The sequence below is a fragment of the Enterobacter sp. 04-C-12-SI-ECC genome (assembly GCF_047530715.1).
In the GTDB taxonomy this organism is placed as follows: domain Bacteria; phylum Pseudomonadota; class Gammaproteobacteria; order Enterobacterales; family Enterobacteriaceae; genus Enterobacter; species Enterobacter bugandensis.
Genome location: NZ_JBLKDI010000005.1, coordinates 57,672 through 115,342, shown reverse-complemented (window position 1 = coordinate 115,342; position 57,671 = coordinate 57,672). Strand labels below are relative to the sequence as shown.

Here is a 57,671-nt window from a genome sequence, read left to right as displayed (position 1 = left end):
ATCCGAGGTGGTTTCCAATGAGCTGACCAAAGCAGGCATCAAGCACAACGTTCTGAACGCCAAGTTCCACGCTAAAGAAGCGGACATTGTTGCTCAGGCGGGCTATCCGGCAGCCGTGACCATCGCCACCAACATGGCGGGTCGTGGTACCGATATTATGCTCGGCGGTAGCTGGCAGGCTGAAGTCGCTGAGCTGGAAAACCCAACGCCAGAGCAGATCGAGCAGATCAAAGCCGACTGGCAGGTGCGTCACGACGCGGTGCTGGCATCTGGTGGTCTGCACATCATCGGTACCGAGCGTCACGAATCTCGTCGTATCGACAACCAGCTGCGCGGCCGTGCGGGCCGTCAGGGTGATGCCGGTTCTTCCCGCTTCTACCTGTCTATGGAAGATGCGCTGATGCGTATTTTCGCCTCCGACCGCGTGTCCGGCATGATGCGTAAGCTGGGCATGAAGCCTGGTGAAGCCATTGAGCACCCATGGGTGACTAAAGCGATCGCTAACGCCCAGCGTAAAGTGGAAAGCCGCAACTTCGATATTCGTAAGCAGCTGCTGGAATATGATGACGTGGCCAACGATCAGCGTCGCGCGATCTACACCCAGCGTAACGAACTGCTGGACGTGTCCGACGTGAGCGAAACCATCAACAGCATCCGCGAAGATGTGTTCAAAGCCACCATCGACGCGCATATTCCGCCGCAGTCTCTGGAAGAGATGTGGGACGTTGAAGGCCTGCAGGAACGTCTGAAAAACGACTTCGATCTCGATCTGCCAATCAAAGAGTGGCTGGACAAAGAGCCTGAGCTGCATGAAGAGACCCTGCGCGAACGTATCTTTGAAACCGCGCTGGAGGTTTATAAGCGTAAGGAAGAAGTGGTTGGCGCTGAGATGATGCGTCACTTCGAAAAAGGGGTGATGCTGCAGACGCTGGACTCCCTGTGGAAAGAGCACCTGGCGGCGATGGACTACCTGCGTCAGGGTATCCACCTGCGCGGCTATGCGCAGAAAGATCCGAAGCAGGAGTACAAGCGTGAATCCTTCTCCATGTTTGCCTCTATGCTGGAGTCACTGAAGTACGAAGTGATCAGCACCCTGAGCAAGGTTCAGGTGCGCATGCCGGAAGAAGTGGAAGCGATGGAGCAGCAGCGTCGTGAAGAAGCTGAGCGTCTGGCGCAGATGCAACAGCTGAGCCACCAGACTGACGAAAGCGAAGCCGCAGCAGCGATCGCCGCGCAGACCGGCGATCGTAAAGTCGGTCGTAACGATCCGTGTCCGTGTGGTTCCGGTAAAAAATACAAGGCGTGCCACGGCCGCCTGAGCTAAGAACATAACTAACTGAAAAGGCGCAGATATCTGCGCCTTTTTTATGGAAGTGACGCTATGAAAATACTGCAAATTGCCGTCGGGATTATTCGCAACCCGCAAAACCAAATCTTCATCACCCAGCGCGCTGCTGACGCCCATATGGCGAACAAGTGGGAGTTTCCTGGCGGGAAAATCGAATCAGGAGAAACCCCGGAAGAGGCGCTGGTGCGTGAGCTGCAGGAAGAGGTGGGGATTACCCCGCTTGGCGCCACGCTGTTCGATAAGCTGGAGTATCAGTTTCCCGACAGGCACATCACGCTGTGGTTCTGGCTGGTGGAAAGCTGGGAAGGTGAACCCTGGGGAAAAGAGGGACAGCCGGGTAACTGGGTGGAACTTCAGGTCAGTGATGCCGACAAATTCCCGCCAGCCAATGAGCCTGTGATCCGCCGCTTAGCGACAAACATGTAGGCCTGCCGAACGAATCGCCAGCAGGCTTTGAACGTTACTGCTGGCTTTCGCTCCAGTCATCGCTATCCGAGAGGTCGCCTTCGCTCGGAATTCGTTTCTCTTCCGCCGCCCATTCGCCCAGATCAATGAGCTGACAGCGCTTGCAGCAGAACGGGCGAAACGGACTCTCTTCTCCCCAGACGACAGTTTTCCCACAGGTTGGGCAGTTTACGGTGGTGACGTCAGACATTGGCACTCCTTAACAACAGGCCAGTTCAAAATCGAGGCGTTCCGGCACGGTGCCATTTTCACTGTCCAGCGGCATAAAGCGGATCGCGAAACGGCTTTTATGCCCGGAAATTTGTGGATAAAGCTGCTCGCCAAGAGACAAATTTAGACGCAGAAGATCGGCGTCGTCGCCGTTGTCCTGATAAAAACCGTTGAGACTGGTTTGCTTGCGGAACGGGGCAGAGTTACGCACAAGATCGAGGATCAGCGATAGCGTCTGATTCATCGGCTCCAGGCTACCCAGCCAGCTGTTTACCTGGCGATCGCGCTGTTCCTGCGGCATATGCAGCCACATATGCAGCGTTGGCAGATCAAAGCTACAGCAACCGCCCGGTATGCTCAGGCGCTGGCGCACCAGCGCTATCAAACGGTCTTCTCGTAAATATTGCCCAACGCGCGGCGCGGCCATCAGCGTCGTGCTGCTGTTTTTCAACTGCTGGCGTAAGGCGTCAATTCGACTTTGATCCACGCCCGGTACTTCGGCCCAGGCCTGTAATTTACGCTGCTGGCGCTCCAGCTCTTTCAACAGCTCCGTGCGGACATCGCCACGTTCAATCACATCCAGCAGATCGCCTACGTTGCGAAAGAAGTGCAACGCCGTGGCATGATCGTTAACAGGCAGATGTTGTGAAAGCTGTTGGATGAGAAATTCAATGCGCAGCCAGGTACGCATTTTTTCATTAAGCGGGTGCTCAAAAAGGATGTGAGTCGACATTATGGTTTTTCCTGTGCAACGGCCTGCGCGGCGAAGGTTAGATACTGCTCGTGCAGGCGGGCAACATCCGATGCAATGGCATCTGGTGCGCCGTTATTATCAATAACATCATCCGCAACGGCAAGGCGCTGAGCGCGAGTGGCCTGAGCGGCAAGAATTTGTTCAGCATGTTCACGCGAGATGTGGTCGCGCGTCATGGTTCGCTGGATTTGCGTCTCGGGTGTGACATCAATCACCAATACCCGATTGGCTTTTTTATACAGCTGATTTTCTACCAGGAGCGGAACCACCCACAGGACATAGGGCGAGCGGGCTGCGGCTATCTGACGCTGAGTTTCCTGGTGGATAATGGGGTGGAGCAGGGCATTAAGCCAGGCTTTTTCCGCAGAATCGGAAAAAATATATTCGCGAAGCTGACGGCGGTTCAGTGTGCCATCGGCATTGATGATTGCCTGACCGAAATGGTCGGCGATGGCCTTTAGCGCGGGTGTATTGGGCTCTACCACCTGACGGGCAATAATATCAGCATCAATAATCGCGATGCCGAGACGAGAAAACGCGTCCGCAACGGTACTTTTGCCACTACCGATGCCGCCGGTTACTGCGACGATATACCCCATTAAATCAAATCCTGGGAATTATTCATTATGGAAATCAGTTGCTTAAAAAACAAACGTGCGACAGTAATTGTTTGATTCTCTTTACCGGCTTTTTACCAGGTAAATTTATAGGATTGTAGCGTAAAAAAAGAGAATTTCGCAGTCTTGCGGAGCAGGTATTAGTGCGTATGATAGCGTCACTGGAGTTGTGCTTTTAACATATTTGCCTCTAACCCCAGGAATCCGCACATGCGTATCGAAGAAGATCTGAAGTTAGGTTTCAAAGACGTTCTTATCCGCCCTAAACGCTCTACACTGAAAAGTCGCTCAGACGTTGAACTCGAACGTCAATTCACCTTTAAGCATTCCGGTCAGACGTGGTCTGGCGTGCCAATCATTGCTGCCAACATGGATACAGTCGGTACCTTTGAGATGGCAACGGCGCTGGCTCAGTTCGATATTCTTACTGCAGTCCACAAGCACTACACTCCTGAAGAGTGGAATGCGTTTGTTGCGTCCGCCTCTGCTGACGTGGTGAAGCACGTGATGGTTTCCACCGGTACTTCCGACGCCGATTTCGAGAAAACCAAACAGATCCTGAATGCCAACCCGGCGCTTAGCTTCGTTTGTATTGATGTGGCGAACGGTTACTCCGAGCACTTCGTGCAGTTCGTCAGCAAGGCGCGCGAAGCCTGGCCGACCAAAACTATCATTGCGGGCAACGTGGTGACCGGTGAAATGTGTGAAGAGCTGATCCTTTCCGGTGCCGACATTGTGAAAGTGGCCATTGGCCCGGGGTCCGTATGCACCACGCGCGTGAAAACCGGTGTGGGTTATCCGCAGCTTTCCGCGGTCATTGAATGTGCCGACGCGGCGCACGGCCTGGGCGGCCAGATCATCAGCGACGGCGGTTGCACCATGCCGGGCGATGTCGCAAAGGCCTTTGGCGGCGGCGCGGACTTCGTGATGCTCGGCGGTATGCTGGCAGGCCACGAAGAGAGCGGCGGCACCGTGGTGGAAGAGAACGGCGAGAAATTCATGCTGTTTTACGGTATGAGCTCTGAATCCGCGATGACCCGCCACGTCGGTGGCGTGGCTAAATACCGTGCGGCAGAAGGCAAAACCGTGAAGCTGCCTCTGCGCGGCCCGGTTGAAAACACCGCGCGCGACATCCTGGGCGGCCTGCGCTCAGCCTGTACCTACGTGGGTGCATCCCGCCTGAAAGAGCTGACGAAACGCACAACGTTTATTCGCGTTCAGGAGCAGGAAAACCGCGTTTTCAATAGCCTGTAATGGCTTTCGCTGGCGCATGCTTGTGCGCCAGCGCTACTGCACTACCCCGCGCTCATCGCATCTCCCAGATGGAAAATCGGCAGATACATTGCCACCACCAGCGTGCCGATGATAACCCCCGTAACAACCAGGAGCAGTGGCTCCAGAAGCGCCGCCAGGTTGTCTGCACGTTGAAAGGTCTGTTCCGTGTGATGGCGAGCAAGGTTTGCCAGCATGACGTCCAGCGAACCTGATATCTCGCCGGTTCGTAAAAGCTGAATACAGAGCGGGGTAAACATTGCCGCCTTCTGAAAGGACGACCAGACGGGGAGACCTTTTTCAATGTTCTCGCGTATGCTGCGGAGTATTCCCTGCCAGTACCGGCTTTCAACAGTCTCTTCTGCACTTTCAAGCCCCTGTAAGAATGCAATGCCCGCCTGCTGCGTGAGCGACAGCACGGTGAAGATCTGCCCCAGTTTTTGCCCTTTCGCCAGCGCGCCCATTACGGGAAAACTCAGCAGAATACGCTGCCAGCGAGGATGGTGTCGCAGAGGCCAGGCTGCAGTTACGGGAACAAGCAGCATCGCGAACAGCGCAAGGGCATATGACTGCATAAACGCGGCTATCCCCATAACAATTCGCGTCAGCGCCGGAAGCGGGGTATTAAAGGTTTTGTAGATCGCGGCAAATTCGGGCAAAACCAGGGTGACCATTGCCAGCACGACGAGCACGGCCAGCGTCAGGACGATCGCCGGGTAGCGCAGCGCTTTTTTCACCTTCGCGCTGAGCTGCTGCTGCGCTTTTTGCTGCTCTGCAAGCTCTCGGCAGCACGCTTCAAGCTTCCCCGTTAGCTCTCCGGTTTTCACCATTGAGATATGCAGTGGGCTAAAGACCGCTGGCCACCGTTTGAGCGCCTCAGAAAAAGGACAGCCTTCACTGAGTTCATCGGCAACATTTTGCAGTAGCCCCCGCCACGGTTCTACTGGATGTTGGTCTGCCAGCATTTGCAGACTATGCGCGAGCGTCAGCCCGGCCTGCAGGAGCGTTGCGAGCTGACGAAACATCTCGTAGCAGTGATGTGGACGCCAGCGGTGCCTTTGAGCGCATCGGGTCAGGGCCAGAGGATGGAGGTCGTTACGCATCAGCCTGGTGAAGGCTGCGTTGCGGTCGGTGGCCCAGAGTACCCCGTGTCGGGGGGCTCCTTCAGCGGAGATTGCTCGCCAGCGCCAGAGTTGATTAGCAGCCATCGGGCATACCCAGAACACGCACTAACTCTTCAAGCGTGGTCATCCCTTGTTCAACGGTCATGCAGCCGTGTTCAAACAGCGAGATGAGTCCAGCCTGTCGGGCGCTGGCTTCAATCACCTCGGTGCCTGCCCCGCTGGCAATAGCCTGGCGCAGGGGGTTATCGATCTCAAGTACTTCAAAAATGGCCACGCGCCCGTAAAAACCGTGATAACAACGATCGCAGCCTGCAGGCTGCCAGCGAGGAAGTTGCCGCGGCCAAACCGAGCGCGGCAGGTCCGTATGCTCCCCTGTTTTCTGTCGGCAGTACGGGCAAAGGCGCCGAACCAGCCGCTGGGCAATTACCATCGAGAGCGCGGAAGAGATCATCCAGCGCGCCACGCCCATCTGCTCCAGACGAATGAGGGTTTCCGTCGTCGAGTTGGTGTGCAGCGTCGACAATACCAGATGCCCGGTCTGCGCGGCTTTAATGGCAATTTCTGCCGTTTCACCATCGCGAATTTCCCCTACCATAATGATGTCCGGATCCTGACGGAGCAGCGCTCTCAGTACGCTCTGGAATGTTAAGCCCGCGCGGGGGTTAACCTGCGTCTGATTTAACCCCGCAAGCGGGATCTCGATGGGATCCTCCACGCTGCAGATGTTGACGTCAGGGGTGTTACGCGCCTGCAGCGCGCTATAGAGCGTTACGGTTTTGCCGCTGCCCGTCGGGCCGGTGACCAGAATTAGCCCCTGAGGCTGGTGGAGTACCTCATTAAAACAGGCCAGCTGTTTAGCGCTCATGCCAAGCGCGTTCGGCTCCAGCGCCTGCTGAACCTGATGTAGCAAACGCAGCACAATTTTCTCACCGCCGTTGCAGGGAAGCGTGGCGATACGAAACGAGACCGGCTCGTTTGTCAGCTCAATCGTAAACTGACCGTCCTGAGGTAAGCGCCGTTCCGCAATATCCAGATTACCCAGCACTTTTAACCGGGCGCTGAGCATCGTCGCCAGCGCGGCGGAAAGGGGAGGCTGCGGATAAAGTACCCCGTCGATACGTAAGCGGATCTGGCACGCGTGCTCCATTGGTTCGATATGGATGTCAGACGCGCGCTGGTTTACTGCCTGCTGCAGCGTCTGGTTGAGGATATCCACCGCAGAGTGGGGTTGCGAAACGACGGGCAGATGCGATTGCGCGGTTAACTGCCGGTGCTTTTCCATGCGTTCAGCGCTCCAGCATTCGATATCAATCCGCTTCTGGGTCGCGAAGCGCAGGGCCTCCATCAGTTCAGGCGCGGGGGTTCCCACGACGGCGATGCTAATCATGTCGCTGTCACTGGTGAGCAGCAGGGCATGGTGGCGAAGACAAAGCGCCACGAGTTGATCGGTGTTCATTATCCGCTCCTTAGTTAGTGTCGAAGCGGAAGACGTCTTCGCAGGCCTGCTTAAGCGCGCTGTCAGCACTGATATTGCAGTCACGCGTCCAGCCCGTCATACCGTTGCCGTTGCTCCACTGCGGCGTCATGGTTACCGTCAGCCCGTTCAGGCTCTCCTGGCCTGTTAAGGTCACGATCCCTTTTGCCACGCTCATTCCTGAAACGTAACGCGTCGTTGCAGGAGAGGGAATACCGTTACTGCCGGCATCGCAGCTCTCCACGCCGCCGCGATCGAGCGCGCAAAGCTCAATGGCAGTGCGATAGGGAACGAAAGTTTGCAGCATATCGGTGAGGGCTGCTTTACGCAGGTAGTTCTGATAGGCGGGAACGCCGATGGCGCTCAGAATCGCAATAATGCCAATGACCACCATCAGCTCAATGAGTGTGAATCCTTGTTGTCTGTCCATATCTGCTCCTTATGCAAAGTGGCGCTACTTTGTCAGCGGGACAGGGCAGAAACGAGGGGCAAAAAAGATAACGAGAAAGGAGCTTCAGAGAATTCATTCCGTGTTGCAGAGAAGGACAATGGATTTGCGAGCGAGGCTGAAATTCCCCTCTCCGGGCAGAGAGGGGAGCGTGCGTTATTTGAAGCGCATTGAGAGATCGAGGGCGCGAACGTGCTTGGTCAGCGCGCCAACGGAGATGTAATCCACGCCGGTTTCGGCGAACTCACGGATCGTCTCGAAAGTGACGTTTCCGGACACTTCAAGCTGGGCCCGGCCGTTGGTCAGTTTCACCGCCTCGCGCATCTGCTCCGTCTCGAAGTTATCGAGCATGATGATATCGGCCCCGGCCTTAATCGCCTGCTCCAGCTCTTCCAGGCTTTCAACTTCCACCTCAACCGGCACATCCGGATGCAGCCAGAAGGCCTTTTCCACCGCCTGACGCACGGAGCCAGAAGCAATAATGTGGTTCTCTTTAATCAGGAAAGCATCGGATAAGCCCAGACGATGGTTTGCGCCGCCGCCGCAGAGCACCGCGTACTCCAGCGCAGTGCGCAGGCCCGGCAGCGTTTTGCGGGTATCAAGCAGCTGGGTACGGGTGCCGGCCAGCAGGTCAACGTAGCGGCGCACTTCACTGGCGACGCCAGAGAGCGTTTGGACAAAATTGAGCGCGGTACGCTCGCCGGTCAGTAATACGCGGGAAGGACCGTCCAGCTCGAACAGCGGCTGATTGGCGGTCACTGCATCACCATCATCAACGTGCCATGTCACCTGTACATCGTCACCCGCCAGCTGAGTAAAGACCTCTTCAACCCAACGCTTGCCGCAGAAAACGCCCTCCTCACGGGTGATAATGACCGCGTGCGAGCGTGTCTCTTTTGGCAACAATTGTGCGGTAATATCTTTATCGGCGTTAACGTCACCCCCCAGGTCTTCTTTCAACGCATGGGCGACGCTTGCCGGAATATCCATATTAATACGTTCCAGAAGCGCTTCACGTCGGTGGTCGGGGTTGTAGCGGCGAGGCGGCATGATAAAACTCCAAATTGGTAACGAATCATAATATTGAAACATGCTACTCTGAACCGAGTCATTGCACCATACAGAAGGAGTTCCAGCATGTTGTTAGAAAACGGATGGCTGGTGGATGCGCGGCATGTGCCCTCGCCGCACCACGACTGCCGCCCGGAGGATGAAAAGCCCACACTGCTGGTGGTTCATAATATTAGCCTCCCGCCGGGTGAGTTTGGCGGCCCGTGGATCGATGCGTTATTTACGGGAACGATAGATCCCAATGCTCATCCCTTCTTCGCTGAGATTGCGCATCTGCGCGTGTCGGCTCACTGCCTGATTCGCCGTGATGGTGAGGTGGTTCAGTATGTTCCTTTTGATAAGCGCGCCTGGCATGCCGGGGTATCGATGTATCACGGGCGCGAACGGTGCAACGATTTCTCGATTGGGATCGAGCTGGAAGGTACGGACATTACCCCCTATACCGATGCCCAGTATCAGCAGCTGGTTGCTATTACCCGCACGCTTATCGCACTCTACCCGGCAATCGCCGACAATATAACCGGGCACAGCGATATCGCTCCGGCGAGAAAAACCGATCCCGGCCCGGCATTTGACTGGCCGCGGTTTCGCGCCATGCTTGCCGCGTCGTCAGAATAAGGAGATACCATGACGTTGTTTACCATGCTGCTGGTTATCATCGCTGAACGCCTGTTCAAGCTCGGCGAGCACTGGCAACTGGATCACCGGCTGGAGGTGTTATTCCGCCGCATCAAGCACTTTTCCATGCTGCGCACGCTGCTGATGATGGCGGGCGTCATGCTTATTACCTTCCTGCTGCTGCGCTCGCTGTACGGACTCTTTTTCAACGTGCCGCTGCTGGTGGTGTGGATCCTGCTCGGCGTGCTGTGCATTGGTGCGGGCAAGGTGCGTTTGCACTATCACGCCTACCTGAAAGCCGCCTCCCGTGACGATGCCCACGCGCGCGGCGCGATGGCGAGCGAGCTGACGATGATCCACGGCGTGCCGCCGGACTGCGACGAGCGCGAGTTCCTGCGCGAGCTGCAAAACGCGCTGCTGTGGATTAACTTCCGCTACTACCTGGCTCCGCTGTTCTGGTTTGTGGTGGGCGGCCCGTGGGGGCCGGTACTGCTGATGGGCTATGCGTTTCTGCGGGCCTGGCAGACCTGGCTTGCCCGTTATCTGACGCTGCATGAGCGTTTGCTGTCCGGCATTGATGCCATCCTGCACGTGCTCGACTGGCTACCGGTGCGTCTGGTGGGCGTGGTGTACGCCTTAATTGGGCACGGTGAAAAAGCGCTGCCCGCATGGTTCGCTTCTCTTGGGGACCGCCATACGTCCCAGTACCAGGTGTTGACGCGCCTGGCGCAGTTCTCGCTGGCGCGCGAACCGCATACCGACAAGATCGAAACGCCAAAGGCCGCCGTCTCCATGGCGAAGAAAACCTCGTTTGTGGTGGTGGTGATTGTGGCGCTGCTGACGATTTATGGCACGCTGGTGTAACCCAGCGCGCCGCAGAGGCTATAACGTATCCGCAGGCGGGATGCCGAAATCAGGCATCCCGTTTTCGTCCCAGCGGACAAGCTTCAGGCGGGTATGACGGTTCGGATCGTAAAGCGGATCGCCTTCAATTTCGGTGTAATTTCTTGCGTGATACACCAATACATCTTCCCCTTCCGGCGTTTGCGTAAAGCTGTTGTGGCCTGGCCCGTACTGGCGGTTCTCATAGCTGGTGACGAAAACCGGGCGAGGGGATTTGTGCCAGTTTGCCGGGTTTTGCGGATCGGCGTTCAGGTCTATCCACAGTAACCCCATGCAGTAGTTCTCATCGGTGGCGCTGGCGGAGTAGCTGATAAACAGCTTATCGCCGTGAACCAGCACCGCCGGACCTTCGTTGACCCAGAAACCACGGCATTCCCAGTCGTATTCTGGCTTGCTGAGCATCACCGGCTCACCTTTCAGCGTCCACGGGTTCTCCATTTCACACAGATAGAGGTTAGAGTTGCCGGAAATATCCGGGGCTTTTTGCGCCCACAGGTACCAGCGTTTGCCCTGATGAACAAAGGTGGTGGCGTCCAGGGCGAAGGTGTCGAACGGGGTGTTGATTTGCCCTTTCTCGATCCAGGTACCGCTGAGCGGATCGCGGTCCGCACACTCAATCGCAAACATGCGGTGCTGGAACATCCCGAGAGCGTCGAGCGCCTGGGTGTGCGTCGCGGCAAAATAGATGTACCACTTTCCGTCAATGTGGTGCAGTTCCGGTGCCCAAATCAGCTGGCTCATCGGGCCGGTCTCGGGTTTGCGCCAGACCACTACCTCTTCAGCACCGCGTAGTCCTTCCAGCGAGTCTGCGCGGCGGATCGCCAGCCTGTCGTACTGCGGCACGGAGGCAATAAAATAGTACTGTCCCTCATGGCGTAAAATGTACGGGTCGGCGCGTTGTTCGATAAACGGGTTTGGCCAGTTATGCATGCGGCTTTCCTTATTTAGTCTCAGCGGCTTTGAGTTCCTGATAGTCATTCAGCTCGCGGTAGTTGGTACGGCGCTTTTCCAGATCGGCCTGGATCTGCTTCATGGTTTCGCGGTCCACTTTCAGCAGACGTACCACCCCAGCGGTAATTAAGTATCCAATGCCCGGAATGACGGTAAAGAGCAGCACGATCCCGTTAATAGCGTCCGCGCTTTGCGCTTTTGCGCCCGCGTCATAACCGTACCAGGAGAGCAGGAAGCCGACCATCGCCCCGGCAATCGCCAGGCCCAGTTTCAGGAAGAAGATGTTACCCGAGAAGCTGATCCCGGTGATGCGCTTCCCGGTTTTCCATTCGCCGTAGTCGTCCACGTCAGCCATCAGCGACCAGTGCAGCGGAGACGGGATCTGGTGCAGGATGTTCAGCAGGAAGTAGAGCACCACGATGGTAACAGTGGCTTTCGGGTCGAAGAAATAGAAGGCGCAGGAGAATGCCGCCAGCACGATGTTGGTCCAGAAGAAGACCTTCAGCTTACACCAGCGGTCGGTCAGCACTTTTGCCAGCACGCTGCCAAGCATCATGCCGACAACGCCCAGGCTGATAAACAGCGTGGCGAAGTGGGTGCTCTGGCCCATCACCCAGGTGACGTAATACATGGTCGCCGCCATGCGGATAAAGCCCGGGCAGACGTTGCACAGCGTGAGCAGCAAAATGCGCACCCACTGGTCGTTTTTCCACACGTCTTTCAGGTCGTTTTTCAGCTCGTCGTTGGTTTGCACTGCTGGACGCACGCGCTCGCGCACGGTGGCGAAGCAGAACAGGAACATACAGGTACCAATCAGCGCCAGGACGGTCATCGCCATCTGGTAGCCTTTGGCTTTGTTATCCCCGCCAAACCAGTCGGCCATCGGCAGCAGCGTTAAGGAGAGCAGCAGCGTGGCGATGCCGACCAGCACGAAGCGATACGACTGGCAGGCCACGCGCTCTTTTGGATCGTTGGTGATCACCCCACCTAACGAGCAGTAAGGGATGTTGATGGCCGTATAGGTTAACGAGAGCAGGAAGTAGGTGACAAACGCATAGATAACTTTGCTGTTATAGCTCCACTCCGGGGTGGTGAACATCAGAATGCTGAACAGCGCGTAGGGGAACGCAATCCACAGCAGCCATGGACGAAACCGGCCATATTTACTGCGGGTACGGTCGGCAATCGCCCCCATAATCGGGTCCGTTACGGCGTCAATCACGCGGACGGACAGCAGCAGCACGCCGACCAGCGCAGGCGCCAGGCCAAAAATATCCGTATAGAAATAGTTAACAAACAGCATGATGGCGCCGAAGATGATGTTGCATCCCGCGTCGCCCATCCCATAGCCGATCTTTTCTTTTACTGACAGTTTGTTGTTATCCATCGACAGCTCTCCGGTTTACGGTATGGGGAGAATTATTCGCTGGCAAAGGAATATATGCGTTGCAGTATCAGGGCGGTGATATGGATAAATGTGCTGTTGGCGTGAAAATGTGAAGGAGGTAACAACGCGCGGCACCCGCAAAATCAGGTGCCGCGGCGAGAGGTTTAGTGCGCCTTCATGGCATTACGGCTTTTCTGGCTGAAGAGATAGCCAACGCCAAGGATCGCAATCCAGACCGGGATCAGGTAGACGGAAATCGCCATGCCCGGCGTGATCAGCATGATCACCAGCACGGCCGCCATAAACAGCAGGCAAATCCAGTTACCCAGCGGATAGAGCAGGGCAGGGAAGCGCGTGGTGACGCCCTGCTGATGTTTTGCGCGGCGGAACTTCATGTGCGCCAGGCTGATCATCGCCCAGTTGATAACCAGAGCAGAGACTACCAGCGCCATCAGCAGGCCAAACGCCGATTCCGGTGCCATGTAGTTAATCAGCACGCACAGCGCGGTCACGATGGCTGAAACAATGATGGTATTCACCGGCACGCCGCGTTTATCCACGTTGAGCAGCATCTTCGGCGCGTTGCCCTGCTGGGCCAGTCCGAACAGCATACGGCTGTTGCAGTATACGCAGCTGTTGTAAACGGAGAGCGCTGCGGTCAGCACCACGATGTTCAGGGCGTTGGCGACAAAGGTATCGCCCAGCTCGTGGAAGATGAGAACAAACGGGCTGGTGTCAGCGGTCACGCGCGTCCACGGCAGCAGGGAGAGCAGCACGGCTAGTGAGCCCACATAGAAGATCAGAATACGGTAGATAACCTGATTTGTGGCTTTCGGGATGCTCTGCTCCGGGTTGTCGGCTTCAGCGGCAGTGATCCCTACCAGCTCCAGACCGCCGAAGGAGAACATAATGATGGCCATCATCATCACCAGACCGGTCATGCCGTGAGGCAGGAAGCCGCCCTGTTCCCAGAGGTTACGCACGGTAGCCTGCGGGCCGCCGTTGCCGCTGAACAGCAGCCAGCCACCGAAAATGATCATCGCCACAACGGCAATGACTTTGATAATGGCAAACCAGAACTCCATCTCGCCGAACACTTTTACGTTGGTCAGGTTAATGGCGTTGATAATCACGAAGAAGGCTGCAGCAGACGCCCATGTGGGGATCTCCGGATACCAGAACTGAATGTACTTCCCGACGGCGGTCAGCTCGGCCATAGCAACCAGAACGTACAGCACCCAGTAGTTCCAGCCGGAGGCGAAGCCCGCAAAGCTGCCCCAGTATTTATAGGCAAAGTGGCTGAACGAGCCTGCGACCGGCTCTTCAACGACCATTTCGCCAAGCTGGCGCATGATCAGAAAAGCGATGAAACCCGCAATCGCGTAACCCAAAATAATACCCGGACCGGCTGACTGGATAACGGATGCGCTGCCCAGAAACAGGCCGGTACCAATCGCACCGCCCAGTGCGATGAGCTGTATATGGCGGTTTTTAAGTCCGCGCTTTAGCTGATCGCCGTGCTGTTGAGCTTCCATTTGAAACCTCGTGTGTGGTTGTTATGTTCACGCTGTGCGTGTGTAATTATGAAAGTCCATATTCTGTATTTATTTCTTTACGGTTAAACAAACCGAAAAAAGCGGAGATGACTTCCGTACGCGCCAGAATAGTGGTAAGCGCCTGCGAATGCACCTGCTTTATGAAGGGATGCTGACGACTTGAATAAAAAGAAAGCATTTGTAAATCGGCCCGCTTATTCTTCCTAACCCAACCTATAGAATAGAAATGCTTCTTAAGTGGGCGAATTTTCATTATTTGCCATGTTGAATCGCTTCAGATTGCAAAATCCCTCGTTTCATTATGGTTAAAACTCCCTCTTTGGGAGTAATCAACTCATTTGTGCAAAGTTACATTTCTGAAACGTTATTTCTGTAAGGTTGTTAAAATGTGCAGGGTTTACTGATTTCAATCAAAACCAATATGGACAGAAGGTGAATACTTTGTTACTTTAGCGATACGAACTAGAAATTGGTAAGACCAATTGACTCCGGGCAAAAAGGCGTAAGACAGGGAATATGGCCTACAGCAAAATTCGCCAACCAAAACTATCTGATGTGATTGAGCAGCAGCTGGAGTTTTTAATCCTCGAAGGGACTCTGCGCCCGGGTGAGAAACTTCCGCCAGAACGCGAGCTGGCAAAACAGTTCGACGTTTCACGTCCCTCTCTGCGTGAGGCGATTCAACGCCTCGAAGCAAAGGGCTTGCTGCTTCGTCGCCAGGGCGGCGGAACCTTTGTGCAAAACAGCCTGTGGCAGAGCTTCAGCGATCCGCTGGTAGAACTTCTCTCTGACCACCCAGAATCCCAGTTTGACCTGCTTGAGACCCGTCACGCGCTTGAAGGTATTGCGGCCTATTACGCCGCCCTTCGCAGCACTGATGAAGATCGCGTGCGTATCCGCGAACTGCATCAGGCCATTGAACGGGCACAGCAGTCCGGCGATTTAGACGCCGAGTCCAGCGCCGTTGTCCAGTATCAAATCGCCGTCACCGAAGCGGCACACAACGTGGTGCTCCTCCATCTGCTACGCTGCATGGAGCCGATGCTGGCCCAGAACGTTCGTCAGAATTTTGAATTGTTGTATGCCCGTCGGGAGATGCTCCCGCTGGTAAGCAACCATCGCACCCGAGTATTCGAGGCGATAATGGCCGGGGAGCCGGAGCAGGCGCGCGAAGCGTCGCACCGTCACCTGGCTTTCATTGAGGAAATCTTGCTGGACCGCAGCCGTGAACAATCGCGTCGCGAACGTTCATTACGCCGCATACAGCAACGAAAGGATTAAGCGCCAGGTACTTTTAGAGCGCGGCAACTAAACGCAGAACCTGTCTTATTGTGTTCTTGCCCAAGAGCACAATGGGACAGGTTCCAGACAAATCAACGTATTAGATAGATAAGGAATACCCCCATGTCAGAACGTCTCCAAAATGACGTGGATCCGATCGAAACTCGCGACTGGCTACAGGCGATCGAATCGGTCATCCGTGAAGAAGGTGTTGAGCGCGCTCAGTATCTGATTGATCAGCTGCTTTCTGAAGCCCGCAAAGGCGGCGTGAAGGTTGCTTCAGGTGCAGGGGCTAGCAACTACGTAAACACGATTGCCGTTGAAGACGAACCGGAATACCCGGGCAATCTGGATCTGGAACGTCGTATCCGTTCTGCAATCCGCTGGAACGCCATCATGACCGTTCTGCGCGCGTCCAAGAAAGACCTGGAGCTGGGTGGCCACATGGCGTCCTTCCAGTCTTCTGCGACCGTTTACGAAGTGTGCTTCAACCACTTCTTCCGTGCAGCGAACGAGAAAGACGGCGGCGATCTGGTGTACTTCCAGGGCCACATCTCTCCGGGCATCTATGCACGTGCATTCCTGGAAGGTCGTCTGACTGAAGAGCAGATGAACAACTTCCGTCAGGAAGTTCACGGTAAAGGTCTGTCTTCTTATCCGCACCCTAAACTGATGCCTGAATTCTGGCAGTTCCCGACCGTATCTATGGGTCTGGGCCCAATCGGTGCGATCTACCAGGCTAAATTCCTGAAGTATCTGGAACACCGTGGTCTGAAAGACACCTCTGAGCAGACCGTTTACGCCTTCCTGGGCGACGGTGAGATGGATGAGCCAGAATCTAAAGGTGCGATCACCATCGCAACCCGTGAGAAGCTGGACAACCTGTGCTTCATCATCAACTGTAACCTGCAGCGTCTGGATGGTCCGGTAACCGGTAACGGCAAGATCATCAACGAACTGGAAGGCATCTTCGCGGGTGCTGGCTGGAACGTGATCAAAGTCATGTGGGGTTCCCGTTGGGACGAACTGCTGCGTAAAGACACCAGCGGTAAACTGATCCAGCTGATGAACGAAACCGTTGACGGCGACTACCAGACCTTCAAATCCAAAGACGGTGCCTACGTGCGTGAGCACTTCTTCGGCAAATACCCAGAAACCGCAGCTCTGGTTGCAGACTGGACTGACGAGCAGATCTGGGCCCTGAACCGCGGTGGTCACGATCCGAAGAAAATTTACGCGGCACTGAAAAAAGCGCGTGAAACCAAAGGTAAAGCGACTGTAATCCTGGCCCACACCATCAAAGGTTACGGCATGGGTGATACCGCAGAAGGTAAAAACATCGCTCACCAGGTTAAGAAAATGAACATGGACGGCGTGCGCTATATCCGCGACCGTTTCAACGTTCCAGTGACCGATGAGCAGGTAGAAAACCTGTCTTACATCACCTTCCCGGAAGGCTCTGAAGAGCACAAGTACCTGCACGAACGTCGTCAGGCGCTGAAAGGCTACCTGCCAGCTCGTCAGCCTAACTTCACCGAGAAGCTGGAACTGCCGGCGCTGGAAGACTTCTCTCAGCTGCTGGAAGAGCAGAACAAAGAGATCTCTACCACTATCGCTTTCGTTCGTGCCCTGAACGTGATGCTGAAGAACAAGTCGATCAAAGATCGCCTGGTGCCAATCATCGCCGACGAAGCGCGTACTTTCGGTATGGAAGGTCTGTTCCGTCAGATCGGTATCTACAGCCCGAACGGCCAGCAGTACACCCCGCAGGACCGTGAGCAGGTTGCATACTACAAAGAAGACGAGAAAGGTCAGATTCTGCAGGAAGGTATCAACGAGCTGGGCGCAGGCGCATCCTGGCTGGCTGCTGCGACTTCATACAGCACCAACAACCTGCCGATGATCCCGTTCTACATCTACTACTCCATGTTCGGGTTCCAGCGTATCGGTGACCTGTGCTGGCAGGCAGGCGACCAGCAGGCTCGCGGCTTCCTGATCGGTGGTACTTCTGGTCGTACGACTCTGAACGGTGAAGGTCTGCAGCACGAAGATGGCCACAGCCACATTCAGTCTCTGACTATTCCTAACTGTATCTCTTACGATCCGTCCTACGCGTACGAAGTTGCTGTCATTATGCATGACGGTCTGCAGCGCATGTACGGTGAAGCGCAGGAGAACATTTACTACTACATCACCACCCTGAACGAAAACTACCACATGCCGGCAATGCCAGCAGGTGCCGAGGAAGGTATCCGTAAAGGTATCTACAAACTCGAAACCATTGAAGGTAGCAAAGGTAAAGTTCAGCTGCTGGGCTCCGGTTCTATCCTGCGTCACGTTCGTGAAGCAGCGCAGATCCTGGCGAAAGACTACGGCGTGGGTTCCGACGTGTACTCTGTGACTTCCTTCACCGAACTGGCGCGTGATGGCCAGGATTGTGAGCGCTGGAACATGCTGCACCCAATGGAAACCCCACGCGTTCCGTACATCGCTCAGGTGATGAACGACGCGCCAGCGGTGGCGTCCACTGACTATATGAAACTGTTCGCTGAGCAGGTTCGTACATACGTTCCAGCTGATGATTATCGCGTACTGGGTACTGACGGCTTCGGTCGTTCTGACAGCCGCGAAAACCTGCGTCACCACTTCGAAGTTGATGCTTCTTACGTGGTTGTAGCAGCACTGGGCGAACTGGCTAAACGTGGCGAAATCGATAAGAAAGTGGTTGCGGACGCAATTACCAAATTCAACATCGATGCAGAAAAAGTTAACCCGCGTCTGGCGTAAGAGGTAAAAGAATAATGGCTATCGAAATCAATGTACCGGACATCGGGGCTGATGAAGTTGAAATCACCGAGATCCTGGTCAAAGTGGGCGACAAAGTTGAAGCTGAACAGTCGCTGATCACCGTAGAAGGCGACAAAGCCTCTATGGAAGTCCCGTCTCCTCAGGCTGGCATCGTTAAGGAGATCAAAGTCTCCGTTGGCGATAAAACCGAGACTGGCAAACTGATCATGATTTTCGATTCCGCCGACGGTGCAGCAGCAGCTGCACCTGCGCAGGAAGAGAAGAAAGAAGCCGCTCCGGCCGCCGCTGCTCCAGCAGCTGCCGCAGCAGCGAAAGAAGTGAACGTGCCTGACATCGGCGGTGACGAAGTTGAAGTCACTGAAATCCTGGTGAAAGTGGGCGATACCGTTGCGGCCGAGCAGTCACTGATCACCGTAGAAGGTGACAAAGCCTCTATGGAAGTACCAGCGCCATTCGCCGGTACCGTAAAAGAGATCAAGATCAACACCGGCGATAAAGTGTCTACCGGGTCGCTTATCATGATCTTCGAAGTGGCGGGTGCTGCACCTGCTGCCGCGCCTGCACAGGCCGCTGCTCCGGCTCCGGCCGCTGCACCAGCTGCTGCTGGCGGTGCGAAAGACGTTAACGTACCGGACATCGGCGGTGACGAAGTTGAAGTCACCGAAGTGATGGTAAAAGTGGGCGACAAAGTTGCCGCTGAACAGTCACTGATCACCGTTGAAGGCGACAAGGCTTCCATGGAAGTGCCTGCGCCGTTCGCCGGTACCGTTAAAGAGATCAAAATCAGCACCGGCGACAAAGTGTCTACCGGCTCCCTGATCATGGTCTTCGAAGTGGAAGGCGCTGCGCCTGCCGCAGCTCCGGCTGCCGCGGCTGCTCCAGCACCGGCTGCTGCACCGGCTCAGGCTGCTAAACCAGCCGCTGCCCCTGCTGCAAAAGCAGAAAAATCAGAGTTCGCTGAAAACGACGCTTACGTCCACGCGACTCCGCTGATTCGTCGCCTGGCGCGCGAATTCGGTGTGAACCTGGCGAAAGTGAAAGGGACCGGCCGTAAGGGTCGTATCCTGCGCGAAGACGTTCAGGCCTACGTGAAAGACGCGGTGAAACGCGCCGAAGCTGCACCAGCTGCAGCCGCTGGCGGCGGTATCCCGGGCATGCTGCCATGGCCGAAAGTGGACTTCAGCAAGTTCGGCGAAATCGAAGAAGTGGAACTGGGCCGTATCCAGAAAATCTCTGGTGCGAACCTGAGCCGTAACTGGGTGATGATCCCGCACGTTACCCACTTCGATAAGACCGATATCACCGATCTGGAAGCGTTCCGTAAGCAGCAGAACGCCGAAGCCGAGAAGCGTAAGCTGGACGTGAAATTCACCCCTGTGGTCTTCATCATGAAGGCGGTTGCTGCGGCTCTGGAACAGATGCCACGCTTCAACAGCTCCCTGTCCGAAGACGGCCAGAAGCTGACGCTGAAGAAATACATCAACATCGGTGTTGCGGTTGATACGCCAAATGGTCTGGTTGTTCCGGTATTCAAAGACGTGAACAAGAAGAGCATTACCGAGCTGTCCCGTGAACTGACCACCATCTCCAAGAAAGCGCGTGATGGTAAGCTGACTGCCGGCGAAATGCAGGGCGGCTGCTTCACTATCTCCAGCATCGGCGGCCTGGGTACCACCCACTTCGCGCCGATTGTGAACGCGCCGGAAGTGGCTATCCTCGGTGTGTCCAAGTCCGCGATGGAGCCGGTGTGGAATGGCAAAGAGTTTGTGCCGCGTCTGATGATGCCAATCTCTCTGTCCTTCGACCACCGCGTGATCGACGGTGCTGATGGTGCGCGTTTCATCACCATCATCAACAACATGCTGAGCGACATTCGCCGCCTGGTGATGTAATCGAAAAGCCGGCCAGTCGGCCGGCTTTTTTCTGATAATCTCATGGTGTTTATGAGGTTATTGGTGAAAGCGACAATTCGTGAGCCGTTTGTTGTTTCAAAATTGTTAACAATTTTGTAAACTGCGGGCGGATAGAACGACCCGGTGGACGACGGGTATAAACTAAGAGGTCATGATGAGCACAGAAATCAAAACTCAGGTCGTAGTACTTGGGGCAGGCCCGGCAGGTTACTCCGCAGCATTTCGTGCAGCGGATTTAGGTCTGGAAACCGTCATCGTAGAACGTTACAGCACCCTCGGCGGTGTTTGTCTGAACGTCGGCTGTATCCCTTCTAAAGCGCTGCTGCACGTAGCGAAAGTTATCGAAGAAGCCAAAGCGCTGGCTGAACACGGTATCGTCTTCGGCGAGCCGAAAACCGATATCGACAAAATTCGTACCTGGAAAGAGAAAGTTATCACTCAGCTGACCGGCGGTCTGGCGGGTATGGCGAAAGGCCGTAAGGTCAAAGTGGTAAACGGTCTGGGTAAATTCACCGGTGCGAACACCCTGGAAGTGGAAGGCGAAAACGGCAAAACCGTTATCAACTTCGACAACGCGATCATCGCGGCAGGCTCTCGCCCAATCGAACTGCCATTCATTCCACATGAAGATCCACGCGTGTGGGATTCCACTGATGCCCTGGAGCTGAAAACCGTTCCTAAGCGTCTGCTGGTTATGGGCGGCGGTATCATCGGTCTGGAAATGGGTACCGTGTACCATGCGCTGGGTTCAGACATTGACGTGGTTGAAATGTTCGACCAGGTTATCCCGGCAGCTGACAAAGACATCGTTAAAGTCTTCACCAAGCGCATCAGCAAGAAATTCAACCTGATGCTGGAAACCAAAGTGACTGCCGTTGAAGCGAAAGAAGACGGTATTTACGTTTCCATGGAAGGCAAAAAAGCCCCATCCGAACCACAGCGTTACGACGCCGTGCTGGTGGCTATCGGTCGTGTACCGAACGGTAAAAACCTCGACGCGGGCAAAGCTGGCGTGGAAGTGGACGACCGTGGCTTCATCCGCGTTGACAAACAGCTGCGCACCAACGTGCCGCACATCTTTGCTATCGGCGACATCGTCGGTCAGCCAATGCTGGCGCACAAAGGCGTTCACGAAGGTCACGTTGCCGCTGAAGTTATCGCCGGCATGAAGCACTACTTCGATCCGAAAGTGATCCCATCTATCGCGTACACCGAGCCAGAAGTTGCATGGGTCGGTCTGACCGAGAAAGAAGCGAAAGAGAAAGGCATCAGCTACGAAACCGCCACCTTCCCGTGGGCTGCTTCTGGCCGTGCTATCGCTTCCGACTGCGCAGACGGTATGACCAAACTGATCTTCGACAAAGAGACTCACCGCGTAATCGGTGGTGCGATTGTCGGTACCAACGGCGGTGAGCTGCTGGGTGAAATCGGTCTGGCTATCGAAATGGGCTGTGACGCGGAAGACATCGCGCTGACCATCCACGCGCACCCGACGCTGCACGAGTCCGTGGGCCTGGCGGCTGAAGTGTTTGAAGGTAGCATTACTGACCTGCCAAACGCGAAAGCGAAGAAGAAATAAGTTTCTTCAGAAGAAAAAAGCGGCCTGAGGCCGCTTTTTTTATGCGCGGCGTTCAGGGTGCTACAGGCTGCCAGGTGTTATCAGGTGCGTATGAGGCCAGCGCCCGGGCCTTCTGCTCCGAATCGCTGCCGAGATCGGACTGGTACACCTTGTCGTCCTGGTTTATCACAAAGCTCATGACGCCTGTCTGACCATAGCTGACAGGCCACGCCACCATCGCGAAACCGTGATTATCTGGCAGGATGCGGAAGCGATAGCCATGGTAACCCGCGCCTGGCTCTTTAGGGCTAAATGCCGGACCAAGCGGGCTTGGCGCTTCACCAGGCGAAACGGGCCAGTACAGACCGTCCTTCTTCCCTTCAGAGCTGACAATCTTCTCCGCGTATTTCTGGTTCATCGCAAAATAGCTTTGCTGCGCATCCACGTAGGCATGCAGAGCTTCAATGGCGGCGAGTTCGTTGCGCCCAATTTCGCGGGTCAGGATCTCCTCGGCGCCTTCTTTGATGTCAAACTGCCAGCCGGAGGCGGTTTTGATCACCGGAATGGGAAGTTGCCAGCCGCTGTCTCCGACAACCAGATGCGCTTTATCGCCTTCGACAATGGTGTTATGACGGACTTTCCAGTCGCGCAGAAAGCGATCGACTGCGTCAGGATCAACGCCTTCAGGGGGCAGGAAGTCGCGCCAGTTCTCACCGAGCAGGTTGCTCATCGCGCTTTCGTTTTGCTCGCGGATGGCGCTTTCCAGCGCATTGGTAGCCTGTTCTGGTGAGCTGAAGGATTGCTGCGCCATGACGGTCGCCGAGACCATGAACAACACCATTCCACTGAGTAATTTACGTTTCATGTCGGCTCCCTTAGCGATGACGGAATTCACGGTGTTCAGCACGTTCAGCCGCTGCCGGGCGTAGCTGCTGCTGACGAGCGGCGAGGTGTCTGCTTTGCGCCCCACGCTGCTGCTGCGCCTGCCAGTTGGCGGAACGGCTGTCGTTGCCGCTCAGTGCATTGGCCCGGAGCTGACTGTTTCGCTGCTGGAAGGGACGTTGCTGAGAGGGCTGAGCCCGTTTCTCTTGTCTCTGCGCGGTGGTCTGGCGGTTTTCTCGCTGCTGCGTGGTGGCCCGCTTCGCCGTCTGCGGTTTGGTGTCATAGCCACGGTAGTTATTGCGCTGAGAAATCTGTTTCAGCTGTTCACTTGAGGCCTGTCGCTGCGCCGCTTTCGTGCCCGGGCGAGCAGTCTGTGGGAAGGTTTTACCTGTCGATTTCTCCATCTGGCTCAGCGCCGCCTGACGCTGGCTATCGCGATTAACCGGTTGCTGCGTTGCACTAAGACCCGTGGCCGTGTTGGTGGAGTGGAAACGCGTGTTGAGCTGGTTTGTCGGGTAGGGGACACCTTCCCGATAGGCCGGGTTGTGCTGCCAGGTACGGTTGGCGTCCGTCAGACGTTGTCCGCTGATTTTATTGAAGTTCTCAACGTTAATATTGATGTTGTTATCACCGTTGCGGTTGTAGCCGCCGTGATTATCCCAGTCACCGTCATGATGATGGTCCCAGTCATCGTCATCATCCCAGTCGATATTGCTGAAGATGGCATAAGTTGTGGCGACACCCAGGCTGAAACCTAAGCCGTTGACGAAGCTGTTGCCAAACTGCTCTCCGGGCGTGGGCGGGAGATAGGTCGGAGGATAGGCGGTGTTGGGCCAGGTACCGTAAACCGTATTCGGGTTATAGGTGGGGACGTAAACCACCTGCGGATCGGCAGATTCGATTTTGATCACCGTTGGGGCGGGGGCAGACGTCGTTGTTGTCGTTGACTCGGTGGTGCTGGTTTTTGCCGGTGCGGGTTTCGTCACCGTGGTGACCGTCTGCTGAGGCGTAGATTGCAAGGCGCCGGTCTTCTGCGCCAGCGCGCGCAACCGTTGTACCGAATCCATCACATCTTTCGGCTGCGCGAGAAACGCATCGCCCAGATTTTGTACCCACGGCGGATTCTCTCCCATCAGCGACATAAGCTGAGGAAACGCGACCAGGGATTTTACACTGGGATCCCAGGGCTGGCTGGCAACGGCCTGAATCGCGGCGTCCCCTTCCATTTTGGGGTTGTCTTTGGACCACTGCGCCGCTTGAATCACGTTGGCCGGGTAGGTCGAGGCCATCAGGATCTGTGACAGCAGAGCATCCGGGTAGAGCGCGATGGGGGCAACCCACTGATCGATTTGCGCGGCAGTGTAGGTTGGCGCGACGACAGGGGCGGGTTGTGCTACTGCCGGCGTAGCCGGCTGTTGCGCGACGGGGGCTGGCGCAACGGGTTCCGTTGCACGACTTTTGACAAACATGACGCCTGAGGCGACAAACAGCCCGGCACTGCACAGAAGGACAAGCAGATGTGGCTTAAAGGGCAACTTCATAAAATGACTCCAACGAGACAGGCGCTGTGCCGTGAGGCGTTACGGTTGGCGTGAGTATTATTCACCCGTCTTTTACTGTTTTGACTTTTATTGGGAAGCGTCCGGTACGTCCGGATAAAGAGTGTGAGTATTTATTACACAATTATATGCGATGCGGGAAAAGGCGCCGGGAATTCAGAAGGCCGCTCTTGCGAGCGGCCAGCAGCTAGTTGCCGAGGTTGACGACAAACAGCACCGTGATGTCGGATATGTTCCAGCCACCGTGCAGTGCGGTAAGCAGTAAACCAATTGCAACGATCAGCGCAGTGATTCGCATCTCCATTGCGTGCGTTCCTGTACAGGAGACGCGGGTTCCTTCTTCACCGGAAAAGGCAGAACCTGGCAAATGAGTACATTGCCGCGTAGGTTACGGAACTGCTTCCGGGCCCGGTGACTGGTTGCTACACCAGCGAAGCAGGCCGGGGGCAACAGTATTACAGCCGAAATGGACTGAAAAGAGGTGAAATGCAGTTTCATCCTTTTACATTCGAAACTGGATGGCGGCTCGTAAACACAAAATATGAGCTTGCGGATCTGCATACTCAGGAGCATTATTCATGCCGAGTGCATTGCCGCAAATCTGCCAACCCGGTGTGCTACCACCGCAAGGCAACAAATAAACCGCTATCAGGCGGTTTTTTTGTCCCCAAAATTCACCTCGCCTCCCCGCTACACCATGCTTAACGATTCAGCAAATTTTTTAATGTTGCTTTTTTGTAAACGGATTAACACTGTGCAGAAATCCTGCTATGCTGCCCGACGCGGTATCGGGCATTTACCCTACAAACTGCTGTCTCACAGGAGCGTGAAGAGAACGCCCGCCGCATATGACAATGAGAGCGAGGAGAACCGTCGTGCTAGAAGAATACCGTAAGCACGTAGCAGAACGTGCCGCCGAGGGAATTGTACCCAAACCTTTAGATGCAACCCAAATGGCCGCGCTCGTCGAGCTGCTGAAGAACCCGCCTAAGGGCGAAGAAGAATTCCTGTTAGATCTGTTGATCAACCGCGTACCGCCTGGCGTAGATGAAGCTGCCTACGTAAAAGCCGGATTCCTTGCTGCTATCGCCAAAGGCGAAGCCACCTCCCCACTGGTTACTCCTGAAAAAGCCATTGAACTGCTCGGCACCATGCAGGGTGGTTACAACATTCATCCGCTGATTGACGCGCTGGATAACGACAAGCTGGCACCGATTGCCGCTAAAGCGCTCTCTTCCACGCTGCTGATGTTCGATAACTTCTACGACGTAGAAGAAAAAGCCAAAGCGGGCAACGTCTATGCGAAGCAGGTGATGCAGTCCTGGGCCGATGCCGAATGGTTCCTTAACCGCCCTGCGCTGGCGGAAAAAATTACCGTGACCGTCTTTAAGGTGACCGGTGAAACCAACACCGATGACCTGTCTCCGGCACCGGACGCGTGGTCTCGTCCAGATATTCCGCTGCACGCCCTGGCGATGCTGAAAAACGCCCGTGAAGGCATTGAGCCGGATCAGCCGGGCACTGTTGGCCCGATCAAGCAGATCGAAGCGCTTCAGAAGAAAGGTTTCCCACTGGCCTACGTCGGTGACGTTGTGGGTACCGGCTCTTCCCGTAAGTCCGCCACCAACTCCGTACTGTGGTTCATGGGCGACGATATTCCGCACGTGCCGAACAAGCGCGGCGGCGGCCTGTGCCTCGGTGGCAAAATTGCACCGATCTTCTTCAACACCATGGAAGATGCGGGCGCGCTGCCAATTGAAGTGGATGTGAGCAACCTGAACATGGGCGACGTGATTGACGTCTATCCGTATAAAGGCGAAGTGCGCAACCACGAAACCAACGAGCTGCTGGCAAGCTTCGAACTGAAAACCGACGTGCTGATTGACGAAGTGCGTGCCGGTGGCCGTATTCCGCTGATCATCGGTCGCGGCCTGACCACCAAAGCGCGTGAAGCGCTGGGACTGCCGCACTCCGACGTTTTCCGTCACGCGAAAGACGTGGCAGAAAGCAACCGCGGCTTCTCGCTGGCACAGAAAATGGTGGGTCGTGCCTGCGGCGTCGCCGGTATTCGCCCTGGCGCATACTGCGAGCCGAAGATGACCTCCGTGGGCTCTCAGGACACCACTGGCCCAATGACCCGTGACGAACTGAAAGACCTGGCGTGCCTGGGCTTCTCTTCTGACCTGGTGATGCAGTCCTTCTGCCACACGGCGGCCTATCCGAAGCCGGTTGACGTGACCACGCACCACACGCTGCCAGACTTCATCATGAACCGCGGCGGCGTGTCACTGCGTCCGGGTGACGGCGTCATCCACTCCTGGCTGAACCGCATGCTGCTGCCTGATACCGTGGGTACCGGCGGTGATTCTCATACCCGTTTCCCAATCGGTATCTCCTTCCCGGCGGGCTCCGGCCTGGTGGCGTTTGCTGCAGCCACCGGCGTAATGCCGCTGGACATGCCTGAATCCGTGCTGGTGCGCTTCAAGGGCAAAATGCAGCCGGGCATCACCCTGCGCGACCTGGTTCACGCGATCCCGCTGTATGCCATCAAACAGGGCCTGCTGACCGTTGAGAAGAAAGGCAAGAAAAACATCTTCTCTGGCCGTATCCTGGAAATTGAAGGTCTGCCGGATCTGAAAGTGGAGCAGGCGTTCGAGCTGACCGACGCCTCCGCCGAGCGTTCTGCGGCTGGCTGTACCATCAAGCTGAACAAAGAGCCGATCGTTGAGTATCTGACTTCCAACATCGTGCTGCTGAAGTGGATGATCGCAGAAGGCTACGGCGATCGTCGTACGCTGGAGCGTCGTATTCAGGGTATGGAGAAATGGCTGGCGGATCCGCAACTGCTGGAAGCTGACGCAGACGCAGAGTACGCAGCGGTGATCGACATCGATCTGGCGGATATTAAAGAGCCAATCCTCTGTGCGCCGAACGATCCGGACGATGCGCGTCTGCTCTCTGACGTGCAGGGCGATAAGATCGACGAAGTGTTCATCGGCTCCTGCATGACCAACATCGGCCACTTCCGCGCCGCCGGTAAGCTGCTGGATACCCATAAAGGCCAGCTGCCGACCCGCCTGTGGGTGGCACCGCCAACCCGTATGGACGCGGCTCAGTTGACCGAAGAGGGTTACTACAGCGTGTTCGGTAAGAGCGGGGCGCGTATCGAAATCCCTGGCTGTTCCCTGTGTATGGGCAACCAGGCGCGCGTGGCCGACGGTGCGACGGTGGTTTCCACCTCTACCCGTAACTTCCCGAACCGTTTAGGTACTGGTGCGAACGTCTACCTGGCCTCTGCGGAGCTGGCGGCGGTTGCGGCGCTGATTGGCAAACTGCCAACGCCGGAAGAGTACCAGACCTTCGTGGCGCAGGTGGATAAGACGGCGGTGGATACCTATCGCTATCTGAACTTCGACCAGCTTTCTCAGTACACCGAGAAGGCTGACGGGGTGATCTTCCAGACGGCGGTATAATCAGCAAAACCGTCTCTACGAGACGGTTTTTAGTATTTGCGCCCTCTCCCGTGGGAGAGGGACGGGGTGAGGGCATCAGGCCGCAGGGTCTTGCTCTCACCTTTTTATTTTCATTCCTCCACCTCTCCCGCTTTTTTTCTTTCCCTCTGCTGCGATAATTACCCTAATGGCTTTGCAGAGGAAAACGCTATGGATTACGAATTTTTGCGCGACATCACCGGCGTGGTGAAAGTGCGCATGTCGATGGGGCACGAAGCCGTTGGACATTGGTTTAACGAAGAGGTGAAAGAAAATCTCGCCCTTCTTGATGAAGTCGAACAGGCGGCAAATACGGTGAAAGGCAGCGAGCGCTCCTGGCAACGTGCCGGGCATGAGTACACCCTGTGGATGGACGGCGAAGAGGTGATGGTGCGCGCCAACCAGCTTGAGTTTTCAGGGGATGAGATTGAAGAGGGGATGAGCTACTACGACGAAGAGAGCCTGTCGCTGTGCGGCGTGGAAGACTTCCTGCAGGTAGTGAATGCCTACCGTGAGTTTATGAAACAGAAGTAACTCCCCGAAGCGTCCCTGCTCCGGGCAACACTTACACGGCCGGAATATTGCGGCCGTAGTAGATTTCGCGCATCTCTTTCCAGAGCAGGTCGGTGATGACCTTGCGCTCTTCTTCACTTAAATCTTCCGGCTTCGTGTGGAACATGTAGTGCTTAAGGTCGAACTCCTTAAGCATCATCTTGGTATGGAAGATGTTTTCCTGGTACACGTTCACGTCCATCATGTCATACAGCGATTTCATGTCCTCGGACATAAAGTTCTGAATGGAGTTGATCTCGTGGTCGATGAAGTGCTTCATGCCGTTGATATCACGGGTAAAACCGCGCACGCGATAATCAATCGTGACGATGTCCGACTCCAGCTGGTGGATTAAATAGTTCAGCGCGTTCAGCGGGGAAATCACGCCGCAGGTCGACACTTCAATATCCGCGCGGAACGTGCACAGCCCGCCTTCCGGGTGGCTTTCCGGGTAGGTGTGAACGCAGATATGGCTTTTGTCGAGGTGGGCGACGACCACTTCCGGCAGCGGACCCGGGTGCTCGGTTTTGTCGATAAGCTGCGGGTCGACCGGCTCTTCGCTGACCAGAATGGTGACGCTGGCACCCTGGGGCTCATAATCCTGTCGGGCGATGTTCAGAATATTGGCACCGATGATCGAGCAGGTTTCTGACAGGATCTCGGTCAGACGGTTGGCGTTGTAGAGTTCATCGATATAGGCGATGTAACCATCGCGTTCTTCCGCTGTTTTGGCATAGCAGATATCGTAAATACAAAAACTCAGGCTTTTAGTCAGGTTGTTAAAGCCATGTAGTTTAAGCTTTTTCAATTAGCTCACCCCCTTAGTGGATAATGCGTCTTGCAGGTACTGCGGCAGAGCAAACGCTGCGGTATGAATAGCCGGATTGTAGTAGCGGCACGTGAGCCCGGCCTGATGGAAGCGGGCCTGGATTATTTCGGTAGAGAGATGACGCAGCACGTCGTTATCCGTTGCCCATGCAAAGGTCATGATCCCGCCGTAATAGGTTGGAATGGCCGCCTGATAGAAGCTGACGTCACCGAAATAGGTGCTGAGCTTGCGATGGCTGTCGAGGGCTTCATCCTGCTGCAGGAAGCAGACGCCATTTTGTGCGACGAAGATACCGCCAGGGTTCAGGCAGCGCTTGCAGCCTTCGTAGAACGAGGAGGTAAACAGCGACGCGCCAGGGCCGATGGGGTCGGTGCAGTCAGAGATAATCACGTCGAAGGTCTGCGTGGTCTGGTTAACAAAGTTAACGCCGTCGTCGATAACCAGATTAAAGCGCGGATCGTCATAGCTGCCGGCATTATGGTTGGGCAGATACTGGCGGCAGAAAGAGACCACGCCCGCATCGATCTCAACCATGGTGATGGTTTCAATGGAACGATGACGTGAAACCTCGCGCAGCATTGCGCCGTCGCCGCCGCCGATAATCAGAACATGCTTCGCGTGTCCGTGGGCCAGCAGCGGAACGTGGGTCATCATCTCATGATAGATAAACTCGTCGCGCTCGGTCGTTTGCACAACGCCATCCAGGGCCATCACGCGGCCAAAGGCGGCGTTTTCGAAGATGATCAGATCCTGGTGATCCGTTTTCTCATGATAGAGCACGTTATCAACGGCAAAGTACTGACCAAACTGGTCATGCAGTGTTTCATGCCACAACGTGTGGTCGGCCATACGCGGACTCCTCCTTTGTTAACATCCGTAACGCTCACAAAAAATGAGCGAAACATGATAGCTAACTATAACCGTGGTTGCACGGGTATAGGTTGAACAGGGGGCGTCGGGAAGGTTATTTCACGTAGGCGAGCAGGCTGAGCGAATCGCGGGCCAGCGCTTTGCATTTTTTAGCCGTGGGAATGCCAATACCGCTCAAGTCACGGTAGCTGTCTTCACCGAGCGCCTTCATGTCAAAGCTGTCGTAATTGCTGAGATCCCACTGGTTCTGCTGGGCGAAAAAGACCAGCGCGCGGCGAATTTGCCCGTTGGGTAAATTCTGGTAGCCACAATCATTTTTCAGGAATACAAAAACCGCCGTTAAATCGGCCATATCTTCCGCTTCATTTTCACTGAGCGCATAGCTGTTCGCACACATTGCCATCAGGCTTCCGAACAAAATTGTCCTGAAAAACGTCTTCATTGCTTCTACCACTTCTTCACGGAAAATTAACGTTAGCACACTTGATGCCAGTGCGACGATCTTTATTATTGCCGCTTTACTTGACCTTCCGGTAAGGGGAGGGTTTATGCTCAAAAGATCGCCTGCTGGAAATAAGGAAATGAACATGCAACGTCGTGATTTTTTAAAATATTCCGCTGTGCTGGGGGTTGCCAGCGCATTACCACTCTGGAGCCGCGCGGTTTTTGCGGCTGAAAGGCCTGCCTTACCCATTCCTGATTTACTGACCGCAGACGCCCGTAGCCGTATTCAGCTCGTTGTTCAGGCCGGTAAAACCTCCTTCGGCGGGCACAGCGCCACAACCTGGGGCTACAACGGCAATCTGCTCGGCCCGGCGCTTCAGTTACGCAAAGGGAAAGCGGTGACGGTGGATATCCACAATACGCTTGCCGAGGAGACCACGCTGCACTGGCACGGGCTGGAAGTCCCGGGAGAAGTGGATGGTGGTCCCCAGGGTGTTATCAAGCCTGGGGGAAAACGCAGCGTAACCTTTACCCCTGACCAGCGGGCGGCAACCTGCTGGTTCCACCCGCATCAGCACGGCAAAACGGGCCATCAGGTGGCAATGGGGCTGGCCGGACTGGTGTTGATTGAGGATGACGAAAGCCGTCTCCTGCGCCTGCCAAAACAGTGGGGTATCGACGATGTGCCGGTGATTGTGCAGGACAAAAAATTCAGCGCTGACGGGCAGATTGACTACCAGCTGGACGTGATGAGCGCGGCGGTCGGCTGGTTTGGCGATACGCTGCTGGCCAACGGTGCGATCTATCCGCAGCACGCCGCCCCGAAAGGCTGGCTGCGCCTGCGCTTGCTTAACGGCTGTAACGCCCGCTCGCTGAACTTCGCCACCAGCGATAAGCGCCCGCTTTACGTGGTGGCAAGCGACGGCGGCCTGCTGCCAGAACCGGTAAAAGTGAGCGAGCTGCCGATGCTGATGGGCGAACGCTTCGAAGTGCTGGTGGACATCAGTGACGGCAAGCCGTTTGACCTGGTAACGCTGCCTGTCAGCCAGATGGGGATGGCCGTCGCGCCGTTTGATAAACCGCATCCGGTGTTGCGCATTCAGCCACTACAGATCACCGCCTCCGGTACGCTGCCGGACACCTTAGCCACGCTGCCAGCTCTCCCGTCGCTGGATGGGCTCACGCAGCGTAAGCTTCAGCTCTCCATGGACCCGATGCTCGACATGATGGGCATGCAGGCGCTGATGAAAAAGTATGGCAATCAGGCCATGGCGGGAATGCACCACGGCCAGATGATGGGCCACATGAATATGGACCACGGCAAAATGGGCGGTATGGATCACGGCGGTCACGGGTTCGATTTCCACAACGCCAACAAGATCAACGGCAAAGCGTTCGATATGAACACGCCGATGTTTGCCGCCACGAAGGGGCAGTTTGAGCGCTGGGTGGTTTCAGGGGAAGGGGACATGATGCTGCACCCGTTCCATATCCACGGCACGCAGTTCCGTATTCTGTCTGAGAACGGTAAAGCGCCGGAAGCGCATCGAGCAGGCTGGAAAGATACGGTGAGAGTGGAAGGCGGCGTCAGCGAGGTGCTGGTGAAGTTCGACCACGAAGCGCCTGAAGAGTTTGCCTATATGGCGCACTGTCATCTGCTGGAGCATGAAGATACGGGGATGATGCTCGGTTTTACCGTATAAAAAAAGCCGGGTGGCGGCTTCGCCTTACCCGGCCTGCATTGCTAAAAACGGCAACTTTCGTTGCCGTTTTGCTTTTATTTGCCTTCGTCCGGCAATGCATACGCGACAATATAGTCGCCCATCTTCGTACCAAACGAACCGTGACCACCCGCAGAAATGACAACGTACTGCTTGCCATTCACTTCATAGGTCATCGGCGTTGCCTGTCCACCGGCCGGCAGACGGCCTTGCCACAGTTTTTCACCGTTGGTCATGTTATACGCGCGCAGGTAGTTATCTGCGGTTGCCGCGATGAACAGCACGTTACCGGCTGTGGAGATTGGACCACCCAGCATTGGCATACCCATATTGAACGGCACTGGAATCGGCATCGGGAACGGCATGCTGTCCTGTGGGGTACCAATACGTTTTTTCCAGACGATCTGGTTGGTTTTCAGATCCAGACCGGAGATGTAACCCCAGGCTGGCTGTTTACACGGCAGACCAAACGGAGACAGGAACGGGTTCAGGGTAACGCCAAACGGTACGCCATACTGCGGCTGGATACCGGCTTCGGTCCCGCTGCCTTTCGCGTCTTTCGGCTGCTCCATCGGGTTACCCGGACCGCGTGGGATCAGACGGGAAACGAACGGCAGCGCCATTGGGTTGGCAATCGCCACCTGACGGTTAGGGTCGACGGAAATACCGCCCCACTCAAACATTCCCAGGTTGCCCGGGAAGACCAGCGTACCCTGCTCAGACGGCGGCGTGAAGATGCCCTCATAGCGCAGCTGATGGAACATCACGCGGCACACCAGCTGGTCAAACATGGTGGCACCCCACATGTCTGCACCGCTGAGGTCTTTCTTCGGACGGAAGCTCAGGTCAGAGAACGGCTGGGTTTTGCTGACGTAATCGCCTTTGGCCGCACCCTGCGGAACCGGTTTTTCCGGGGCAGGCACAACCAGCTTACCGTTGCTGCGATCCAGCACGAAGATGTTGCCGGTTTTAGCCGGAGCGTAAATGACCGGCACGGTTTTACCGTTAACGGTAATGTCCGCCAGCGTCGGCTGGGACGGCATATCCATATCCCACAGATCGTGGTGAACGGTCTGATAGCTCCACGCCAGCTTACCGGTGGTTGCGTTCAGCGCCAGGATAGCGCTCGCATAACGTTCCTGCTCCGGCGTGCGGTTACCGCCCCAGATATCCGGCGTTGATACGCCCATCGGCAGGTAGACCAGGTCCAGCTTCGCGTCATACGCGGCTGGTGCCCAGGAGTTCGGCGAGTTGAAGGTAAAGGTGTGCTCGTCAGACGGGATTGCGTTTGGATCTTTCGCGCCCGGGTCGAAAGCCCACAGCAGTTTACCGGTGTTCACGTCGAAACCACGGATAACGCCGGAGGTTTCACGCGTAGAGAAGTTATCCGTTACCGAACCGGCAATCACGATGGTTTTATCGGTGATGATTGGCGGGGAGGTTGGCTCATACAGACCCGGCGTGGTGTCCGGCATGTTGGTCTGCAGGTTCAGAATGCCTTTGTTGGCGAAGGTTTCGCACAGCTTGCCGGTCTCAGCGTTGATGGCAAACAGACGGCCATCGTTCACCGGCAGCATAATGCGGCGAGGACAGTCGGCAATGACTTCCGGGCTGGCATTATCGGCGCGCGCTTCGTGGTAAGAGACGCCGCGGCAGGTGACATGCTGGAAGGACGGGTTGGAGTTCAGCTGTGGATCAAAGTGCCATTTCTCTTTACCGGTAGCCGCATCGAGCGCGAACAGACGCTGGTGCGCCGTACACAGGTAGAGCATATCGCCGACTTTAATTGGCGTCACTTCATTGGTCAGTTCACCCGGATCGTTCGGCATCTTCAGGTCGCCGGTACGGAATACCCAGGCTTCTTTCAGGTTCTTAACGTTGTCCGCGTTGATCTGCTTCAGCGGGGAGTAGCGTTGACCTTCCTGGTTACGGCCATAAGCAGGCCAGTCACCGTCAGCGACCTGCGAGATAGCTGCCGCAGGCGTGGACTCCGCGTTCAGCGTACCGTTGATCTCCTGCGGGTCGTTAAAGCCAGCCCAGGTGAGAATGCCGCCGCTGATTAACAGCGCCACCAGCAGGGCTGCAACGGCACCGCTGGAAGGGACAATCAGGCGGCGCCAGACAAACGGCAGGATCAGCCAGATACCGAAGAAGACCAGGATGTCGCTGCGCGGCGTCAGGGCCCAGAAATCGAAACCGACTTCCCAGACGCCCCAGAGCATGGTGGCAAGAAGGAGGGCGGCATACAGCCACAGTGCGGATTGTTTTCTACGCCAGAGCAGGACGGTTACGCCAAGCATAACCAGGCCCGCAATCGGGTAGTACCAGGAGCCGCCGATCGCGACCAGCCAGACGCCACCGATTAACAGGTACAGGCCGCAGAAGGCGGCGAATAGCGCTGTTAGTGTCACCAGTAGACGCGGCTGTTTAGTGTTTGTTTCAGCCATAGAAAGTGTACTCGTCAGTTTTTGTTAATAATTTGCTAGCAACTAATTATAGGTGTTAACAAGTGTGATCGGAATCACAATATTTGCTTTTTATAACTCATACGCCAGGCTTATCCATTTACTGATATAATGGCTGGCTTGCGTATCGATGCCGGAGCAAGATTCATCCGCATTGAAAGATTTTCATCAAAATCATTTGGTTAGTAATATGAAACATACTGTTGAAGTGATGATCCCGGAAGCCGAGATCAAAGCGCGTATCGCCGAACTGGGTCGTCAAATCACCGAGCATTACAAGGACAGCGGCAGCGAAATGGTGCTGGTTGGTCTGCTGCGCGGTTCTTTCATGTTCATGGCAGACCTGTGCCGTGAAGTGCAGGTACCGCACGAGGTCGATTTTATGACCGCTTCCAGCTACGGCAGCGGCATGTCCACAACCCGTGATGTGAAAATCCTGAAAGATCTGGATGAAGATATTCGTGGCAAAGATGTGTTGATCGTTGAGGACATTATCGACTCCGGCAACACCCTTTCAAAGGTGCGCGAGATCCTGAGCCTGCGCGAGCCGAAATCGCTGGCGATTTGTACGCTGCTGGATAAACCGGAGCGTCGTGAAGTGCAGGTGCCGGTGGAGTTTGTCGGTTTCTCCATCCCGGACGAGTTCGTGGTGGGTTACGGCATTGATTACGCGCAGCGTTATCGTCATCTGCCGTATGTTGGGAAAGTGGTATTGCTGGACGAGTAATTGCGGGCTGATGCTCTCACTCCGACCCTCTCCCACGGGGAGAGGGCGAAAACCCCCGGCTTTATTTATGGTTCACATGCTTAAGCTTGAGGTTGGCAATCCCCGAACGGTAACGCTGCTCCAGCGTTTCGCGATTGGTGGCGGTGACTTCCAGATTGCGCAGCAGGCCATCGTGAATACCGTACGCCCAGCCGTGGATTGATACCTTCTGCCCGCGTTTCCACGCCGACTGCATGATGGTCGAATGCCCAAGGTTATATACCTGCTCCATCACGTTCAGCTCGCACAGCGTGTCCATGCGTCGCTCCTGCGGCATTTCGCCGAGCAGTGAACTATGTTTGAACCAGATATCGCGGATGTGCAGCAGCCAGTTATCAATTAAACCCAGTTCCGGGTTTTCAACCGCCGCCTGCACGCCGCCGCAGCCGTAGTGGCCGCAAATAATGATGTGCTCGACTTCCAGGACGTCAACGGCATACTGAACCACGGAAAGGCAGTTGAGATCGGTATGAATCACCAGGTTGGCGACGTTGCGGTGAACAAACAGTTCGCCGGGCTCAAGGCCGGTCAGGCGCTCGGCAGGTACGCGGCTGTCTGAACAGCCAATCCAGAGAAAGCGCGGGTTCTGGGCTTGTGCGAGTTTTCCAAAAAATCCGGGATCTTCCTCCACCAGCATTTTTGACCATAGTGCATTGTTGCTAATGAGTGTATCTATGTCGTTCATGGAGGTTAGCGACCTGTAACCAAGTAATTGCGTTGCGCTACTATATGGTAACCCGACTTTTAATGAAACCACACAACGTGTGTAAGAACTGAAGGTAAGTTAAATTCATGGCAATTGCACTGGAGCTTGAGCAGCTTAAAAAAACCTATCCGGGTGGCGTTCAGGCGCTACGCGGGATAGACCTAAAAGTAGAGGCCGGGGATTTTTACGCGCTTCTGGGGCCGAACGGGGCGGGGAAATCCACCACCATCGGGATCATCAGCTCGCTGGTGAATAAAACGTCCGGACGGGTGAGCGTCTTTGGTTACGACCTGCAAAAAGATGTGGTAAACGCCAAGCGCCAGCTGGGGCTGGTACCGCAGGAGTTCAACTTCAACCCGTTTGAGACGGTGCAGCAGATTGTCGTTAACCAGGCGGGTTATTACGGCGTTGAGCGTAAAGAGGCGCTTGAGCGTAGCGAAAAGTACCTGAAACAGCTCGATCTGTGGGAAAAGCGTAACGAACGTGCGCGGATGTTGTCCGGGGGGATGAAGCGCCGCCTGATGATTGCCCGCGCGCTGATGCACGAGCCGAAGCTGCTGATCCTTGATGAACCCACCGCAGGCGTGGATATCGAACTGCGTCGTTCTATGTGGGGTTTCCTAAAGGATCTTAACGACAAAGGCACCACCATCATTTTGACCACCCACTACCTTGAAGAAGCAGAGATGCTGTGCCGCAACATCGGCATCATTCAGCACGGCGAGCTGGTGGAGAACACCTCGATGAAGGATCTGCTCTCCAAGCTGAAATCCGAAACGTTTATTCTCGATCTGGCGGCAAAAAGCCCGCTACCGAAGCTTGAAGGATACCAGTATCGCCTGGTGGATACCTCAACGCTGGAAGTGGAAGTGCTGCGCGAGCAGGGGATCAACAGCGTGTTCTCCCAGCTGAGCGCGCAGGGGATTCAGGTTTTAAGCATGCGTAACAAAGCGAACCGACTGGAAGAGCTGTTTGTCTCTCTGGTGCAGGATAAACAAGGAGACAAGGCATGACGCATCTTTATTGGGTCGCGCTGAAAAGTATCTGGGCGAAAGAGATAAACCGATTTATGCGTATCTGGGTGCAAACCCTGGTACCGCCGGTCATCACCATGACGCTCTATTTCATCATATTCGGCAACCTGATTGGTTCCCGCATTGGTGAGATGCACGGTTTTACCTATATGCAGTTTATCGTGCCGGGCCTGATTATGATGGCGGTGATCACCAACGCCTACGCAAACGTGGCCTCGTCGTTCTTTAGCGCTAAGTTCCAGCGTAATATTGAAGAGTTGCTGGTGGCGCCGGTGCCAACGCACGTCATCATAGCCGGTTACGTGGGCGGCGGCGTGGCGCGCGGGCTGTGCGTGGGCATCCTGGTGACGGCGATTTCGCTGTTCTTCGTGCCGTTCCAGGTGCACTCGTGGCTGTTCGTGGCGCTGACTCTGCTGCTGACGGCAATTCTGTTCTCGCTGGCCGGTCTGCTGAATGCGGTGTTCGCTAAAACGTTTGACGACATCAGCCTGATCCCGACCTTTGTGCTGACGCCGCTGACCTATCTCGGCGGGGTGTTCTACTCCCTGACGCTGCTGCCGCCGTTCTGGCAGGCGCTGTCGCATCTGAACCCGATCGTCTACATGATCAGCGGCTTCCGCTTTGGCTTCCTCGGTATTACCGATGTTCCGCTGTTTACCACGGTGGCGGTGCTGGTGGTATTCATCATCGCCTTCTACCTGCTGTGCTGGTATCTGATCCAGCGCGGGCGCGGTCTGCGTAGTTAACCCTCTGCCCGGCGACGCTCTGGTTGCCGGGCACTTTCTTTGACGGTTATCACCGTAAGCAAACCTTCACTCCGCTAAACTACTTGCCTGCTAAGGAGAGAGTTATGCTGGGATGGGTGATCACCTGCCACGATGAACGAGCGCAGGACATGCTGGATAAGCTTGAGGCCAAATTTGGCCCGCTGGCGCAATGCCGGGTGGTTAACTACTGGCGCGGGTTGAGCACCAACATGCTCAGCCGGATGATGTGCGATGCCCTGCATGAAACGGATACCGGTGATGGGGTGATTTTTCTTACCGATAAATCCGGTGCCGCGCCTTACCGGGCCGCGGCGTTGCTTAGCCACAAGCATAATAACTGTGAAGTAATCTCCGGTATCAGCCTGCCTTTACTCGAAGCCCTCTATCCGCTTCGCGCCTCATTGAGCAGCGCAGAGTTTCGGCACGCTATCGTGGCGGAGGGCCAGCCGGAGGTGAGCAGCCTGTGGCACCAGCAGCAGAAAAACCCGCCTTTCGTTCTGCTTCACGATCTGTATAAGCATTAAACATTGGTATTGATGTCGCTTTTGCTACAATGGCGACTGATTTCCCGTGTCGATTTATATCCTATGTTCATGCGCGTGTTCTTTCTCCTTTTGCTGCTGGTTTCCGGCGGGGCGTCTGCCAGCCTGATAAGTCAGCAAGGGCTTCCTGCTCAATATATGCAAACCACTGAGGATGCTGCCATCTGGGCTCAGGTAGGTAACTCCGTGGTTAATGTGGGCAATATTCGCGCAGGGCAGATCATCGCGGTCTTTCCCGCGGCGGCGGATTATTACGAATTTCGCTTCGGGTTCGGTACCGGCTTTATTGATAAAGACCACCTTGAGAAAGTGCAGGGTAAGCAACGCGTTGAGGACAGCCTGGGCGACCTGAACAAGCCGCTCAGTAACCAGAACCTCATCACCTGGAAAGATACGCCCGTCTATAACGCGCCCAATAGCGGAAGCGCGCCCTTTGGCATCCTGAGCGCCAACCTGCGCTATCCCATTCTGAATAAACTCAAAGACCGCCTGAACCAGACCTGGTATCAGATCCGCATCGGCAACCGCCTGGCGTGGATAAGCAGCCTGGACGCGCAGGAAGATAACGGCATTCCGGTTCTGACCTATCACCATATCCTGCGCGATGAGGAGAACACCCGTTTTCGTCATACCTCCACCACCACCAGCGTGCGCGCGTTCAGCAACCAGATGACCTGGCTTCGCGACCAGGGGTACACCTCGCTGACGATGTATCAGCTGGAAGGCTACGTGCGCAACAAAATGAACCTGCCCGCGAAGGCGGTGGTGATTACATTTGACGACGGCCTGAAGTCGGTGAGCCGTTACGCGTATCCTGTGCTGAAAGAGTATGGCTTCAACGCGACGGCGTTTATCATTTCGTCACGTATTAAAGGCCATCCGCAGAAGTGGGATCCTAAATCGCTGCAGTTTATGAGCGTTCAGGAAATCAAAGGCATTCAGGATGTGTTCGACATTCAGTCGCACACTCACTTCCTGCACCGCGTGGACGGGTATAAACACCCGATCTTACTGAGCCGCAGCTATCACGTGATCCTGTTTGATTTTGAGCGTTCTCGTCGCGCGCTGTCACAGTTCAACCCGCGTGTGCTCTACCTTTCTTATCCCTTTGGCGGCTATGACAATAAGGCGATCAAGGCGGCGAATGATGCCGGTTTCCATCTGGCCGTGACCACGGTGAAGGGGAAGGTGAAGCCGGGGGATAATCCGTTCTTACTGAAACGACTCTATATCTTAAGAACGGATTCGCTGGAGACGATGTCGCGGCTGATCAGCAATCAGCCGCAGGGATAAACATCAGGCAACCTGAACCGGAATCGCCTTTGCGGTGCGCTTCATTTCATTGTCGCCTTCGAAGTAGGCCACTTTAGGCTGCCAGCGGCGGGCTTCTTCGTCAGACATCATCACGAAGCTGGCGATGATCACAATGTCGCCCACGTCCGCACAGTGCGCCGCAGCGCCGTTAACGGAGATGATTTTAGAACCGCGCTCGGCGGCAATCGCATAAGTAGAGAAGCGTTTACCGTTGTTCACGTTCCAGATATCAATCGCTTCGTTTTCAAGGATACCCGCCGCGTCGAGAAAATCCTGGTCAATGGCGCAGGAGCCTTCATAGTGCAGGTCGGCCTGCGTGACTTTCACACGGTGAAGCTTACCTTGCAGCATTTTGCGAATCATTACGTTTACCTTTAATTATCAAGGGTGAAGAACTACGCCAGCTCAACCACTTTATTGTCAATCAGGCGTGCCTGGCCGAGCCATGCCGCCACCAGGATGACTGCGCGCTTGCTGTTCTGAGTTAATTCCAGCAGCGTATCAGCATCACGAATTTGTACGTCGTCAGCACGAAGGCCCTTATCGTTAAGCGCCTGCTCGGCAAGGGCAATAATCTCTTCTGCTGTTAACTCTTTTGCCAGCATCTGCTCTGCCATGGTGTTCATAACCTTGCTCAGGCCCGGCGCGATTTTACGCTGTTCGGCGGTCAGGTAACCATTCCGCGAGCTGAGCGCCAGACCGTCTTTCGCACGCACAATCGGTACGCCGACGATCTCGATATCATATCCCATGTCGGCGACCATCTTGCGGATCAGCGCCAGCTGCTGGAAATCTTTCTCACCGAAGCAGGCAACGTCCGGCTGCACCAGGTTAAATAGCTTGCTGACGATGGTGGAGACTCCGCGGAAGTGGCCCGGACGGCTGGCGCCTTCGAGCATGGTGGAAATGCCCGGGACGTCAACGTAGGTCGCCTCTTCGGTACCCTGCGGATAAACGTCCGCCGGTGCAGGTGAGAAGACGATATCCGCGTGGCGTTTTTTGAGCTTCTCGCAATCTTCCTGCAGGGTGCGCGGATAGCGTGCCAGATCGTCGGCGCGGTCAAACTGCATGGGGTTCACGAAGATACTGACCACCACGATATCTGCTCGCGCACGGGCTTCGTCGACGAGCTTCATGTGGCCATCATGCAGATTGCCCATGGTCGGGACCAGTGCGATACGTTTACCTTCCTGTCGCGCGCGGCGGATATGCTGGCGAAGCAGCGGCAGGGTTTCAATGATTAGCACAACGAGACTCCTTAATGGAAACTGTGTTCTTCACCCGGGTAAACACCGGATTCAACGTCGGCAATATACTGCCTGACCGCAGCGCGCATGTCGCCCGCTTCAGTGAGGAAATTTTTGGCAAATTTCGGGATATGCCCGCCAGTAATACCAAAGGCGTCGTGCATCACCAGAATCTGACCGTCGGTCACGTTGCCTGCACCAATACCAATCACCGGAATGGAGAGTGCGTCGGTGATGCGTTTCGCCAGCTCAACCGGCACGCACTCCAGCACCAGCAGCTGGGCGCCTGCGGCTTCCAGCGCCAGGGCATCCTCAAACAGCGTCTGCGCCGCGTCGCCGCGGCCCTGCACCTTATACCCGCCAAAGATGTTGACGGACTGCGGGGTCAGGCCCAAATGACCACACACCGGCACGGCGCGTTCGGTGAGCATTTTCACCGTCTCCACCAGCCAGGCGCCGCCTTCAATTTTGACCATGTTAGCGCCAGCGCGCATCACTGCCGCCGCGTTTTCAAATGCCTGCTCTGGCGTGGCATAGGCCATAAATGGCAAGTCGGAAAGCAGAAGGCAGCCTGGCGCACCGCGGCGTACCGCACGGGTGTGATATGCAATATCTTCGACCGTGACCGGCAGGGTGGAATCATGTCCTTGTACCGTCATCCCTAACGAATCTCCGACCAGCATGACGTTGATCCCCTCTTCGGCAAACAGTTTGGCGAAGCTGTAGTCATACGCGGTGATGGTGGCGAAGCGTTTTTTTTCCTGTTTGCATTTCTGCAGTAAGGAGATGGTGGTTGGTTTCATACTGTTTCCTGATAGCCCAAAAGCGAATCTTTGCGCATTCTAACAGTAACATTCGAGGGAACAATGATTTTAGGCAACCGATTAACCACAATTATTTTGTGGTCAACCGGTGAGGGAAGAGGATCACCAGCGAGCGGGTCTTTCCGCGTTCAGGTTGTCCAGAACGGCCTTGAGCGGGATGTCTTCCGGGAAGGTGAGATCGGGCGCCACTTCAAAGAGCGGCCAGAGCATAAAGCCACGATTTTTCATGTCGTAATGCGGTACGGTGAGGCGTTCAGTGTTAATCACCTCATGGCCGAACAGCATAATATCGAGATCAAGCGTGCGCGGCCCCCAGCGTTCGGCTTTGCGTACGCGCCCCTGCTGCAGTTCGATGCGCTGAGTGTTGTCCAGCAGCGTTTCGGCATCGAGGGATGTTTCCAGCACCACGGCGGCGTTCAGATAATCAGGTTGATCCTGCGGGCCTAGCGGCGGCGTGCGGTAAAAGGAGGAGACCGCCACGATACGGCTTTGCGGGATCTCACCCAGCGCCTGTACGGCAGCATTCACCTGCTCCAGCGGAGAGGCTAAATTGCTGCCGATGGCGATATACGCAAGGGTCATGCTGTCCCTTCACGACGCGGTGCGCGTTTGCGCGGACGACGATGACGGCGACGCGGGGCAGGTTCTTCATCCAGCCCGGTCAGCATATCTTTCTGCTCCGGCGGGGCGGAAACCTGGAATTCGGCCCACCACTGCGCCAGGCGCTGCAGCTCCTGATTGCGTTCAGTTTCCGCACGCAGCGACAGCAGGTCGAAGGCGGCGCGGAACTTTGGATGCTCCATCAGCTTCCAGGCACGTTTGCCCTGACGGCGGGACATGCGCAGCTGAAGCTGCCAGATGTCGCGCACCAACGTAGTAATACGTTTTGGGATAGCCAGCGTGCGGCACCCTTCGTCCAATACATCGTTCGCGGCCAGCGCGAAGGCATCGTAATAGGCGAGGCCGCTCTCCTGGGTGATTCTTTGAGCCGTTTCCAGCAGCGGGTACCAGAACATTGCCGCAAACAGGAATGCCGGGTTCACGCGCATATCGTTATGGATGCGGGTGTCAGTATTTTTCAGCACCTGCGCAATCATCCGCTCCATTGGGCTGTCACCGTTTTCGGTGAAGTAACGGGTAATGGTCGGGAACAGAGGCTGGAACAGGTTGTATTCGCGCAGCAGATTGTAGGTTTCGAACCCGTAGCCGGCCTGCAGCAGCTTCAGCGCCTCTTCAAACAGGCGGGCAGGCGGCACGTCGTTAATCAGCGTCGCCAGACGCGGGATCGGCTCTGCGGTTTCCGGGCTGATGCGCATGTTCAGCTTGGCGGCAAAACGCACGGCGCGCAGCATGCGCACCGGATCTTCACGATAGCGCGTTTCCGGCGTGCCGATCAGGCGGATCAGACCCTCTTTCAGGTCCTGCATGCCGCCGACGTAATCACGCACGGTGAAATCTGCCACGCTGTAATAAAGGCTGTTGATGGTGAAGTCGCGACGCTGGGCATCTTCTTCGATAGAGCCGAAGATATTGTCGCGCAGCAGCATACCGTTCTGGCCGCGCTGTGACGTGGTGCGGTCGGATGCACCCGCTTCGTGGTGGCCGCGGAAGGTCGCCACTTCGATGATTTCCGGCCCAAACATCACGTGAGCCAGACGGAAACGGCGGCCAACGAGACGGCAGTTGCGGAATAATTTACGCACCTGCTCGGGCGTGGCGCTGGTCGTCACGTCGAAATCTTTCGGTTTTTTGCCCAGCAGTAAATCACGCACCCCACCGCCAACGAGATAGGCCTCGTAGCCCGCTTTATTCAGACGATAGAGTACCTTGAGGGCATTTTCACTGATATCTTTGCGGGAAATATTGTGCTGCTCACGCGGAATAACCGACATGTGTGGCTGTGCAATAGCGTCGTTCGCCATGCTCTCTTCGCGGCTTAGCACTTTACGGCAAAAATTAGCGACTCGGGTAAAAATGGTACACCTCGTAGTGTGTTTTGTTATGAAAAAAGCGGCTAATCATAGCTCAGCGCAACGCATTTGAGAATGCTGGATTTTCGGCACCGCCGCGAGCGTCCAGTTGGCAATGGCTATTTTCAGCAATTCGTCAATGCGCAGATCCTGCCATTCGTTGGTTACATTCTGGTTGAGAAATCGCAGCGCGTCGATCAAAACAGGACGCGGATCGCCGTCTGGCAGGGCCGGGGCGTGGTTCTGCTTGGAGAGCTTAACGCCCTGCGTATTGACCGCCAGCGGCAGATGAATGTAATCCGGTGCCGTCCAGCCAAACTGATGATAAAGCGAGATTTGCCGTACGGTCGGTTCGACCAGGTCCGCCCCGCGCACAATTTCCGTCACGCCCTGGAAACGATCGTCGACGACCACCGCCAGGTTATACGCAAACAGACCATCACGACGGTGAATAATAAAATCTTCACATGCCAGACGTTCATCCGCCCTAATCTCACCGGAGAGCCGATCGTGGAAGCGAGTGACGGGCGCGCGCTGTAGCAAGCGTACGGCGGCATTTTTCGGGGGAAGATTCAGCGTGCGGCAGCGGCCGTCATACACACCTCCCACGCTCTGGATACGCGCGCGGGTGCAGGTGCAGTTATAGGAGAGCCCCTGAGCGCTGAGCCAGGCCAGACGTTCCCGATAAGCCTCATGACGTTGTGACTGCCACAGAACGTCGCCGTCCCAGTGAAGACCGTAATGTTCCAGCTGACGCAGAATGGTGTCTGCAGCACCGGGAACTTCACGCGGAGGGTCAATATCTTCGATGCGGACGAGCCATTTACCCTGACTGGCGCGAGCCTGCAGGTAGCTGCCAAGCGCGGCAATTAATGAGCCGAAGTGTAATTCACCGGAAGGGGATGGCGCAAAGCGCCCGATATAGTGTGATTCAGACATATCAACAGTAACAAGGCGGGAGAGACTCCCGCCTTTGAAGTGTATAAACAGCGCTGGCGTTAGCCGGCCATCTGTTTTTCGCGGATTTCGGCCAGCGTTTTACAGTCGATGCACAGATCGGCGGTTGGACGCGCTTCCAGGCGACGAATACCGATTTCAACACCGCAGGATTCGCAGTAGCCAAAATCTTCGTCTTCGACTTTTTTCAGCGTTTTCTCGATCTTTTTGATCAGTTTGCGTTCGCGGTCACGGTTACGCAGTTCGAGGCTGAACTCTTCTTCCTGAGCGGCACGGTCTACCGGATCCGGGAAGTTAGCAGCTTCATCCTGCATATGCGAAACGGTGCGATCCACTTCATCCCTGAGTTGATTACGCCATGCTTCAAGAATACGCTTGAAGTGCGACAGCTGGGCTTCGTTCATATACTCTTCGCCCGGCTTCTCTTGATACGGCTCCACCCCAGCGATGGCGAGAATACTCAGGGACGATGTTTTACGGTTTTGCCCTTCTTGCATGTTGCTTCTCCTTAACACGCACTATCGATCCCCGTGTTGGGGGAAAAATCAGGTCGCTATAAATAGCAGATGCTTTTCCGTATGGCAATTATCTAAACGTAACACTTGACAAGCCTGTGAGGAAAAGCGTATTTGCGCACGCGGCCAGAACACTTATTCATCAATCGTCTAATCCCTTATAAGACAATGGGAAGAGACGATCTCAGAGTCATATTATCGGCAGAAAGTTCCGCTTTATAAGCTAAAACCTCTACCCCCTGCTTTTGTGCCTCATTCAACAGTTGTGCGTATTTAGGATCGATATGGCGGGCAGGGGAAAACCGTTCAATCGCTGTATGCAACACCGCAAACAGCAATACGGCGCGTTTGCCCGCCGCCGCAACACTCATTAGCTCTCGCAGATGCTTCTGCCCGCGTAGCGTTACCGCATCCGGAAAGAAGCCGTTTTCCTGTTCCGCTAACGTCACTGATTTTACTTCAATATAGCACTCCGGCCTGTCTTCCGCCTGTAACATGAAGTCAATTCTGCTGCCTTCATCGCCGTATTTCACTTCTGTTTTATGCGTACCGTAACCCACCAGTTCGGGAATGGCGCCATTGGTCAGCGCTTCCTTAACCAGCTGATTTGCACGTAGAGTATTAACACAAATAAACGCCCCGTTTTGCGTTTCGGTTATTTCCCAGGTATGGGGATATTTGCGTTTAGTATTTTCTGAAGTGGAATACCAGACCGTGTCACCCGGCGCGGCGCAACCGGTCATGGCGCCGGTGTTGGGGCAGTGCAAGGTGAGCTCTTCGCCTTCCGGCGTCACCACGTCGGCGAGGAAGCGTTTGTAGCGTTGGATCAGCGTCGCGGACTGGAGTGCAGGACTAAACTTCATCGGAATTCCTTGTGGTGTCGCCCAACGTCCAGCGCTGTAGCGGCCTGTAGCGGGTGCGTCCCCGTGCAAAGACGGATTCATAAAGCGCGAATTCATTAACCGGAAAAGCCCAGTGAAAACCCGGCGGCGGAATGGCAACGGCCTGACCGGCATCGCGCAGCAGCGTGACGTGCGGATGAAACGGCTGCGGGCTCTGGTAACAGCCGCTGCGCGCTGCCTGCGCGCGCAACATATTGGCGAGCTGTAACAACCCGCGCGGCGGCTGGCGCGTACCCAGCCAGACCACGCGCGAACGCAGCCACTGACCCGCATCGTCAAGGTGCAGCGTAAACGCCGGCTGGACAATACGCCCGGCCATGGCGGCTAATGCCCGCTGTTTTTCGGCGCTCACGTCACCCAAAAAGGCCAGCGTCAGGTGCAGGTTTGCCGCCGCAACGGGCCGGCCCGCTTCCGGCGGAAAATGTTCCGCGCGCCAGCGAACGATTTGCCGCTGTAGGGTGGTGGGCAATTCAATGGCAAAAAACAGCCGTTTCGACTCAGACATACGGGGGACTCGGTAATGATATGCGCCGATGCTACAATGTACGCCGACTAATGTTAACCCTCTGGAGCTGTTAGTGTCCTCATTGCCGGTCGCCGTCGTTCTTCCTGAGCTTCTCGCTGCCTTACAACATGCCCCGCAGGTTTTGCTTAACGCGCCTACGGGGGCGGGTAAATCTACCTGGCTGCCATTGCAGATCCTTAAAGAGGGGAAGATTGCCGGGAAAATTATCCTGCTGGAGCCGCGCAGGCTGGCCGCGCGCAACGTGGCGCAGCGCCTGGCGGAACTGCTGAATGAAAAACCGGGTGAAACGGTAGGCTACCGGATGCGCGCCGAAACCTGCGTCGGCCCGTCCACGCGGCTTGAGGTGGTCACCGAGGGCATTCTTACCCGCATGCTGCAAAACGACCCGGAGTTGAACGGCGTCGGGCTGGTGATCCTGGATGAATTCCACGAGCGCAGCCTGCAGGCCGATCTGGCCCTCGCGCTGTTGCTCGACGTTCAGCAGGGGCTGCGCGACGATCTGCGGCTGCTGATTATGTCGGCAACGCTGGATAACGAGCGGCTACGACAGGCATTACCCGATGCGCCGGTCATCAGCTCAGAAGGAAGGGCATTTCCTGTTGAGCGTCGCTATCAGCTGCTTCCTGCCCATCAGCGCTTTGACGAAGCGGTAGCTATTGCCACTGCTGACCTGCTTCGCCAGGCGCCCGGCTCGCTGCTGCTGTTTTTGCCCGGCGTGGGGGAGATTCAGCGCGTGCAGGAGCGGCTGGCCTCCAGGGTGGGCAGTGACGTACTGCTTTGCCCGCTCTATGGCGCCCTGTCGTTGACCGAGCAGCGTAAAGCTATCCTTCCCGCCCCGGCGGGGCAGCGTAAAGTCGTCCTGGCAACCAACATTGCCGAAACCAGTTTGACCATCGAAGGCATTCGCCTGGTGGTGGATAGCGCGCAGGAGAGGGTGGCTAGCTTTGATCCGCGCACCGGGCTGACTAAACTGCTGACACAACGCATCAGCCAGGCGTCAATGGTGCAACGCGCGGGCCGTGCGGGGCGTCTTGAGCCGGGTATTTGCCTGCATTTGACCAGCGCGGAGCAGGCTGAACGCGCGGCACAGCAAAGCACGCCGGAGATTTTACAAAGCGATCTCTCCGGGCTGGTGATGGATCTCCTGCTGTGGGGCTGCCCGGATCCTGAACAGCTCACCTGGCTTAATCCACCGCCTGTCGTGAATCTCGCCGCCGCGCGCAACCTGCTCACCCAGCTTGGCGCGCTGGAAGGTGAACGTCTGACGGCGCGCGGCCAGAAAATGGCTGCGCTGGGCAACGATCCGCGTCTGGCGGCGATGCTGGTGGCCGCGCAGGGCGAAGATGAAATTGCCACAGCGGCGAAACTGGCGGCTATTCTTGAGGAGCCGCCGCGCGGAGGCAGCAGCGATCTGGGGCAGGCGTTTTCGCGCAATCAGGGAAACTGGCAGCAGCGGGCGCAGCAGCTGTGCAAACGCCTGAACTGCCGGGGCGGTTCACCTGACGGCGATAAGATTGCCTCCCTTCTGGCGCTGGCCTTCCCGGACAGGATTGCGCGCCGCCGCGGGCTGGATGGACGCTACCAGCTGGCAAACGGCATGGGGGCGATGCTGGACAGCGATGATGCCCTGACGCGACATGAATGGCTGATCGCGCCGCTCCTGCTTCAGGGCAGCCAGTCTCCTGATGCCCGTATTTTACAGGCGATTGCCGTGGACATAGATGCCCTGACGCGTACCTGCCCGCAGCTGCTCCAGCAATCGGACATCGTGGAATGGGATGACGCTCAGGGGACGCTAAAGGCGTTTCGGCGTAGTCAGATTGGCAAACTGATCCTCGGGACGAAACCGCTGGCGAAGCCGTCGGAAGAAGAGTTACACCAGGCAATGCTGAACGGCATTCGGGAAAAGGGCCTTAACGTTCTGAACTGGACGCCGGAAGCTGAACAGTATCGCATTCGTTTGCACTGCGCCGCGAAGTGGCTTCCGGAATACGGCTGGCCCGCGGTGGATGATGAGACGCTGCTCGCGACGCTTGAGCAGTGGCTGCTGCCGCAAATGAGCGGCGTGCACTCTCTGCGCGCCCTTAAGGCGCTTGATGTTAAGACTGCGTTACAGAATTTACTGGACTGGTCATTACGTCAACGTCTGGATAGTGAGCTTCCTGGGCATTACACTGTGCCCACCGGGAGCCGGATTGCCATTCGTTATCATGAGGATAATCCTCCGGCGCTGGCGGTTCGGATGCAGGAGATGTTTGGTGAGGCAACCACGCCGTCTATTGCGGAAGGGCGGGTGCCGTTGGTGCTTGAGCTGCTCTCGCCTGCGCATCGTCCGTTGCAGATCACCCGCGATCTGGGGGCGTTCTGGGCCGGGAGCTACCGTGACGTGCAGAAAGAGATGAAGGGACGGTATCCCAAACACGTCTGGCCGGACGATCCGGCGAATACGGCGCCGACGCGGCGGACGAAGAAGTATTCCTGACAGGAAAGTCTTGCTGTTTATTTTGAGAGATTTCTTCTTCCACAGACCTGTGAAAGAAAGGAAAATCTGGCCTTTGCGCCTGAAAGTTGCGGAGAAAAAGCATGGCGGGGAATGACCGCGAGCCAATAGGACGTAAGGGAAAACCCGCGCGTCCGGCGAAAGAAAAAGTAAGCCGTCGTCGCCTCAGAGATGAGGAGTATGACGATGACTATGAAGACGATTATGAGGATGAAGAACCGATGCCGCGTAAAGGAAAAGGCAAAGGGCGTAAGCCTCGTGGGAAGCGCGGCTGGTTCTGGCTGCTGCTGAAGCTGTTCATTGTTTTTGTTGTGCTGATCGCGATTTACGGCGTGTATCTGGATCAGAAGATCCGCAGCCGTATCGACGGGAAAGTCTGGCAATTGCCTGCGGCAGTGTATGGTCGCATGGTGAACCTTGAGCCGGACATGTCCATCAGCAAGAACGAGATGGTGAAACTGCTGCAAGCTACGCAGTATCGTCAGGTCACGAAAATGACCCGCCCGGGCGAATTTACCGTCCAGGCGAAGAGCATTGAGATGATCCGCCGCCCGTTCGACTTCCCGGACAGCAAAGAGGGGCAGGTGCGCGCGCGTCTGACCTTTGACGGCGATCGGCTGGAAACCATTGAGAACATGGACAATAACCGCCAGTTCGGTTTCTTCCGTCTTGATCCGCGTCTGATCACCATGCTCTCGTCCGCCAATGGCGAACAGCGCCTGTTCGTGGCGCGTAACGGCTTCCCGGATCTGCTGGTGGATACCCTGCTGGCAACCGAAGACCGCCATTTCTACGAGCACGATGGTATCAGTCTCTACTCCATCGGCCGTGCGGTGCTGGCGAACCTGACTGCGGGCCGTACCGTGCAGGGGGCGAGTACGCTTACCCAGCAGCTGGTGAAGAACCTGTTCCTCTCCAGCGAGCGTTCTTACTGGCGTAAAGCCAACGAAGCGTACATGGCCGTGCTGATGGATGCGCGCTACAGCAAGGATCGTATCCTTGAGCTGTACATGAACGAGGTGTACCTCGGCCAGAGCGGCGATAACGAGATCCGCGGCTTCCCGCTGGCGAGCCTGTACTACTTTGGCCGTCCGGTGGAAGAGCTCAGCCTTGACCAGCAGGCGCTGCTGGTGGGCATGGTAAAAGGGGCGTCCATTTATAACCCGTGGCGCAACCCGAAACTGGCGCTGGAGCGTCGTAACCTGGTACTGCGTCTGCTGCAACAGCAGCAGGTGATTGACCAGGAATTATACGACATGCTTAGCGCACGTCCGCTGGGCGTGCAGCCGCGCGGTGGGGTGATCTCTCCGCAGCCTGCTTTCATGCAGATGGTGCGCCAGGAGCTGCAAAGTAAGCTCGGTGATAAGGTCAAAGATCTCTCCGGCGTGAAGATCTTCACAACCTTTGACTCGGTAGCCCAGGACGCGGCAGAAAAAGCGGCGGTTGAAGGGATCCCGGCGCTGAAGAAGCAGCGCAAGCTCTCCGATCTGGAAACCGCGATGGTGGTGGTTGACCGCAATACCGGTGAAGTTCGCGCGATGGTGGGCGGCGCAGAGCCGCAGTATGCGGGCTATAACCGTGCCATGCAGGCGCGTCGTTCGATTGGCTCTCTGGCTAAACCGGCGACCTATCTCACCGCGCTGAGCCAGCCGAATATGTATCGCCTGAACACCTGGATCGCCGATGCGCCAATCTCCCTGCGTCAGCCTAACGGCCAGGTCTGGTCACCACAGAACGATGATAAACAGTTCAGCGGCCAGGTGATGCTGGTGGATGCGTTAACCCGCTCCATGAACGTACCTACGGTTAACCTCGGTATGGCGCTGGGCCTGCCGGCCATTGTCGATACCTGGCAGAAGCTGGGCGTACCGAAAGATCAGCTGCACCCTGTTCCGGCGATGATTCTGGGGGCGCTTAACCTGACGCCGATCGAAGTGGCGCAGGCGTTCCAGACCATTGCCAGCGGGGGTAACCGCGCACCGCTCTCCGCGCTGCGTTCGGTGATTGCTGAAGACGGTTCCGTACTGTATCAGAGCTTCCCGCAGGCCGAGCGTGCCGTTCCTGCTCAGGCAGCCTACATGACGCTGTGGACGATGCAGCAGGTGGTGCAGCGCGGTACGGGTCGTCAACTGGGTGCGAAGTATCCGGGCCTGCATCTGGCGGGTAAAACCGGGACCACCAACAACAACGTTGATACCTGGTTTGCCGGTATTGATGGCCGTGAAGTGGTGATCACCTGGGTAGGCCGTGACAACAACCAGCCGACCAAACTTTACGGGGCGAGCGGGGCGATGTCGATTTACCAGCGCTACCTGGCGAACCAGTCACCTGTGCCGCTGAACCTGGTCGCGCCGGAAGATATCGTCGATATGGGCGTGGATGGTTCCGGGAACTTTATCTGCGGCGGCGGGATGCGTACCCTGCCGGTCTGGACGACCAACCCGGACTCACTGTGCCAGCAGAGCCAGCCTGAACAGCCAACGGGCAACCCGTTCGATCAATCTTCTCAGCCGCAGCAGCCGCAGCAACAACCGGCCCAGCAGCAGAACGAGAAGAAAGACAGTGATGGCGTGGCCGGCTGGATCAAGGATATGTTTGGTGGGAACTAATTAATTCCCTGAATAAAAAGCCGCTTTAATATAAAGCGGCTTTTTTGTTTTTTACATTCTGCAATTTTTAAAAATATTAAACATCTAATTTAGAATTTTTAAGTTCTCATTTTTTTCATCTAAAACATGCATTTGAAATCTTCTACATGTTGCGTAACTTTATCCTCTCTGGACACAATGAAGAATAATCTGATGTAATCGCCATAAGAAATTCACTGGCTCAAAGGATATTCCTATTTAGTCAGTCATGTGTAACATGCTGGATAACATTTCGACTCAAAATATTTGTAGTACGAATGGATGCCACAATTGTCAAATATAAGGATATTTTTCATGAACAAAAAAATTGTCTCTGCATTTTTAGCCGGAAGCGTTATGGCCGCGCTGTCTCTGCCTGTATTTGCGTCAAACGATTCCGGTACGGTGAACTTCGCCGGAAAAATTGTTGCCGATACCTGTGAAATTAACGTTGATGGCACAGGGACTAACGCTTCCACCGTCACTTTCGCAGATACCTATCCTTCGGATTTTGGCGCTGACGGTACGGTTGGCACCTCAAAAGCCTTTAAGATTGAAGTGAAAAAATGTGACCCGCTGGTCGCTAAACTGAACCTCAAGTTTAGCGGCACGACAACAGACGCCGCTAACAAGCGCTTGAAGAACGATCTGACTGGCGCAGGCAATGCGACCAACGTTGGCATCATCGTCAGCAATGAGAACGGCGTTAAAGGCGATGTTGTTTTCGACGGTTCAGTACCGGATGCGGGTACCGATGTGAATAACGACGCGACCGGGGCAACGGCTTCTGTCTTTAACTACACCGCGAAAGTGATTCAGGTGGGGGACACCGCGCCAACCGCGGGCCATTACTCCTCCTCTGCAACATTCGAGGTTGTCTATCGCTAAGCAATGACGGGCAGCCTGAACGGCTGCCTTTTTGGAACATTGTATGAAGACTTTATTTAAATTGTTATGTGGTTGTTTAATTATTTCCTGCTGTTCAGTACAGGCAAGTGTTGTTCTCGGTGGTACGCGAATTATTTATCCATCGAATAAATCAGAAGTTCAGATAGCACTTAAAAATAAAGATTCGCATACACGTTATCTGGTGCAAAGCTGGGTCACTTACCCCAATGATGCGAAAGCGCCGTTTATTATTACTCCCCCTGTTTACAAATTGCAGGAAAATCGTCAAACCCTTTTGCACGTTATTTTTACCGGCGATAAAAAAAACCTGCCCGTAGACCGGGAATCTCTGTTTCTGGCAAACGTTAAATCCGTATCGGCACTCTCGCCGGAGCTGAAAGAGAAAAACACGCTGCAATTTGCGATGAAAACGCGCCTGAAGCTTTTCTGGCGTCCGGCTCAGCTGAAGGAAAGCGATGCCCTGGAAGCCTACGCAAAAATCACATTCAAGCGTCAGGGCGACACGCTAATTGCAAACAACCCGACACCGTTTTACGTCTCGTTTGGCGAGCTGGCCGTTGGTGGGAAAAGTGTTCCGGTGAAAGAGACCAAAACCACGCCAGGCGCCATTTTAATGATGGTGGCTCCGTTCAGCGAGCAGCGTTTCGCGTTACCGAATTCAGCAAAGGGCGCGGTGACCTGGACGGCAATCAATGATTTCGGTGGGCAAACCCCGCAGCGCAAGCAGGCTCTTTAAATCATCATGTTGGTGTTTTATGTCGTCATCTCTGCTTCACAAACAGGTACTGTACGGAATCGCGCTGACGCTGCTCGCCGCGATCCAGCCTGCAAGTGCTGATGACGAATTTAACCTGCGGATCCTTGAGCTGGATACGCCCCTCGAAAATACCTCTACATTAAAAAACTTCATTAACGATAATGGGCTACTTGCCGGAAGCTACCTTACGACTGTTATGTGGGATCGGGACGTTGTGGATAAACGTCCCATCGCTTTCGTGCTGTCTGACGATAAACAGCGCCTGCTGCCGGAGCTGACGAAAGCGGATCTGCGCGATTACGGCGTGAAAGTCGACACGATCCCGGACTTAAAAGATCTGGATGACGGCGCTTACGTCCGCGATATCTCCCATTTCATTGAAAATGCCCGTTACGAATACAATCAGGATGACCAGACCCTGAAGCTGGTCATCCCGCAAGCGTATCGCGACCATGCTGCCGCTGGCGCGATACATCCAAAATTCTGGGATGACGGCGCGCCTGCCGCCTGGACAAGCTATCAACTCAGCGGTTCTCAGCAGCACTACAGTTCGGGCAAAACCTCGTCGACCTGGCTTGGCCTGGAGTCGGGGATTAACCTTGGGGCGTGGCGGCTGCGGAATAACAGCACCTGGAGCGACGCTTCCGGCTGGGAGGCCATTGCCAGCACGTTACAACGCGACATCAAAACGCTGAAAAGCCAGCTTGAGATTGGTCAGACATATACCAATGGTGAACTTTTTGACAGCGTCCAGATGACCGGCGTGAAGCTGGAAACGGATACTTCTATGCTGCCTGTTAGTCAGCAGGGCTTTGCCCCCGTCGTACGCGGTATTGCCAATAGCGATGCGAAAGTCACTATCAAGCAAAACGGCTACACCATCTATCAGACAAACGTCTCGCCGGGGCCGTTCGAGATCCGCGATTTAAGCCAGGTCACATCCGGAGCCGATCTGGAAGTGACCGTCGAAGAGGCGGACGGCAGCGAGCATAGCTTCATCCAGGCCAGCGCGTCGGTGCCGGTGCTGCAGCGGGAAGGCGGCTTTAAGTATTCGCTGGCCGCAGGGCGCTATCGCGGTAATGAAGGTGAAGACGAACCCACCTTTGCGCAAGGCACGGCCATCTATGGTCTGCCTTACGGTGTCACGGCGTATACCGGCGCGCTGGGGGCATCACTGTATCACGCGCTGCTGCTGGGGCTCGGTGCCGATCTGGGGCATTTCGGCTCCGCCTCTGTCGACCTCACGGCCGCGCGTACCGCGTTTGATGACGGGCGTGACGATGCCAGCGGTTTATCCTGGCGGGCGCAGTATTCAAAAGATATTCCCGATACGGATACCACCGTCACGCTTGCCAGCTATCGCTACTCCACATCGGGGTTCTATACCTTTCAGGAAGCTATCGATCAGCGTGACAGCGAAATCGATGACGGCATTTATACCTACCGCAGAACTAATAACCGCCGTAGCCGCATGCAGCTCAACCTTTCCCAGCGGGTTTCTGACTGGGGCTCGGCCTATCTTAACGGCTATCAGCAGGACTACTGGGATATGGACGGCCATGAGCGCAGCGTCAGCGCGGGGTTCAGCTCCAGCTGGCGCGACATCACCTGGTCGATAAGCTACAACCTGACCCGCACGCCAGATGCCGATACCGACCGGCAAATGGCGTTGACGGTCAACATTCCGTTATCAAAGTGGCTGCCGAATTCCTGGGCAACCTACAGTGCTAATACCTCCAGTGGCGGATTTGTCTCGCATCAGGTCGGGCTCGGCGGTACCGCGCTGGAGGACAATAAGCTGAGCTACAACCTTCAGCAGAGCTATGCCAATCAGAATACGGGCTACGGCGGCAGCCTCTCCGGTCGTTACCGGGGGGCTTCCGGCGAGGTCGGCATGGGGTACAGCTACGGTGGCGATAACCGGCAATGGAACTACAGCGCTCAAGGATCGATTGTGGCCCACGAACATGGCGTGACGCTGGGGCAGCCCGTACGCGACGCCTTCGCCATTGTGCACATTAAAGATGGTGATAACGTCAAAGTGCAGAACGGACGTGGCATCACGACGGACCGTTTTGGTAACGCGATCGTTCCTTCTCTGACGGCCTACCGGCACAACGTCATCACCGTGAATACGCAGGATCGGGAAGATATTGATATCGACGCGGCAACGCTGGATCTCGTGCCGACGAAAGGGGCGGCAGTGCCGGCCACGTTCGACGCGCGCGTGGGGCGGCGAGCGCTGGTGACCCTGCTCTATGCGGGTAAGCCCGTGCCGTTTGGTGCCGTGGTGGCGCTGGATAACACCACGGCCATCGTGGGTGATGACGGTGAGGTTTACCTGACCGGGCTGTCCGGCAAAACAACGTTTAGCGTGCAGTGGGGAGAAGAGCGCGATCGGCAGTGTCACGGGACGCTGGATCTTCCCTCGCACAGCGCGGCAGGGATCGTGAAAGCCACGGTCAACTGCCTTAACTGAGGTATCTCATGAACCTACGTCGTATCGTTAACACATTCCTGCCACCGGTAATGCTTGTGCTGGCAGGGGCATTTTGCCATTCAGCCCGGGCAGATTGTACCTTCAACGGCAGCGCTGACGCGGATGCCGTGGTGACGTTTCAGCTTCCCCCGGTCATTATTGTCGCCCCCGACACGCCCGTCGGCACCGTGCTTTATGACGCCAGCGTCGAGAGTAAAGCGGTGACGGTGGATTGTAGCGGTGACGCGCAAATTCGTCGCGGATATTTGTATCTCACGGCGGCAGATGCGCGCGAAGATGTGATGAGCGGAGTTTATCAGACTAACGTGCCGGGTATTGGCATCCGCGCGGCGTCGTCAACCGAACGGTTTCCCGGTTACACTGAGCAGGATATTGTCCGGCCCATGCACTTTGTGGGATCGATCCATGGCTATTCGACAAGTACATCTGTATTCCGCGCCGCTGCCCAGCTGGTCGTCACGGGCGCTATCCAGGAGGGCGATCTTGATACCTCACGGTTAACCTCAATGGATATCATGGGCAACGCGCCGATCGGTGAAATGCGCTTCTCTCCCACCACTATTCGCATCACCACAAACACCTGTAACCTGGTCAATCGCAACATCTATGTGCCGCTGAAAACGGTCAATACCCAGGACTTTAGCGGCCAATACTCTGACATCCTCACGGACGGCAGCTTTAAGATTGAGATCACCGACTGCGCGGCAGGCACAAAGGTGGATTATCAGTTTACCAGCGCGGGATCAACGGGCGTCACGAACGGCAATATTTTGGGGATCGCCTCCGGAGATTCCGCCGCTGAAGGCGTCGGCATTCAGATCCTTGACCAGAATGATACTGTACTGCAGTTCGATCGGAACTATACGGCGATAACCGGCACGCAGGACAACGTTCCTGTCGAGATCCCACTCAAGGCTCGCTACGTCAGGACGGGGGAGATAAAAGCCGGCAAAGTCGATTCTGTCGCGACGTTCGAGCTCTTTTACCGTTGATTCATCCTGCCCGCTCTGGCGGGCTAAGGATCATTTCACTAACTTCGTTAACCCTCTCTTTTCATCTGGTTAATTCTTAAACCCTTAAATCTTGTAGGGCCGCTTACTGCTTGCTATGCAACCAGCGTTTCGCATATTATTCTGCGGTCATAATAATAATTCTCGTTTACGTTATCATTCACTTTTCCATCAGAGATAAACATGGCGCTTTCCAATACTGCTCAGCCAATTAACACGTCGCTGCGTAAAGTCGCGGTTGTCGTAGCCACAGCGGTTGCCGGCATGTCTGCATTTGCTCACGCTGCCGAAACCCCGAAAAAAGAAGATACTATTACCGTTACCGCTGCACCTGCTGCACAGGAGAGTGCCTGGGGACCTGCTGCGACTATCGCCGCTCGCCAATCTGCGACCGGTACCAAAACAGACACCCCAATTCAAAAGGTTCCACAGTCTATTTCTGTGGTAACGGCCGAAGAGATGGCGCTGCATCAGCCACGTTCCGTTAAAGAAGCTCTGAGCTATACCCCGGGCGTTGCAGTAGGCACCCGTGGTGCTTCCAATACTTACGACTACCTGGTTATTCGCGGTTTCGCGGCCGATGGCCAGAGCCAAAATAACTACCTCGACGGCATGAAAATGCAGGGGAACTTCTACAACGACGCGGTAATTGACCCGTACATGCTGGAGCGCGCCGAAATCATGCGCGGTCCGGTTTCCGTTCTGTACGGTAAAAGCAGCCCAGGCG

The 57,671-nt window shown here is 55.7% G+C and carries 51 protein-coding genes (2 of these 51 cut by a window edge); 24 read left to right on the top strand and 27 right to left on the bottom strand.

From position 1 onward, the window contains the following. Positions 1-1,324: the final stretch of a preprotein translocase subunit SecA gene (gene secA, locus ACMWL8_RS10205; RefSeq protein ID WP_045259459.1), read on the top strand. The gene continues 1,382 nt to the left of window position 1, outside the view; 1,324 of the gene's 2,706 nt are visible here — the last part of the coding sequence; its start codon lies beyond the left edge, outside the window; it ends in the stop codon at positions 1,322-1,324. 57 nt (positions 1,325-1,381) lie between these two features. After that, a complete protein-coding gene (gene mutT / locus ACMWL8_RS10200) occupies positions 1,382-1,774 on the top strand; it encodes an 8-oxo-dGTP diphosphatase MutT (protein WP_028015515.1) in 393 nt (130 codons plus the stop codon). Positions 1,775-1,808: 34 nt separating this feature from the next. Here mutT and yacG read toward each other — a convergent pair whose 3' ends face one another. The 3 genes from yacG to coaE are packed head-to-tail and all read right to left on the bottom strand — an operon-like array spanning position 1,809 to position 3,376. Beyond that, positions 1,809-2,003 (bottom strand): DNA gyrase inhibitor YacG, encoded by a 195-nt coding sequence (gene yacG, locus ACMWL8_RS10195; RefSeq protein ID WP_045259460.1) that lies wholly within the window; start codon positions 2,001-2,003, stop codon positions 1,809-1,811. Positions 2,004-2,012: 9 nt separating this feature from the next. Next, the gene (gene zapD, locus ACMWL8_RS10190) at positions 2,013-2,756 is read right to left on the bottom strand and encodes a cell division protein ZapD (protein WP_028015517.1); all 744 of its coding nucleotides are present in this window, start codon (positions 2,754-2,756) and stop codon (positions 2,013-2,015) included. Further along, positions 2,756-3,376 (bottom strand): dephospho-CoA kinase, encoded by a 621-nt coding sequence (gene coaE / locus ACMWL8_RS10185; protein ID WP_045259461.1) that lies wholly within the window; start codon positions 3,374-3,376, stop codon positions 2,756-2,758. The genes zapD and coaE overlap by 1 nt, the downstream gene beginning before the upstream one ends. A gap of 228 nt (positions 3,377-3,604) precedes the next feature. Between coaE and ACMWL8_RS10180 the strand changes: the two genes are divergently transcribed. Then, a complete protein-coding gene (locus ACMWL8_RS10180; RefSeq protein WP_414751582.1) occupies positions 3,605-4,648 on the top strand; it encodes a GMP reductase in 1,044 nt (347 codons plus the stop codon). Between the two features lie 41 nt (positions 4,649-4,689). Here the strand turns inward: ACMWL8_RS10180 and hofC are convergent, their stop codons facing one another. The 4 genes from hofC to nadC all read right to left on the bottom strand — a co-directional run bounded on the left by hofC (position 4,690) and on the right by nadC (position 8,762). Next, positions 4,690-5,874 carry a protein transport protein HofC gene (hofC, locus tag ACMWL8_RS10175; protein ID WP_045259462.1) on the bottom strand — a complete coding sequence of 395 codons (1,185 nt, stop codon included), beginning with the start codon at positions 5,872-5,874 and terminating at the stop codon, positions 4,690-4,692. After that, positions 5,864-7,246 (bottom strand): type II secretion system protein GspE, encoded by a 1,383-nt coding sequence (gene gspE, locus ACMWL8_RS10170; protein ID WP_045259463.1) that lies wholly within the window; start codon positions 7,244-7,246, stop codon positions 5,864-5,866. Before gspE ends, hofC begins: the two co-directional genes overlap by 11 nt. A 10-nt stretch (positions 7,247-7,256) precedes the next feature. Continuing rightward, complete coding sequence (ppdD, locus tag ACMWL8_RS10165; RefSeq protein ID WP_045259464.1) at positions 7,257-7,694, bottom strand: prepilin peptidase-dependent pilin; 438 nt, start codon at positions 7,692-7,694, stop codon at positions 7,257-7,259. Between the two features lie 174 nt (positions 7,695-7,868). After that, positions 7,869-8,762: a carboxylating nicotinate-nucleotide diphosphorylase gene (gene nadC, locus ACMWL8_RS10160; protein WP_414751581.1), complete on the bottom strand. Its 894-nt coding sequence runs from the start codon at positions 8,760-8,762 to the stop codon at positions 7,869-7,871. 87 nt (positions 8,763-8,849) lie between these two features. Between nadC and ampD the strand changes: the two genes are divergently transcribed. Then, positions 8,850-9,401, top strand: a complete 552-nt coding sequence (gene ampD, locus ACMWL8_RS10155) for a 1,6-anhydro-N-acetylmuramyl-L-alanine amidase AmpD (protein ID WP_246893665.1) — start codon at positions 8,850-8,852, stop codon at positions 9,399-9,401. A 9-nt stretch (positions 9,402-9,410) separates the two neighbouring features. Beyond that, positions 9,411-10,265, top strand: a complete 855-nt coding sequence (gene ampE / locus ACMWL8_RS10150) for a beta-lactamase regulator AmpE (protein WP_045259467.1) — start codon at positions 9,411-9,413, stop codon at positions 10,263-10,265. Between the two features lie 18 nt (positions 10,266-10,283). Here the strand turns inward: ampE and ACMWL8_RS10145 are convergent, their stop codons facing one another. The 4 genes from ACMWL8_RS10145 to ACMWL8_RS10130 form a co-directional block, all read right to left on the bottom strand. Next, positions 10,284-11,234, bottom strand: a complete 951-nt coding sequence (locus tag ACMWL8_RS10145) for a family 43 glycosylhydrolase (RefSeq protein WP_045259468.1) — start codon at positions 11,232-11,234, stop codon at positions 10,284-10,286. 10 nt (positions 11,235-11,244) lie between these two features. Then, positions 11,245-12,642, bottom strand: coding sequence for a glycoside-pentoside-hexuronide (GPH):cation symporter (locus tag ACMWL8_RS10140; protein WP_045259469.1), 1,398 nt, complete (start codon positions 12,640-12,642; stop codon positions 11,245-11,247). A gap of 164 nt (positions 12,643-12,806) precedes the next feature. Then, positions 12,807-14,177 carry an aromatic amino acid transporter AroP gene (aroP, locus tag ACMWL8_RS10135; protein ID WP_045259470.1) on the bottom strand — a complete coding sequence of 457 codons (1,371 nt, stop codon included), beginning with the start codon at positions 14,175-14,177 and terminating at the stop codon, positions 12,807-12,809. A gap of 46 nt (positions 14,178-14,223) precedes the next feature. Further along, positions 14,224-14,451 (bottom strand): hypothetical protein, encoded by a 228-nt coding sequence (locus ACMWL8_RS10130; RefSeq protein WP_071993741.1) that lies wholly within the window; start codon positions 14,449-14,451, stop codon positions 14,224-14,226. A gap of 263 nt (positions 14,452-14,714) precedes the next feature. Between ACMWL8_RS10130 and pdhR the strand changes: the two genes are divergently transcribed. From pdhR to lpdA, 4 genes are all read left to right on the top strand, one after another. Then, complete coding sequence (gene pdhR, locus ACMWL8_RS10125) at positions 14,715-15,479, top strand: pyruvate dehydrogenase complex transcriptional repressor PdhR (RefSeq protein WP_006173806.1); 765 nt, start codon at positions 14,715-14,717, stop codon at positions 15,477-15,479. A gap of 123 nt (positions 15,480-15,602) precedes the next feature. Next, a complete protein-coding gene (aceE, locus tag ACMWL8_RS10120; protein ID WP_028015529.1) occupies positions 15,603-18,266 on the top strand; it encodes a pyruvate dehydrogenase (acetyl-transferring), homodimeric type in 2,664 nt (887 codons plus the stop codon). Between the two features lie 14 nt (positions 18,267-18,280). Beyond that, positions 18,281-20,179: a pyruvate dehydrogenase complex dihydrolipoyllysine-residue acetyltransferase gene (gene aceF, locus ACMWL8_RS10115; protein ID WP_045259471.1), complete on the top strand. Its 1,899-nt coding sequence runs from the start codon at positions 18,281-18,283 to the stop codon at positions 20,177-20,179. A 175-nt stretch (positions 20,180-20,354) separates the two neighbouring features. Then, positions 20,355-21,779, top strand: coding sequence for a dihydrolipoyl dehydrogenase (gene lpdA / locus ACMWL8_RS10110; protein WP_023332094.1), 1,425 nt, complete (start codon positions 20,355-20,357; stop codon positions 21,777-21,779). A gap of 52 nt (positions 21,780-21,831) precedes the next feature. On the opposite strand, the gene ACMWL8_RS10105 is transcribed toward lpdA, so the two are convergent. Both ACMWL8_RS10105 and ACMWL8_RS10100 read right to left on the bottom strand, forming a co-directional pair. Beyond that, entirely contained in the window at positions 21,832-22,623 is a 792-nt protein-coding gene (locus ACMWL8_RS10105; RefSeq protein ID WP_028015531.1) for a DUF2950 family protein, read from the bottom strand. A gap of 10 nt (positions 22,624-22,633) precedes the next feature. Next, positions 22,634-24,181 (bottom strand): DUF3300 domain-containing protein, encoded by a 1,548-nt coding sequence (locus tag ACMWL8_RS10100; protein WP_045259472.1) that lies wholly within the window; start codon positions 24,179-24,181, stop codon positions 22,634-22,636. An 893-nt stretch (positions 24,182-25,074) separates the two neighbouring features. On the opposite strand from ACMWL8_RS10100, the gene acnB reads away from it, so the two are divergent. Beyond that, a complete protein-coding gene (acnB, locus tag ACMWL8_RS10095) occupies positions 25,075-27,672 on the top strand; it encodes a bifunctional aconitate hydratase 2/2-methylisocitrate dehydratase (RefSeq protein ID WP_052682925.1) in 2,598 nt (865 codons plus the stop codon). A gap of 189 nt (positions 27,673-27,861) precedes the next feature. Continuing rightward, positions 27,862-28,224, top strand: coding sequence for a protein YacL (yacL, locus tag ACMWL8_RS10090; protein ID WP_045259474.1), 363 nt, complete (start codon positions 27,862-27,864; stop codon positions 28,222-28,224). 31 nt (positions 28,225-28,255) lie between these two features. Here the strand turns inward: yacL and speD are convergent, their stop codons facing one another. From speD to ACMWL8_RS10075, 3 genes are all read right to left on the bottom strand, one after another. Next, positions 28,256-29,050 (bottom strand): adenosylmethionine decarboxylase, encoded by a 795-nt coding sequence (gene speD / locus ACMWL8_RS10085; RefSeq protein WP_028015535.1) that lies wholly within the window; start codon positions 29,048-29,050, stop codon positions 28,256-28,258. After that, on the bottom strand, positions 29,051-29,920 hold the full coding sequence (gene speE, locus ACMWL8_RS10080; RefSeq protein WP_028015536.1) for a polyamine aminopropyltransferase: 870 nt from the start codon (positions 29,918-29,920) through the stop codon (positions 29,051-29,053). Positions 29,921-30,035: 115 nt separating this feature from the next. Then, the gene (locus tag ACMWL8_RS10075) at positions 30,036-30,383 is read right to left on the bottom strand and encodes a YacC family pilotin-like protein (RefSeq protein ID WP_014882582.1); all 348 of its coding nucleotides are present in this window, start codon (positions 30,381-30,383) and stop codon (positions 30,036-30,038) included. A gap of 145 nt (positions 30,384-30,528) precedes the next feature. Here ACMWL8_RS10075 and cueO point away from each other — a divergent pair, with 145 nt between their 5' ends. Continuing rightward, positions 30,529-32,088, top strand: a complete 1,560-nt coding sequence (gene cueO, locus ACMWL8_RS10070) for a multicopper oxidase CueO (RefSeq protein ID WP_045259475.1) — start codon at positions 30,529-30,531, stop codon at positions 32,086-32,088. A gap of 74 nt (positions 32,089-32,162) precedes the next feature. Here cueO and ACMWL8_RS10065 read toward each other — a convergent pair whose 3' ends face one another. Continuing rightward, on the bottom strand, positions 32,163-34,553 hold the full coding sequence (locus tag ACMWL8_RS10065; RefSeq protein WP_045259476.1) for a glucose/quinate/shikimate family membrane-bound PQQ-dependent dehydrogenase: 2,391 nt from the start codon (positions 34,551-34,553) through the stop codon (positions 32,163-32,165). 208 nt (positions 34,554-34,761) lie between these two features. Between ACMWL8_RS10065 and hpt the strand changes: the two genes are divergently transcribed. Beyond that, complete coding sequence (gene hpt / locus ACMWL8_RS10060) at positions 34,762-35,298, top strand: hypoxanthine phosphoribosyltransferase (RefSeq protein WP_032644976.1); 537 nt, start codon at positions 34,762-34,764, stop codon at positions 35,296-35,298. Positions 35,299-35,359: 61 nt separating this feature from the next. Here the strand turns inward: hpt and can are convergent, their stop codons facing one another. Next, positions 35,360-36,022: a carbonate dehydratase gene (can, locus tag ACMWL8_RS10055; protein WP_014882586.1), complete on the bottom strand. Its 663-nt coding sequence runs from the start codon at positions 36,020-36,022 to the stop codon at positions 35,360-35,362. Positions 36,023-36,129: 107 nt separating this feature from the next. On the opposite strand from can, the gene ACMWL8_RS10050 reads away from it, so the two are divergent. The 4 genes from ACMWL8_RS10050 (at position 36,130) to ACMWL8_RS10035 (ending at position 39,679) form a co-directional block, all read left to right on the top strand. After that, complete coding sequence (locus tag ACMWL8_RS10050) at positions 36,130-37,056, top strand: ABC transporter ATP-binding protein (protein ID WP_028015540.1); 927 nt, start codon at positions 36,130-36,132, stop codon at positions 37,054-37,056. Continuing rightward, entirely contained in the window at positions 37,053-37,823 is a 771-nt protein-coding gene (locus ACMWL8_RS10045; protein ID WP_023334536.1) for an ABC transporter permease, read from the top strand. The genes ACMWL8_RS10050 and ACMWL8_RS10045 overlap by 4 nt, the downstream gene beginning before the upstream one ends. A gap of 104 nt (positions 37,824-37,927) precedes the next feature. Further along, complete coding sequence (locus tag ACMWL8_RS10040; protein ID WP_045259477.1) at positions 37,928-38,368, top strand: PTS sugar transporter subunit IIA; 441 nt, start codon at positions 37,928-37,930, stop codon at positions 38,366-38,368. 63 nt (positions 38,369-38,431) lie between these two features. Further along, on the top strand, positions 38,432-39,679 hold the full coding sequence (locus ACMWL8_RS10035) for a polysaccharide deacetylase family protein (protein ID WP_045259478.1): 1,248 nt from the start codon (positions 38,432-38,434) through the stop codon (positions 39,677-39,679). Positions 39,680-39,682: 3 nt separating this feature from the next. On the opposite strand, the gene panD is transcribed toward ACMWL8_RS10035, so the two are convergent. From panD to thpR, 9 genes are all read right to left on the bottom strand, one after another. Beyond that, positions 39,683-40,063: an aspartate 1-decarboxylase gene (gene panD, locus ACMWL8_RS10030; protein ID WP_003856284.1), complete on the bottom strand. Its 381-nt coding sequence runs from the start codon at positions 40,061-40,063 to the stop codon at positions 39,683-39,685. A 32-nt stretch (positions 40,064-40,095) separates the two neighbouring features. Next, a complete protein-coding gene (gene panC / locus ACMWL8_RS10025) occupies positions 40,096-40,947 on the bottom strand; it encodes a pantoate--beta-alanine ligase (protein ID WP_008501942.1) in 852 nt (283 codons plus the stop codon). An 11-nt stretch (positions 40,948-40,958) separates the two neighbouring features. Beyond that, positions 40,959-41,750 (bottom strand): 3-methyl-2-oxobutanoate hydroxymethyltransferase, encoded by a 792-nt coding sequence (gene panB / locus ACMWL8_RS10020; RefSeq protein WP_045259479.1) that lies wholly within the window; start codon positions 41,748-41,750, stop codon positions 40,959-40,961. Positions 41,751-41,873: 123 nt separating this feature from the next. Then, positions 41,874-42,353 (bottom strand): 2-amino-4-hydroxy-6-hydroxymethyldihydropteridine diphosphokinase, encoded by a 480-nt coding sequence (folK, locus tag ACMWL8_RS10015; protein WP_045259480.1) that lies wholly within the window; start codon positions 42,351-42,353, stop codon positions 41,874-41,876. Next, a complete protein-coding gene (gene pcnB / locus ACMWL8_RS10010) occupies positions 42,350-43,747 on the bottom strand; it encodes a polynucleotide adenylyltransferase PcnB (RefSeq protein ID WP_028015552.1) in 1,398 nt (465 codons plus the stop codon). The genes folK and pcnB overlap by 4 nt, the downstream gene beginning before the upstream one ends. A 42-nt stretch (positions 43,748-43,789) precedes the next feature. Beyond that, positions 43,790-44,680, bottom strand: a complete 891-nt coding sequence (gluQRS, locus tag ACMWL8_RS10005) for a tRNA glutamyl-Q(34) synthetase GluQRS (protein WP_045259481.1) — start codon at positions 44,678-44,680, stop codon at positions 43,790-43,792. A gap of 59 nt (positions 44,681-44,739) precedes the next feature. Further along, positions 44,740-45,195, bottom strand: a complete 456-nt coding sequence (gene dksA / locus ACMWL8_RS10000) for an RNA polymerase-binding protein DksA (protein ID WP_013095632.1) — start codon at positions 45,193-45,195, stop codon at positions 44,740-44,742. 176 nt (positions 45,196-45,371) lie between these two features. Beyond that, positions 45,372-46,076: a DNA/RNA nuclease SfsA gene (sfsA, locus tag ACMWL8_RS09995; protein ID WP_045259482.1), complete on the bottom strand. Its 705-nt coding sequence runs from the start codon at positions 46,074-46,076 to the stop codon at positions 45,372-45,374. After that, complete coding sequence (gene thpR / locus ACMWL8_RS09990; protein WP_045259483.1) at positions 46,066-46,620, bottom strand: RNA 2',3'-cyclic phosphodiesterase; 555 nt, start codon at positions 46,618-46,620, stop codon at positions 46,066-46,068. The genes sfsA and thpR overlap by 11 nt, the downstream gene beginning before the upstream one ends. Before the next feature lie 73 nt (positions 46,621-46,693). Here thpR and hrpB point away from each other — a divergent pair, with 73 nt between their 5' ends. The 7 genes from hrpB to fhuA form a co-directional block, all read left to right on the top strand. Next, positions 46,694-49,123 (top strand): ATP-dependent helicase HrpB, encoded by a 2,430-nt coding sequence (gene hrpB, locus ACMWL8_RS09985; protein ID WP_045259484.1) that lies wholly within the window; start codon positions 46,694-46,696, stop codon positions 49,121-49,123. Positions 49,124-49,224: 101 nt separating this feature from the next. Further along, a complete protein-coding gene (gene mrcB, locus ACMWL8_RS09980; RefSeq protein WP_045259485.1) occupies positions 49,225-51,750 on the top strand; it encodes a bifunctional glycosyl transferase/transpeptidase in 2,526 nt (841 codons plus the stop codon). A gap of 333 nt (positions 51,751-52,083) precedes the next feature. Further along, positions 52,084-52,656 (top strand): fimbrial protein, encoded by a 573-nt coding sequence (locus ACMWL8_RS09975; RefSeq protein WP_045259486.1) that lies wholly within the window; start codon positions 52,084-52,086, stop codon positions 52,654-52,656. A 43-nt stretch (positions 52,657-52,699) separates the two neighbouring features. After that, positions 52,700-53,413 carry a molecular chaperone gene (locus tag ACMWL8_RS09970; RefSeq protein WP_045259487.1) on the top strand — a complete coding sequence of 238 codons (714 nt, stop codon included), beginning with the start codon at positions 52,700-52,702 and terminating at the stop codon, positions 53,411-53,413. Between the two features lie 19 nt (positions 53,414-53,432). After that, positions 53,433-55,913 (top strand): fimbria/pilus outer membrane usher protein, encoded by a 2,481-nt coding sequence (locus ACMWL8_RS09965; RefSeq protein WP_045259488.1) that lies wholly within the window; start codon positions 53,433-53,435, stop codon positions 55,911-55,913. 8 nt (positions 55,914-55,921) lie between these two features. After that, complete coding sequence (locus ACMWL8_RS09960) at positions 55,922-56,926, top strand: fimbrial protein (RefSeq protein WP_082070996.1); 1,005 nt, start codon at positions 55,922-55,924, stop codon at positions 56,924-56,926. A gap of 201 nt (positions 56,927-57,127) precedes the next feature. Beyond that, on the top strand, positions 57,128-57,671 hold the 5' end (the start) of the coding sequence (gene fhuA, locus ACMWL8_RS09955) for a ferrichrome porin FhuA (RefSeq protein ID WP_045259489.1). It continues 1,712 nt past the right edge of the window; only the first 544 of its 2,256 coding nucleotides appear in the window; it begins with the start codon at positions 57,128-57,130; its stop codon lies off the right edge, out of view.

Excerpts from the sequence above, each read along its gene's own strand:
- aroP (WP_045259470.1), bottom strand. The coding sequence starts at position 14,177 with ATGGAAGCTCAACAGCACGGCGATCAGCTAAAGCGCGGACTTAAAAAC.
- can (WP_014882586.1), bottom strand. The coding sequence starts at position 36,022 with ATGAACGACATAGATACACTCATTAGCAACAATGCACTATGGTCAAAA.
- ACMWL8_RS09965 (WP_045259488.1), top strand. The coding sequence starts at position 53,433 with ATGTCGTCATCTCTGCTTCACAAACAGGTACTGTACGGAATCGCGCTG.
- coaE (WP_045259461.1), bottom strand. The coding sequence starts at position 3,376 with ATGGGGTATATCGTCGCAGTAACCGGCGGCATCGGTAGTGGCAAAAGT.
- ACMWL8_RS10140 (WP_045259469.1), bottom strand. The coding sequence starts at position 12,642 with ATGGATAACAACAAACTGTCAGTAAAAGAAAAGATCGGCTATGGGATG.
- mutT (WP_028015515.1), top strand. The coding sequence starts at position 1,382 with ATGAAAATACTGCAAATTGCCGTCGGGATTATTCGCAACCCGCAAAAC.
- ACMWL8_RS10180 (WP_414751582.1), top strand. The coding sequence starts at position 3,605 with ATGCGTATCGAAGAAGATCTGAAGTTAGGTTTCAAAGACGTTCTTATC.
- sfsA (WP_045259482.1), bottom strand. The coding sequence starts at position 46,076 with ATGAAGTTTAGTCCTGCACTCCAGTCCGCGACGCTGATCCAACGCTAC.
- gluQRS (WP_045259481.1), bottom strand. The coding sequence starts at position 44,680 with ATGTCTGAATCACACTATATCGGGCGCTTTGCGCCATCCCCTTCCGGT.
- hpt (WP_032644976.1), top strand. The coding sequence starts at position 34,762 with ATGAAACATACTGTTGAAGTGATGATCCCGGAAGCCGAGATCAAAGCG.
- yacL (WP_045259474.1), top strand. The coding sequence starts at position 27,862 with ATGGATTACGAATTTTTGCGCGACATCACCGGCGTGGTGAAAGTGCGC.
- yacG (WP_045259460.1), bottom strand. The coding sequence starts at position 2,003 with ATGTCTGACGTCACCACCGTAAACTGCCCAACCTGTGGGAAAACTGTC.
- lpdA (WP_023332094.1), top strand. The coding sequence starts at position 20,355 with ATGAGCACAGAAATCAAAACTCAGGTCGTAGTACTTGGGGCAGGCCCG.
- ACMWL8_RS10045 (WP_023334536.1), top strand. The coding sequence starts at position 37,053 with ATGACGCATCTTTATTGGGTCGCGCTGAAAAGTATCTGGGCGAAAGAG.
- cueO (WP_045259475.1), top strand. The coding sequence starts at position 30,529 with ATGCAACGTCGTGATTTTTTAAAATATTCCGCTGTGCTGGGGGTTGCC.
- ACMWL8_RS10075 (WP_014882582.1), bottom strand. The coding sequence starts at position 30,383 with ATGAAGACGTTTTTCAGGACAATTTTGTTCGGAAGCCTGATGGCAATG.
- ACMWL8_RS09960 (WP_082070996.1), top strand. The coding sequence starts at position 55,922 with ATGAACCTACGTCGTATCGTTAACACATTCCTGCCACCGGTAATGCTT.
- ACMWL8_RS10145 (WP_045259468.1), bottom strand. The coding sequence starts at position 11,234 with ATGCATAACTGGCCAAACCCGTTTATCGAACAACGCGCCGACCCGTAC.
- ACMWL8_RS10130 (WP_071993741.1), bottom strand. The coding sequence starts at position 14,451 with ATGAAAATTCGCCCACTTAAGAAGCATTTCTATTCTATAGGTTGGGTT.
- zapD (WP_028015517.1), bottom strand. The coding sequence starts at position 2,756 with ATGTCGACTCACATCCTTTTTGAGCACCCGCTTAATGAAAAAATGCGT.
- ACMWL8_RS10050 (WP_028015540.1), top strand. The coding sequence starts at position 36,130 with ATGGCAATTGCACTGGAGCTTGAGCAGCTTAAAAAAACCTATCCGGGT.
- pdhR (WP_006173806.1), top strand. The coding sequence starts at position 14,715 with ATGGCCTACAGCAAAATTCGCCAACCAAAACTATCTGATGTGATTGAG.
- ppdD (WP_045259464.1), bottom strand. The coding sequence starts at position 7,694 with ATGGACAGACAACAAGGATTCACACTCATTGAGCTGATGGTGGTCATT.
- ACMWL8_RS10105 (WP_028015531.1), bottom strand. The coding sequence starts at position 22,623 with ATGAAACGTAAATTACTCAGTGGAATGGTGTTGTTCATGGTCTCGGCG.
- ACMWL8_RS10035 (WP_045259478.1), top strand. The coding sequence starts at position 38,432 with ATGTTCATGCGCGTGTTCTTTCTCCTTTTGCTGCTGGTTTCCGGCGGG.
- gspE (WP_045259463.1), bottom strand. The coding sequence starts at position 7,246 with ATGAACACCGATCAACTCGTGGCGCTTTGTCTTCGCCACCATGCCCTG.
- mrcB (WP_045259485.1), top strand. The coding sequence starts at position 49,225 with ATGGCGGGGAATGACCGCGAGCCAATAGGACGTAAGGGAAAACCCGCG.
- dksA (WP_013095632.1), bottom strand. The coding sequence starts at position 45,195 with ATGCAAGAAGGGCAAAACCGTAAAACATCGTCCCTGAGTATTCTCGCC.
- hofC (WP_045259462.1), bottom strand. The coding sequence starts at position 5,874 with ATGGCTGCTAATCAACTCTGGCGCTGGCGAGCAATCTCCGCTGAAGGA.
- ACMWL8_RS10100 (WP_045259472.1), bottom strand. The coding sequence starts at position 24,181 with ATGAAGTTGCCCTTTAAGCCACATCTGCTTGTCCTTCTGTGCAGTGCC.
- thpR (WP_045259483.1), bottom strand. The coding sequence starts at position 46,620 with ATGTCTGAGTCGAAACGGCTGTTTTTTGCCATTGAATTGCCCACCACC.
- folK (WP_045259480.1), bottom strand. The coding sequence starts at position 42,353 with ATGACCCTTGCGTATATCGCCATCGGCAGCAATTTAGCCTCTCCGCTG.
- panD (WP_003856284.1), bottom strand. The coding sequence starts at position 40,063 with ATGATTCGCAAAATGCTGCAAGGTAAGCTTCACCGTGTGAAAGTCACG.
- ACMWL8_RS10040 (WP_045259477.1), top strand. The coding sequence starts at position 37,928 with ATGCTGGGATGGGTGATCACCTGCCACGATGAACGAGCGCAGGACATG.
- speE (WP_028015536.1), bottom strand. The coding sequence starts at position 29,920 with ATGGCCGACCACACGTTGTGGCATGAAACACTGCATGACCAGTTTGGT.
- ACMWL8_RS09970 (WP_045259487.1), top strand. The coding sequence starts at position 52,700 with ATGAAGACTTTATTTAAATTGTTATGTGGTTGTTTAATTATTTCCTGC.
- aceE (WP_028015529.1), top strand. The coding sequence starts at position 15,603 with ATGTCAGAACGTCTCCAAAATGACGTGGATCCGATCGAAACTCGCGAC.
- ampE (WP_045259467.1), top strand. The coding sequence starts at position 9,411 with ATGACGTTGTTTACCATGCTGCTGGTTATCATCGCTGAACGCCTGTTC.
- aceF (WP_045259471.1), top strand. The coding sequence starts at position 18,281 with ATGGCTATCGAAATCAATGTACCGGACATCGGGGCTGATGAAGTTGAA.
- panB (WP_045259479.1), bottom strand. The coding sequence starts at position 41,750 with ATGAAACCAACCACCATCTCCTTACTGCAGAAATGCAAACAGGAAAAA.
- ampD (WP_246893665.1), top strand. The coding sequence starts at position 8,850 with ATGTTGTTAGAAAACGGATGGCTGGTGGATGCGCGGCATGTGCCCTCG.
- ACMWL8_RS10065 (WP_045259476.1), bottom strand. The coding sequence starts at position 34,553 with ATGGCTGAAACAAACACTAAACAGCCGCGTCTACTGGTGACACTAACA.
- ACMWL8_RS09975 (WP_045259486.1), top strand. The coding sequence starts at position 52,084 with ATGAACAAAAAAATTGTCTCTGCATTTTTAGCCGGAAGCGTTATGGCC.
- nadC (WP_414751581.1), bottom strand. The coding sequence starts at position 8,762 with ATGCCGCCTCGCCGCTACAACCCCGACCACCGACGTGAAGCGCTTCTG.